Genomic DNA, 57,671 nt, shown 5'->3' with positions numbered 1-57,671 from the left:
CCGGGGAACTCGAAACGCTCCAGCACCGCCCGCACGTACAGCCCGGAACCACCGACCAACAGCGGCACCCGCCCCCGGGACAGGATGTCGTCCACCGCCGCGCGGGCCAGTCGCTGGTACTCCGCGACGCTCGCCGGCTCGGTGACCTCCCAGATGTCCAGCAGGTGATGCGGCACCCCGTCCCGCTCGGCGAGGGTCAGCTTGGCGGTGCCGATGTCCATGCCCCGGTAGAGCTGCATCGAGTCGGCGTTGACCACCTCGCCGTCCAGGGCGTGCGCCAACGCGATGCTCAGCGCGGACTTGCCAGCCGCGGTCGGGCCGACCACCGCGACGACAGTGCCCGTCACACCCGCTCCCAGGACGCCACGAAGTAGGCCACCCCGTAGGGGGCGGAGTCGTGCAGCAACTCGCCGCGCCACCCACCACCGGCCGCGCGGGCCGCGCCGGCGAGCACCTGCCAGGGCGCGCGACCGGCGGCCTTCAGCTCCGTCGACACCACCGGGTCGAGGTCGAGCAGGGCGTCCAGGTCCGCGTCGGCCAGCGCCGCGGCAACCCCCTGGTCGTACGGGAGGGCGCGCGCGTCGTCGTACCCGGGTGCTTTCTCTCCCCGGCAGGCCGACCCGTCCCCGAGCACCAGCGACGCCACCCGTTCACCGGTGGCGCCGACCTCGTCGGCGAGCGCTGCCAGCTCGGCCGGGCCGGCGTCGGCGGCCACCTGCACGGCCGTCACCGGCGGGCGGGTGCCGTGACGGGCCAGCAACCACGCGCCGATGGTCAGGCTCAACGGCAGCACCGCACCCCGGTCCGGAAGGCCGGGCACCAACGGCACGTCCAGGTCGACACCCCAGGGTTGGAGAGAGCCGGTCGCCGGGGTGCGGATCGGGCCGGTCACCGGGCCGGTGCCCACCAGCACCACAATGTCCGGATCGGCGGCCAACAGCCGGCGTACGGCGGTGTCACAGGCCGCCCGCAGATCGTCCAGCTCCGGGGCCGCCGAGCCGGCCACCTCGGGCACGAGCAGGGGCGGATGCGGGCAGACGGCGGCGGCGACCAGTGGCACCCGTCCACCGTAGCGGGAATCCCCGGTGCGTCTCCGCGCCGATCCGGTCATTAGGCCCCTAGGACACCGTATGGTCACGGTCGGCGATAGGCGCTCGACGCGGACCGGGTCGGACCTGTGACAATGCCGGAAGCAACTTGGCTGCGCCGTGGCGGCGACGGGGGATCGATCCCTCGACGCCGGGAGAACGAGGATGGGCACATGAGCGACTGGACTGCCTTCGGACGGGTGGACGCGGACGGCACCGTGTACGTCAAGACCACCGAGGGAGAGCGGGTGGTCGGATCCTGGCAGGCGGGAGCACCGGAGGAGGGCCTGGCACACTTCGCCCGTCGCTTCGCCGACCTGGTGACCGAGGTGGACCTGACCGAAGCGCGACTCAAGTCGGGTGCGGCGGACGCCGGGCACTCGTTGAGCACGATCCGGCGGATCCGTGCCACGCTGCCCGAGGCCAACGTGGTCGGCGACATCGACGCGCTGGCCACCCGCCTGGACAAGCTGGCGACCCTCGCCGAGGAGAAGGCCGGCGAAGCGCGTGCCGCCCGGGACGCCGCTCGCGGCGAGGCCCTGGCCCGCAAGACCGCGCTGGTCGAGGAGGCCGAGAAGCTGGCCGCCGAATCCACCGGGTGGAAGACCGCCGGGGACCGGCTCAAGGAGATCCTCGACGAGTGGAAGACCATCCGCGGGGTCGACAAGAAGGCCGACGGTGAGCTGTGGAAGCGGTTCGCCGCCGCCCGGGACGGCTTCACCCGCCGCCGCGGCGCCCACTTCGCCTCCCTGGACTCGCAGCGTAAGCAGGCACAGACCGCCAAGGAGGAGTTGGTCGCCGAAGCGGAGAAGCTCTCGGACTCCACCGACTGGGCCGCCACCGCGAACCAGCTCAAGGACCTGATGACCCAGTGGAAGGCCGCTCCGCGCGCCTCCAAGGAGGCCGAGCAGAAGCTCTGGGAACGGTTCCGGGGTGCGCAGGACGCCTTCTTCAGCCGGCGCAGCGAGGTCTTCTCCGCACGGGACAACGAGCAGCGCGGCAACCTGGAGCGCAAGCAGGCCCTGCTCGCCGAGGCCGAGGCGTTGGACATCGACGCCGACCCGAAGGGCGCCCAGGCCAGGCTGCGGGAGATCCAGGCCCAGTGGCACGAGGCCGGCCGGGTGCCCCGCGAGGCGGCCGCCGGGCTGGAGCGCCGACTGCGCGTCATCGACGACAAGGTCCGTGACGTGATGGACTCGGCGTGGCGCCGCACCACCAAGGAGGACAACCCGCTGCTCGCCCAGATGCGGGCGCAGGTGGCGGAGGCCGAGGACCGGCTGGCCCGGGCGCAGAGCGCCGGGGACGCACGCCGGATCAAGGAGGCGGAGCAGGCCCTCGCCTCCAAGCGGCAGTTCCTCCAACTCGCCGAGCAGGCCGGCTGAGCTGACGACGTCCGGAGCCCCCGGTCCCCAGCGGGACCGGGGGCTCCCGCCTGTCCGGCCTCAGGCGTCCGCGCCCTCGTCTGCGCGCCCCCACGGCGGGGCGAGGCGGTGCGGGCGGGCAGGTTGACGCATTGACCTGGGCTGATCAGAATGAGCGACGGAGCCAGGTAGGGCCACCGGTGCGAGGGCGACGAAGGCGGAGCATCCGCCGTCGAGGGTCGCCGGTGAGCCTCCGCGAGTGACCACGTCCGGGTGACATGGGCCGTCGCGTGCTGTCCGCGTACCCCTTCGGGACCGTGGCGTGCGGACGGCCGCCCACCGGCGTCGTTCCTGGACGGCGTCGGACCTCCGAAGTGGAGCTCGCATTGTTCCGTCCCAAGGCTCTCGGCGGCGCGCTCACCGCGCTCGTCACCGTCGCGGCCGGCGTGTTCCTCGCCGCCGCCGTCAGCACCAGCCCGGCCGTCGCCGCCGGCACCGGTACGGGTTATCTACATACCAGTGGCAACCAGATCGTGGACAGCACCGGTGCGACAGTCCGGTTGACCGGCATCAACTGGTTCGGCATGGAGACCGACAACAAGACCTTCCACGGGCTGTGGTCGAACAACCCGTGGCGGGGACAACTCGACACGATGGCCCGGTTGGGTTACAACACGTTGCGGGTGCCGTACTCGAACGACGCGCTGAAACCGGGTGCGACCGCCAGTGGGATCAACGACTTCGTCAACCCGGACCTGATCGGGTTGTCGCCGTTGCAGATTCTGGACAAGGTGATCGACTACGCCGGCAGCAAGGGCATGCGGATCATCCTGGACCGGCACCGGCCGACGGCGGCCGGACAGTCGCCGCTCTGGTACACGTCGACGGTTTCCGAGGCGACCTGGATCAACGACTGGAAGATGCTCGCCCAGCGGTACGCGGGCAACCCGACGGTGATCGGTGCCGACCTGCACAACGAGCCGCACGCGGAGGGCACCAACCCGGCGGCCACCGGCGCGTGCTGGGGCTGTGGCGACACCACCCGGGACTGGCGGCTCGCCGCCGAGCGGGCCGGAAACGCCATCCTCGGCGTCCAGCCCAACTGGTTGATCTTCGTGGAGGGGGTGAGCTGCCCGAGCGGTGGCCTCTCCAACGTCTGGGACGGCGACACCAGCAACGACGAGGACTGCGGCTGGTGGGGTGGCAACCTGTCGAAGGCGGGTCAGTTCCCGGTCCGGCTGAGCGTGGCGAACCGGTTGGTCTACTCGCCGCACGAGTACGCCACCTCGGTGTACCGGCAGACCTGGTTCGACGCCCCGGACTACCCGGCGAACATGCCGGCCATCTGGGACAAGTACTTCGGTTACCTCTACAAGCAGAACATCGCCCCGATCATGATGGGCGAGTTCGGCAGCACCCTGGTCGACCCGAAGGACAAGGTGTGGCTGGAGAAGCTGATGGCCTACACCGGGACCGGGGTGACCGGGATGTCCTTCACCTACTGGTCGTGGAACCCGAACTCGGGTGACACCGGCGGTATCGCGCTTGACGATTGGACGAACGTCAACACCGCCAAGCAGGCGATCCTCCAGCCGTACCTGATCGCGCCGTCCGGTGGCGGCACCAGCGGACCGCCGACGGACCCACCGACGGACCCGCCGACCGGCGCCTGCACGGCCACCTACCGGCAGGTCAACGCCTGGCAGGGCGGCTTCCAGGGCGAGTTGACAGTGAAGAACACCGGCTCGGGCGCGGTGAACCCGTGGTCGGTCACCTGGAGTTGGCCGTCCGGGGTGACGGTGGGCAGTGGCTGGAACGCCACCGTCACGCAGTCCGGTACGACTGTCACCGCCGCGGCTCCGAGCCACGCTCCGTCCCTGCCGGCGGGCGGATCGGTCACGGTGGGCTTCACCGCCAACGGCACGGCCAGCCCGCCGGGCACTGTGAAACTCAGCGGCACCGGCTGCTGATCCACCGGGACGGCCGGTGCGCCGCTGCCGGGACGGCCGGTGCGCAGCGCATCGGCCGTCCCGGCCATTTACATTCAGATTCTTCTATGCTTTCATCGGGAAAGCGCTTGCCTCTCCATGGGTGAGCGCGAGCGCGGGAGCCGCTTTCCTTCACGAACCTGCACTGGCGGGCCCGAGGACCACTGGTCCCGGCCGAGATCGCCGCCCACGGGCATGGGCGTCGCGACACCTCCGTCCGCCTCACCGAAAGGAAGCAGCATGCGCACAGGACGGCGTCGAATGACGCTGATCGCCACCACTGCCGCAGCCACCGCCACCCTGGTCACCGCCGGGCTGCTGACCTCCGTGTCCGCCCAGGCGGCCGCCGGCTGCCAGGTGGCCTACTCGGTCGCCAGCCAGTGGCCGGGCGGATTCACCGGCAACGTCACAGTCACCAACCTCGGCGACCCGGTCTCCGGGTGGACGCTGCGCTGGTCGTACGGGGCCGGTCAGCAGGTCAGCCAGGCGTGGGGCGCCACCGCCTCGCAGAGCGGCAGCCAGGTCTCCGCGACAAACGTCGACTACAACGGCAACCTGGCGACAAACGCCAGCGCCACGTTCGGCTTCAACGCGAGTTGGAACAGCTCCAGCAACCCGGCCCCGAGCAGCTTCAGCCTGAACAACGTCGCCTGCACCGGCGGCACCACACCGACCACCCCGCCGCCTACCGACCCGCCACCGTCGAGCACTCCCCCGCCCAGCACCCAGCCGCCGTCGACACTTGTCGGCTGGGCCACCCAGAACGGCGGCACCACCGGTGGCGGCAACGCCGCCACCACCACCGTCACCACCGCCTCGGCGTTGACCAGCGCGCTGAACGCGACAGGCGCCGCGGTGATCCGGGTGTCCGGGACGATCACCTGCTCGGGCATGCTGCGGGTCCGGTCCAACAAGACCATCCTCGGCAACTACGGCGCGACCATCGCCGGCTGCGGGCTCAACGTCAGCGGTGACCGCAACGTGATCATCCGCAACCTGACCTTCCGCGGTTGGAACGACGACGCGATCAACGTGCAGGAGTCGGCCACCAACATCTGGATCGACCACAACAGCTTCAGCAACGGGTACGACGGGGCCGTCGACATCAAGCGCGGCTCGGACTTCGTCACCGTCTCGTGGAACCGGGTCTTCAGCCACGACAAGACCATGCTGCTCGGTCACAGCGACGACAACGCCAGCCAGGACGTCGGTCACCTGCGGGTGAGCTACCACCACAACTGGTTCGACGGCAGCAACCAGCGCAACCCCCGGGTGCGCTTCGGCAACCCGGTGCACGTGTACAACAACTACTACCGGGCCAACGGCGGCTACGGCGTGGCGTCCACCGAGAACGCCGGCGTGCTCGTCGAGGGCAACTACTTCGAGAACGTCGACGACCCGTACCACCGCGGTGAGGGAGACTCGGGGCCCGGCAGCCTGGTCGCCCGCAACAACCACTTCGTCAACTCGCCCACCGGCCAGGCCGGCGGCAGCGTGGCCAGCATCCCGTACTCCTACCAGCTGGACACCGCGAGCAACGTCAAGTCCATCGTGACGGCGGGCGCCGGCGCCGGCCGGATCACCGTCTGACTCGGCCTTTCGCGGAAGGGCCCCTCGTCCAGGGGCCCTTCCGTGCGGTCAGTGGGTGGCGCAGCCAGCGACGGGAGCGGGCGCGACCGGCGGTGCGCCGATCGTCGGCAGACCGAGCAACACCCCAGGGGTACGCGGGGAGCGACCCGCCTCGGCCGCGTCACCGGCCCGGGTGCGACGGTGCGCCACCGGCGGTCCGTCGGCGTTCAGGTGGTGCGGCGCGGCGTACGTGATCGTGGTGTGCACGATGTCCCCCGGCCGGATCCGGCCGGCCAGCGACTCCCCGTCGGCGGTCTCGGTCGCGAAGTGCACGAGTCGACCGTCGCGGGCCCGACCGGACATCCGGCCGGTCCGCTCGTCCTTGCGGCCCTCACCGACAGCGACCAGCACCTCGACGGTCTCACCGACGAGGCGCTTGTTCTCCGCCCAGGTGATCTCCTCGACGCATGTGATCAGCCGCTCGTAGCGCTCCTGCACGACCTGCTTGGGCAGCTGATCGTCCATTGTCGCGGCGGGGGTGCCGGGCCGCTTCGAGTACTGGAAGGTGAAGGCCGAGGAGAACCGGGCCTCCCGGACCACGTCCAGGGTGCGCTGGAAGTCGGCCTCGGTCTCACCAGGGAAGCCGACGATGATGTCGGTGGTGATCGCCGCGTCCGGCATCGCCGCCCGGACCTTCTCGATGATCCCCAGGTAGCGCTCGGAACGGTAGGACCGGCGCATCGCCCGCAGCACATCGTCGGAGCCGGACTGCAACGGCATGTGCAGCGAGTGGCAGACGTTCGGCGTCTCGGCCATCGCGGCGATCACGTCGTCGGTGAAGTCCTTCGGGTGCGGGCTGGTGAATCGCACGCGCTCCAACCCGTCGATGTCGCCGCAGGCCCGCAGCAGCTTGCCGAACGCGTACCGGTCGCCGAACTCCACACCGTACGAGTTGACGTTCTGCCCGAGCAGGGTCACCTCCAGCACGCCCTCGTCGACCAGGGCGCGCACCTCGGAAAGGATGTCGCCGGGGCGCCGGTCCTTCTCCTTGCCGCGCAGCGCCGGCACGATACAGAACGTGCAGGTGTTGTTGCACCCCACCGAGATTGACACCCAGCCGGCGTACGTGGACTCGCGGCGGGTGGGCAGCGTGGACGGGAAGACGTCGAGGGATTCCAGGATCTCCACCTCGGCGGCGGCGTTGTGCCGGGCCCGCTCCAACAGCACCGGCAGCGCGCCGATGTTGTGGGTGCCGAAGACCACGTCCACCCAGGGGGCCTTGCGGACGATGTCGCCCCGATCCTTCTGGGCGAGGCAGCCGCCGACAGCGATCTGCATCCCGGGGTGCTTGTCCTTCACCGGGCGCAGTCGACCGAGGTTGCCGTAGAGCCGGTTGTCCGCGTTCTCTCGTACCGCGCAGGTGTTGAAGACGACGATGTCCGGGGTGTCGTCGGTCGGCACCGCGCGCACGTAGCCGGCCTGTTCGAGCAGGCCGGAGATCCGCTCAGAATCGTGCACGTTCATCTGGCAGCCGTACGTCACGACGTTGTAGGTCCTAGCCACCCTCTTGGTGCCCCTTCCCCTCGGGCTACCAGGGTAGCGGCCCGTTCGGGTGGCCCACCCCACCGGCATTGACCCGCTGGCCCATGGCGGGCATCCACGACGGGCAGTACGCTGCACAACAAGGATGTGTTCTGGGCGATTTCGGGGGCTTTGCACTCGGCGCCGACCATGCGCCGGCTCCGTTCACGGGGGAGCACATGACGACCCGCGGGAGGCCAACCGTGACGCGACAAGATGCGACACAGCGCACCGTCACGACCCCGGACGGGCGGCACCTCGCGGTGGAGACCTCGGGAGCGCCGGACGGGCCGGCGGTCTTCCTGCTGCACGGCACCCCGGGCAGCCGCAGCGGCCCTCGCCCCCGGGGCATCGTCGTCTACCGCCTCGGCGTACACCTCGTCTGCTACGACCGACCCGGGTACGGCGACTCCGACCGGCACGAGGGTCGACGGGTGGCCGACGCCGCCGCCGACGTGGCGGCGATCGCCGACGACCTCGGCATCGACAGGTTCGCGGTGGTGGGCCGATCCGGTGGCGGGCCACACGCCCTGGCCTGCGCCGCGCTGCTGCCGGACCGGGTCACCCGGGCCGCCGTGCTGGTGGGGCTCGCCCCGGCCGGCGCGCCCGACCTGGACTGGTACGCGGGCATGGCGGAATCGAACGTGGAGGACTACGGGCAGGCCGACGAGGACCTCGCCGAGCTCACGCTCAACCTGAAGGTTCGCGCGGACGAGGCCCGCCGGGACCCGATGACGCTGCTGGACTTCCTCCGCCCTCAACTGCCCGACGAGGACATCCGGGTCGTCGACGACATCGCGATCCGCCGACTGCTGACCGACATGTACTCCGAGGCGCTGCGACACGGCCCCGAGGGTTGGATCGACGACGTGCTGGCGATCCGGCGCGGCTGGGGGTTCGACCTGGGCGCCATCCGCGCGGAGGTCCGGCTCTGGCACGGCGAACAGGACCGCTTCTCCCCGGTGGAGCACTCACACTGGCTCGCCTCGCGGATTCCGCGCGCCGAGGTGCAGGTGCAGCCCGGCGCCGCGCACTTCGGGGCGGTGGAGATCCTGCCGCAGACCCTGACCTGGCTGGCCACGCCGGACCTCGCGACCAGCCCGCAGCTCTGAGCGCCCGGCCCGCAGCTCTTGATCGCCCGGCCCGGCCGGACCGGCGGGTCGGCCTGGACAGCCAGCCGCCCGCCGAACGCCCCGCTCAGATGGTGTGTGGGTCGATCACCCGGACCACGAACCGCCGTTCGCGCAGGGTCTGGACGGTGGGATGTTCCAGACCGATCACCTCGGCCAACCGGTCCGCCACGACACCGACGTCCTCGGTGGCCGGGCCGTCGCCGGCACGCCTCGCCACCAGGGCGAGATCGCCGAGGCACCGCAGCGTGTCGGGGTGGTCCGCACCGATCACCGCGGCCAGTCGGCCGGCGGTCTCCCGCAGCCGGTCCCGCGCCGACTCCCAATCACCCTCCTCGGCGAGACACACCGCCTGGTTGACCTCCGCCGCGAGGGTGTGCGGGTGATCCGGCCCGAGCACCTTGCGCAACTCGCCGACCGCCCGGGACGCCGACGCGAGGGCGTCCGACCTGCGCCCGAGCGCGCGCTCCGCCGCCGAGATGTTGCTCACCGTCGCCAGGGCGTGCGGGTGCTCCGGGCCGAGCCGGAGCAACTCCTCGAACGCCACCCGCACGGCGTTCATCTCGGTCAGCGCCCGCGCCGCGTCGCCGACGGCCAACAGGTTCGCCGCGCGACTCGACCGGCACGCCACCGTGTCCGGGTTGTCCGAACCGAAACGGTCGTCGAGTTCGCGGTAGGCCGTCTCGAACATCGGCGCGGCCTCGCTGCCCCGGCCGGAGCTGCGCAGGGAAACCGCCAGGTTGACCTGAGCGGCGAGACTCTGGCCGTCATCCGGACCGAGCACCTCGCAGTACGTGTCGTACACGGTGCGCAGCAGGGTGGCCGACCTTTCGTACTCGCCAGCTTCCCGCAGGTCACTGCCGAGCCGCACGGCCGAGACGAGGGTGTAGGGATGCGTAGGGCCGAGCACCAGCCGCCGCCGCTGGTGCACCTCGTCGTCCCAGCGACGGGCCGACCGGTAGTCGCCGACCAGCCGGTACGAGACGGCGAGGTTGTTGGCCGCGCTCAACGTCCGAGGGTGGTCCTCGCCGAACACCTGGAGCCAGGAGGCGTAGGTGGACCGGTCCCGTTCCAGGGCCTCGGCGTAGCGGCCGAGCGCCCGCAGGTCACCGCCGAGGCTGCCGGCGGTCATCAGACTGTGCGGGTGCAACGGGCCCAGCAGCCGGCGTTGCTCGGCCAGCACCGCCTCGTCCAGGTCCCGTGCCTCGTTGAACCGGCCCAGACTGCGCAGGATGTTCGCCCGGTTGAACCGCAGGTGCAGCAGTTGGCGGCCCAACGCCGACGCCTCGACCTCGTCGTGCGTGTCCCCGAGCCGGGCGCTCCAGGTGTCGTCCACCTCCTGGCTGAACGTGTCGGCCTGGTCCAGACCGCCGCGCTGCCACAGATAACGGACCCGGTCGATGAGCAGCTGACACACCGGCTCGTCCGGGCAGGTCAGCGCCTCGGAGACCTCCAGGTGCGGCCAGAGCATGCGCAGCCGGGCCCAGGTGGTCGGGTCGTCCACGTCGCCACGGGGCCGGGACGCGGCCAGCACCAGGTGCACCTGGTGTCGGGCGGCGGTGATCTCGTCGTCGGTCATCCGGTCGCGGACCACCGCCTGCAACAGCCGGTGCACCTGGACCCGACCGCCCTGGACATCGAGTTTGAGCAGTGCCAGGCGGTTGATCTGCTGAACCAGGGCGCCGCGCACCAGCCGTTCGGAAACCGACGGGTCGAACGGCACGAGGGCCGCCGCCATCTCGTCGCTGTAGATGAGTTCGAGGGCGATCTCCGGGGCCAGCACCGAACAGAGCTGCAACAGCCGGTAGGCGGCGGGTGCCTGCTCCAGCAGCCGGTTCAGTGACAGGTCCCAGGTCGCCTCCACGGAGAGGGCGCTGGGGCCGTGCCGCTCGATCTGCCGCAGGTAGTCAGTGACCGACGTGCCGGTGTCGGCGAGCCAGGCGCCCGCCGCGGCCACCGCGATCGGAAGGTCGCCGAGCGCCTCGGCCACCCGGTCGGCCTCCTCGGCGCTGATCGTGGGCACCCGCTGGGCGAGGTGCGCCACGCTCTCGGTGCGGTCGAAGACGTCCACCTGGATCGGGTTCGCCCGGTCACCCCAGGCGCGGTTGCGGGAGGTCAGCAGGACGTGCCCGGGGCCCTGCGGCAGGAAGGGCTCGATCTGGTCGAGTTCTTCGGCGTTGTCCAAGACGACGAGCCACCGCTCGTACGGCTCACCACGGCCGAGCACCTGAAGCACCGACCGGACCGTGTCGGGCAGGGTCGGCCCGACGAGGATGCCGAGGCGACCGGCGAGGTCGGCGAGGGCCGTGTCGACGAACTGCGGCGGGTCCGCCACGATCCACCAGACCACGTCGTACCCGGCCTTGAACCGGTGCACGTACTCCAGAGCCACCTGCGTCTTACCGACGCCGCCCATGCCCTGCAGGGCGACAGGCAGCACCACCGCGCTGCCCCCGCTCTGCAACTGCGCGCGCAGCCGCGCCAGGTCGTCCTCCCGGCCGGTGAACCGGGCGTTCCGGTTGGGAGCGTTGAAGATCAACGGCTCGGTGCCCGGGTAACGGGCACTCCCACCCGCCGGGCCGTCCGCCGACGACGGCACCGGCCGGCCGACCAGCCGCAACACCCGCTCCACGGCGGTCGCGGCGCTCACGTTGACCAGGTTGGTGGAGCTCTGGGACGGGAACTCGGCCAGTGGGCGCAGGTCGGCGACGTACACGGCCAGGGCCGTGGAGCCGGTGCTCGTGTCCCGGTCGGGCAGACCACCGGACGGGGTCGCCACGTAGGCCGGCGAGACCACTGTCAGCGTGCGCGGGGCCGGCGTACCGGCGGACCCGACGGCGGCAGTGGGCTCCACCACCCGCAGCCCGGCCGAGCTGAGCACCCGCTCCAGCCACTCGGCCCAGATGGCGTCCTCCGGCGCATACCGGAGCACGATCTGGTCGTCGATAGCCTCGGTGCGTCGGCGGAACCGGGCCTTGCCCCGCTCCCGCACCGACTCGTCCATCACCGGCAACGCGGTCACCGCGCCGTCGGTGAGGATCCCGGTCAACGTCTCGAACGCGGCCAGCAGCGACGTCGGTGAGCCCGGCGGGTCGCCGAACGTCGCGAGGGTCTCCTCGTACGCGTAGAACGGCCGGTACGGGACCTCCACCGCGGCCCAGTAACGCCGCCGTTCCGCCTCGGTCATGCCGGCCGGCAAACCGGCGAACCGGCGCATGGCCAGCAGGCGCCCCGCCTCGGCCCGCTCCTTCTCGGCCTGGTCGACCCGCATCGGCACCGGCAGGACCCGGATGTCGCGCCGCCGGTACCGGTCCCGTACCGAGTGCGCCACCCGGGCAGCGCCGTCGATGCCCTGGTCGCTGAGGGTGAAACAGTCGACCAGGGTGTCCGGTAGGTGCAGGGTGCAGATGTCGGCTACGTCGCTCAACCCCGTCCGGCTGTCGATCAGGGTGAAGTCGTACTGGCGCTTCATGTCCGCCCGCAGCGCCTCGAAGAACTGCGCGCCGCCCAGCCGGTTGTAGAAGTTGTCCCAGTCCAGCCCGCTCACCGAGACGGCGTAGTCGCTGTTCTGCCGGCCGGCGGAGAGGAAGTCGAGGCCGCCTCCGTCGGGGAAGTTCCAGCGCAGCGAGAACGCGTGCCGCCCGACCCGGGCGTACTGCTCCATCCAGCGGTCCGGCCGGTCGTTGACCCGGGTGGTCTCCCACTCGTAGTCGCGAATCATGTCGATCACACCGCTGGTGCCCTGGATCGCCTCGGCGTCGAGGAACGGGTGGAAGAAGCGGTGCAGACCGGGCGACTCGAGATCCCAGTCGGCGACGAGCACCCGCCGGCCGCTGGCCGCCAGGATCCAGGCCACGTTGGCCAGCGCCATCGTTCGGCCCGTTCCACCCTTGAACGAGTAGAAGGTGACGACCTGGCCTTCGCGATCGTTGTTCATCGGTTTTCTCCGTGGGGACGCGGTGGGGCCGGATCATCAGGCGGGGACGCGGGGTCGGTGGACACTGTCGAGCCGGCGGCGGGCAGGCCGTCACGCAGGCTCGGCACCGGCTCCGGCGGTGGTTCGAAGGGGACGACCGGGCCGTACTTGAGGAACTGGCGGCGCGCCTCGGTGACCAGCGCGGGCATCAGGTCGACGAACTCCGGCATGTTGCACGCCCGCTTCACCTGGGGCAGGCCGGCGGCGTGCAACAGCTGCGTCACCTCGGTGGCCCAGCGGGTGGCGTCCTGGCTGTCGTCGTCGTCGGTGACCACCAGCGGAACGACCCACTCCCGCAGGCCGTGCAGCATCCGGGCGAGGACGCCGGCCGCGTCCGGCGCCGCCGCGATCCACGGGTCGACCAACAGCACTGCCGGCCGCCGATCGAGCAGCGCGGACGCCTGCGCGAAGTCCTCGGTACGGGCCGACAGCCCGAGCCGCTCGGCGGTGCTGACCGCGTACTCGGCGGCGGGTAGTTGCTGGCTGCGCCCGTACGGCCGCCAGAGCCGGCCGCTGGCCGCGTAGCCGGCGGGGTCGCGATCGCTCGGCAGCCGGTCCCGGGTCGGGGCCAGGACGGCGACGACGAAGTCCGGGTCGGTCGGCGCCGGACGAACCACCTCGTCCAGGCCGGGCGCCCGGGACGGGCCCATCGGACGGCGCTCGGCGGTGTGCACGATCCGGCTCGCCAGGCGGCTCAGCATCAGCTCGTACTGGGCCCGGTAGGAGGCCAGCATGCAGAACGCGCGCAGGCCGTCCGCTGCGTACTCCGGGACGTCCCGGCCCAGGTCCAGGGCACCGTCCAGCTCCGGGTGGGCCTCCCACGGGGGGAACGGGATCCACAGCACCGGGGTGAGATGGCCGGCGGTGATCCGGGTCGACCCGGCGGCGGCCAGCCGGGCCCGGAAGGACTCCTGCTCCCCCAGCGCCCAGGGGCGACTGAAGTAGCCGGGCGAGTAGAGCGGGACGAAGACCTCAGCGTCACCGAGCGCCTCGGCGAGGGCGGCCTTCCAGTCGGCGCCCAACGGGATGTGCTGGTCGAAGAAGCCGATCCGCATTCCGGCGACCGGTCGCGCCTGACGCCGCACCTCGTCGGTCAGGTCGGCGAAGAACTGGCCGACCCAGACGTCGGCGTCGGCCCGGGCGCCCGGCGGCGGCGCCGAGTGTGCGTAGCTCAGGAAGAAGTACGTCCCGCGCGCCCCCGGTCGGCGTCGGGCCGTCGGGGGGCTCACTCCGACTCCTCGGCGAACCGGTTGCACAGCTCGTCCACGCTCGCCGGCACCCAGGGTTCGACCAGGTACGACCGGTGGATGGCCACGATGCGTTGCGCGAGCCGCCAGACCACCGCCCGGTACGCGTTCTCCCACTGCATGGTCAGCAAGCCGTAGACCCCGTCCCGCTGGTAGTGCACCGCGATGTCGGGATCCGGCATCGCGGTCGGGGTGAAGCGCTGGATGTCGCGGAGCACCCGAGGCAGTGCCGTGCCGTTCGTCGGCGACCAGGTGACCGGCACGATCGCTGTCTCGTGGATCGAGGCGGAGCGGTGTCGCGGGGTGATCCGTCGGCGGGAGAACGCGTCCCACTCCCGGCCGCACCAGTCGCTGCCGAGCAGCGCGCTGGAGACCAGCGGAACGAAGACCTGGCAGGTGCCGGCGGCCTGGAGAAGCTCCGGGCTCCAGCGTTCACCGCCGGCGATGGAGCTGTCCAGGAAGCCGGCGTCCACTCCGGTCACCGGGCCGACCAGCTCGCTGACGTGGACGGAGAGGTCCTCGAAGAAACGGGACACGTACTCGGCGGGTTTGCCGGTGGCTCGGCCGACCGGCGCCCGCGAATAGCTGATGAAGAAGAGTGGGGCGCGTGCTTGGGAGGGTGCGTCCACTGTGCTCACCGCTGACCCTCCGCCCTCCCCGCGCGGCCGGATCATCAGCGTAGTCCCCGCGTCAACGTCGCGCCGCCAACCGGTTCGTGGTGAACCAACCAGTCGCGAAGTCGACAGCGGCCCGGGCCGGCAGCAGGCGGGCGTCGGCCCGCCCCACCCGACCGTGCCGCACCAACGGCGTGTCGTCGAGCGCGGCGCCCACCATCGGGAAGTCCCGGTCGTCCAGGTCGAGGGCCCGGAAGTCGAGACGGACCCGCCGACCGTCGACGAGCCGGAAGCAGTGGTAGTCGCGCTCGGGCGGCGGCACCGGCAGTCGGTACTCGGCCAGGTGCAGGGCGCTGCACACCTCGTAGCCGATGCCGAGCAGCAGGATCTGCCCGTCCGCCGCGTAGAGGCCGCCGACCGGTGAGCGCTCCCCCAGGTGACAGGTGAGGTCATGGCCGTCGGTGAGCTGCCGGGCCCGCGGGCCGAGCGCGGCGAACGAGGTCTGCGGATGGTCACTGCGCACGGCGCCGGGGGTGCACCGGACGTACTCGGCGAGCGCCCCCATCCGATGGGAGGGGGTGGTCCGGCGGTCCCAGCCCGGCAGCGCCGCCTCGTACCGTTCGCGCTGCGCCCGGTCCATGCCGGCGGTGGCCGCCAGGTGGACCCGGGAGGTGGTCGAGTTGCCGTCGGTCTGGGTGGGCACCAGCAGCGTGCCGGCCGGGCCGAGGACGTCGCGCAGCGCGCCCGCGAGGGTCGCCGGGCCGTGTTCCAGCGGGCCCACCCGACGCAGGCCGCAGTGCACCAGCAGGCACACCCCCGGGCGTACGCCCAGCGCCCGCAGCTCGTCGGCGAGGCGGGGACGACCCAGTCTGGGCGGTGGGTGCTCATCTGGACCCGACACGGGTCTCCTCCAGGGCGTGGCGCAGCTGGCCGGCGAACCGCTCACCCGTCGCGGTGAGCGACCGGCTGGCCAGCAGCGCGTCGACGCCGTCCCGGGTCCACCCCAGGAAGTGGGCCGCGTGCGCCGACGCGTCCGGATGGTCGGTGGCCGCCGCCCGGGACTGCCAGACCTGGGTGACGGCGAGATGGGCGTACACCCCCTGGAGGACGCCCTCCGGTGGCCGCGGGTCGGGGCGCCACGGCACCCGGATCCGAAGGCCCTGACCGGGTTCGACCAGGTCGTACAGGTCGAGCACCGCACCCAGCTTCGCGTGCTGCCACTCGTGCACGAGCAGCACCGCCATCGTCTCCGGATCGGCATGGGGGGTGACCGCTACCGCGCCGAACGCGTGCCGGGCGGTCGCGCTCCGCAGGGGTCGCGCCGGGTCGGGCGCCAACGGAACGACGGCACGCAGGCCGCCGTCGAGCGCCGCCGCGTGCGCCGGCACGTCCCGGTGCACCACCCGCCAGGCCGCCGCCAGGGTACGGCCCAACGCCCGCGCCGCCGGACCGTCCAGGCGGGACTCCACCGGTTGGCCGTAGCAGTCGCGGTACGGGTCACCGTCCTCAAGCAGCAACCGGCCACCGGGCACCGACACGTCACGGGTCGGAAACCAGCCGGTCGACGGCGGCGCCAGCGGATCGAGGAGCACCGTCTGCGCGACCGACCCGCCCCGGACCTGGAACTCGCCGGGCCGGACGGTCACCTCGGCGCTCTCCCCCAGGCCGGGCAGCACCAGGCTGCCGAGCGTGGGCAACGTGATCCTGTCGGCCCGCACCGGGACGTGCAACGCGGCCGGGACGCCGGCCCGCAGCGCCGCGGCGACGGCGATGGCCGGCAGTGGGTCGGCTGCCGCGCCGAGGCCGGGCGGGGCCGACGAGTCGAGGCGGTGCACCAGCCCGGGCCGGACGAAGGGGTGCGCCAGGATCGCCCGCACCGCCTCCGGCGCCACCTGGTCGAGGTGGACGAGCAACTCCCAGGCGGCCGTGGTGCCCGACCCGTCCCGGCAGGCCGCCAGCAGCGCCCGGGTGATGGAGAGCTGGGTGTCGGCGAGCAGCGCGAGCGTCGAGGCCGAGCCGTGCCCGGTCGCCAGGTCGTCCAGCAACCCGTCGACGGGCGAGGTGGTCGACCCTTCGCCCGACGCGGGTGGGGTGGGCGGCGGGTAGGCGTCCACGGTGTCGATCAGGCGGAGCAGGTCGGCGCAGTACACCGAGGGGTTGTCGAAGCCGGAGCCGGTGCGCCAGCGGTGGGCGTACAGGCCGCCGCCACACCGGTCGACCACCGGGCAGGCCCGGCAGGTCACGCAGAGCCCTTCTACGCCGTCCTGCCGGACGGCGACCCCGGGGTGCCGCGCGACCTCGTCCACCGAGTGGTCGAACACGTCGAACCCGGTGCCGGCCGCGCCGTGGTACGCGGTCTTCAACGAGTCGACCTGCTCCCAACTGCCGTCCGCCTCGATGACCAGCACGTCGGCCGGCGCGAGGCCGAACGCCTCGGTGCCGCCGCCACCCGGGCGCAGCGCCTCGAACATCCGGATCGACATCGGGCGCCCGTCGTCCACCCACCGCCGGTGCAGCCGCCCCAGCCAGTCCGCGTACGGGGTGGGCTCGGGGCCGGGGCGCTCCGGCGGGTGGTCCCAGGTGGCGTGGGGCAGCAACAGGTCGACCCGGGGCGGGCTCTCGGCCAGCAGCGCCTCGTACACCCGGTCGGGATCGTTGCGGACGTCGATCGTGCAGAGGATGCCGGCGTAGCTGGCGCGGTGCTCCGGCCGTCGGAGCAGGGCCAGCGCCCGGCGGACGAGGTCGTGGCTGCTGCCGCCGTGGGCGAAGACCCGGTGGCGGTCGTTGGCGGCCCGGTCGCCGTCGAAGGAGACGCCGACCCGCACGTCGTACTCGACGAACAGCCGACACAGCTCGTCGTCGAGCAGCACGCCGTTGGTCTGCATGCGCAGGTCGAGCCGCGCCCAGGGGGTGATCGCCGTGCGCAGCTCGGCCAACACCTCCCGTAACCCGGCGGCCCCCAGCAGCAGCGGCTCACCTCCGTGCAGCACCACGTGCACGACCGGCAACTCGTGTTCGCGGGCGTGCTCGGCGATACGCCGTGCGGCGGCCTGGACGGTGGCCGGCGGCATCCGCGTCGGACGGCCACGCCAGGTCTGGTCGGCGTGCTGGTAGACGTAGCAGTGGTCGCAGCTGAGGTCGCACCGGCTGTGCACCTTCAGCACGAACTGGCTGATCCGCCGGCAGGATCCGCCCACTCCGGGCGGACCGCACCGGCAGACCATCACTCAGATGGACGAGTTGAAGGCGGCGACGGCCACGATGCCGGACGGCACGGAGTCGTTGGTGACGACGCGGCTGCGCACCGCCTCGATCAGATCGGCATGCTCGACGGCGATCCGTTCCAGCGGAACGTGCAGGCTACGGGTGAGATCGTCTAGGTCGGGACGGGATGGGCGGGTGGGGGCATGGTCCACAATGAGTCTCCGGGGGCCCGGGGCGCTGGGAGCGCGAGCGGCGGCTGTGGCTCGAACGGCTCTGGTCCGTGACCAGGATAGACAAATATCGACCCAGTGTCACCGTCGGTACCACCGCCGGCACGGCGAGTGGCACCCGGCGGTGGACGGAGGAGGAGCTGACATGTGCCGGAGCATCAAGACGCTGCGTGAGCCGTTCACCCCGCAGGTGACCGACGCGGACGTCGAGGCGGCAGCGTTGCAGTACGTCCGGAAGATCTCTGGCTTCCGGGCGCCCGCCGCGCACAACGCCGCCGCCTTCGACGCCGCGGTGGCCGCCGTGGCCGAGGCGACGCGCACCCTGCTCGACCAACTGGTGGTGCGGGGCGCCGGATCGGGCACCACCGACCGGTCGGCCACCGCCGCCAGCTGATCGCCGCCGACCGGCACAGCACCCGGCCGGGCCTGACCCTGGGGAGGGTCAGGCCGCGGCGAGCGCCGGTGCGACAGTGTCGGGCGCCCAGCGCGAGCGGTGGCACTGCGACCAGCCCCGACAACCCGGGTCACCCAGCGAGCAGAGCCGCAGCCTGCTGAGCACCTCACCGTCCTCGGTGTCCCGCACGTCGAAGTGCACCGGACGGACCGTGCCGTCCGGAGCGACGAGCAGGTGACGGCCCGCGTCGAGCGTGTCGTCGCGCAACAGGCAGTTGCGGCCCAGCAATCGGGCCAGTGCGGCGATGCTCGCGTGCTCGGGAAGCTGCTCGGGCACCCCGTAGCAGTCCACCACCGTGGCGAACTCGCCCGGCGCCTGCCAGACGTCACACACCACCGCGTACGCCGGCAGCCGCGCCGGGTCGGCCACCGCCAGCGGCATCACCACCCGACCAAGCGCCTCCGCCAGCGCCGGGTAGACCTCCACGGGTTGAGCCCCGTCGATTCTCCAGTTCCACAGCTCGGTCATTCCGCCTCCTCGCTGCGTTCGTCCCCACCGGCCTCCGGATCGGGCCTTACACACGATGGTGGGGGGCATTTGACCCCAGCCGGGGGCAAGTTACCGGTCTGTGACCATTCCGGGCAAAATTTCCCTGAGCGGCATTGCTCGGAGTAGCGGGAAGGTGACAGTTTATCGGGTATGGTGCGCCATCCGCGCCACCGCCACCGCGTGTCCTCCCGCGGGTCGACCGCCCCGGTCAGCGCAGGACGACCAGGTGCTCGCCCCGGGGCAGCAGCTCCCCTACCACCGGAGCGCCGGGCACCTCGCCGGCGACCAGCAGGCCACCGGAGGTCTGCGCGTCGGCAAGCAGGAGCCGCTCCGCCTCGTCCGCCGCGCCGAAGTCGGTCCACGGGGTCACCCAGTCCAGGTTGCGCCGGCTGCCGCCGCTGACGAACCCGTCGCGCAGCGCCTCCCGCGCGCCGGCCAGATAGGGCACCCGGGCGGCGTCGATGGCCACCGTGACCTGGCTGGCCCGGGCCAGCTTCGAGGCGTGCCCGAGCAGCCCGAACCCGGTCACGTCGGTGCCGCACCGGATGCCGGCGGCGACCGCCGCCCGGGCGGCCTCCCGATTGAGCGCGCTCATCGTGGCCACCGCCTCCGGGAAGCTCTCCCCGGTCGCCTTGTGCCGGGTGTTCAGCACACCCACCCCGAGCGGCTTGGTCAGCGACAACGGCACCCCGGCCCGCCCGGCGTCGAGGGTGATCAGCTCCTCCGGCCGGACCGTGCCGGTGACCGCGAGACCGTACTTCGGGCCGTCGTCGTCCACGCTGTGCCCGCCGGCCAGGTGACAGCCGGCCTCCCGCGCCACGTCCTGGCCGCCGCGCAACACCTCACGGGCCAACTCCAGCGGCAGCACGTCGCGCGGCCAACAGAGCAGGTTGAGCGCCACCAGCGGGGTGCCGCCCATCGCGTACACGTCGGAGAGCGCGTTGGCAGCGGCGATCCGACCCCAGTCGTACGCGTCGTCGACCACCGGGGTGAAGAAGTCGGCGGTGCTGACCAGGCCGGTCCGCTCGTCCAGGCGCACCACCGCCGCGTCGTCGCCGTGGTCCAACCCGACCAGCAACTCGGCGGTGCCGGTCGCCGGCCCGAGACCGGCCACCATGATCTCCAGCTCGCCCGGCGGGATCTTGCAGGCGCAGCCACCGCCGCGGGCGTACTTGGTCAACCGTACGGGTTCGGTCATCCACCCATGATCGCGACAAGGCACCACGATCGCCACCGTGACCGCCCATCCGGTGACCAAAATCGGACGCCCGAGAACGATCGTGACCGGTGTTACCGCTCCGTGACCCGCTGGGTTGCGTTCTGCCACATCAGGCCGCCTACAGTGGCCGCACCGGGGGTCAACCGACCCCGATCCGGGAGACGACAGGGGACGGTGGACGACGTGACGACGGGCGAACCGCTCATCGTGCTGGACGCGGTCAACAAGTGGTTCGGGCCGCTGCACGTGCTGGACGACGTCTCACTGTCGGTGGGTCGGGGCGAGGTGGTCGTGGTGATCGGCCCGTCCGGCTCCGGCAAGTCGACGCTGTGCCGCACGATCAACCGACTGGAGCCGATCAACTCGGGCACCATCACCTTCGACGGTCAGCCGTTGCCGGCCGAGGGCAAGCCCCTCGCGAAGCTGCGCAGCGAGGTGGGCATGGTCTTCCAGTCGTTCAACCTCTTCGCGCACAAGACCATCCTGGAGAACGTCACCCTCGGCCCGATCAAGGTCCGCAAGGAGAAGCCGACCGCCGCCCGCGAGCGCGGCCTGGCCCTGCTGGACCGGGTCGGCATCGCCAACCAGGCGGACAAGTTCCCGGCCCAGCTCTCCGGCGGCCAGCAGCAGCGGGCGGCCATCGCCCGGGCGCTGGCCATGCAGCCCAAGGCGATGCTCTTCGACGAGCCGACCAGCGCCCTGGACCCGGAGATGGTCGGCGAGGTGCTCGACGTGATGACCTCGCTGGCCAGCGACGGCATGACGATGGTCGTGGTGACCCACGAGATGGGCTTCGCCCGGCACGCGGCGAACCGGGTCATCTTCATGGCCGACGGGCAACTGGTCGAGGACGCCCCACCGGCGGAGTTCTTCGCGAACCCGCGCAGCGAGCGGGCCCGAGACTTCCTCTCCAAGATCCTCACGCACTAGGCGTCCGTAGTGGAGCGCGCCGTACTCGGTGGGCTCCGTTGAAGAAGGAGAAGAGTATGCGTATCAAGCGCGTTGCGGCAGTCGCCGCGGTCGCCGCTCTGGCGCTCGGCCTCACCGCCTGTGGTGGCGACGACGGCGGAGAGGGCACCGGCGCGGGCAGCAAGTCCTTCACCGCCGGTACCACCATGGAGAAGCTGAACAAGGCCCAGAAGATCAAGGTCGGCACCAAGTTCGACCAGCCCGGCTTCGGCCTGAAGGGCCTCTCCGGCAAGCCGGAGGGCTTCGACGTCGAGATCGCGAAGATCATCGTCAAGGAGCTCGGCATCCCCGAGGACAAGATCGAGTGGGTCGAGGCCCCCTCGAAGGTCCGCGAGGACGTGATCGTCAACGGCACTGTCGACCTGGTCGCCGCGACCTACACGATCAACGACAAGCGCAAGGAGCGGATCGCCTTCGCAGGCCCGTACTACGAGGCCGGCCAGAACATCATGGTCAAGAAGGACGACACCACCATCACCGGTCCGGACTCGTTCAAGGACGGCACCAAGAAGGTCTGCTCGGTCACCGGCTCGACGCCGTTCGAGGAGATCAAGAAGTACGTCAAGGACGTCGCCACCCAGCTGGTGCCCTTCGACACGTACGACAAGTGCCGGGACGCCCTCAAGAGCGGCCAGGTCGACGCCGTCACCACTGACAACGTGATCCTGCTCGGCTACATCGCCAAGGACGAGGCGTCGTTCAAGCTGGCCGGCAGCAACTTCACCAAGGAGCCGTACGGCATCGGGGTGAAGAAGGAGGACGCGGACTTCCGCAGCTTCATCAACGACACCCTGGACAAGGCGGTCGGCGACGGCAGCTGGAAGAAGGCCTGGGACAACACCGCCGGCAAGTTCGGCGCGGAACTGGGTTCAGCGCCCACCATCAACCGCTACTGATCTGATCCTTCGATCTGGAGGGTGGGGAGGAACACCGACCCGTGAACGTGCTCATCGACAAGTTCGACGTCTTTGCGGGTGGTTTCTGGCTCACCCTCCAGATCTGCATCCTCGCCGCGATCGGCGCCCTCGTTCTGGGCGCCATCGTGGCGGTGCTGCGCATCTCACCGGTGCCGCCGCTCCGCGCACTCGGCACCGGCTACGTGAACGTCTTCCGCAACATGCCATTGACAGTGGTGATGTTCTTCGCCGCGTTCGGCCTGCCCGCGCTCGGCTCCAACGCGGACTTCCTCCGCATCCCGGTGCTCGACTCGCTGTTCACCCGGCTCGGCACCGACCTGCCGTACTTCCGGTTCGCGCTGATCGCCCTGGTGCTCTACACCGCGGCGTTCGTCTGCGAGGCGCTGCGGTCCGGGGTGAACGCGGTGCCCGCCGGCCAGGCGGAGGCGGCGCGGTCACTGGGCCTGACCTTCGGGCAGAACCTGCGCTACGTGGTGCTGCCACAGTCCTGGAAGGCCTCGATCGTCCCGCTCGGTTCGGTGATCATCGCGATGATCAAGAACTCGGCGCTCGTCGGCTTCTTCGGGGTCGTCGGAGACCTGTCGCAGAGCGCCGACCAGCTCACCTCGGCCGAGGGCTACGCCTTCGTCCCCGTCGCCCTCGGCATCTCGATCGGCTATCTGATCATGACTGTGCCGCTCGGCACCCTGCTGGACCGGATCGAGAAGCGACAGGCGGTGGCCCGATGAGTCAGCAGACCAGCGTCCTCTACGACGTCCCCGGGCCCCGGCAGCGGCGGATCACGCTGATCAGCAGCGTCGTCGCCGGGTTGGTCCTGCTCGTCGGCGCCTACTTCCTGATCTACCGACCCCTGGACGAAAAAGGCCAGTTGTCGATGGAGTTGTGGGGTCCGCTGGTCGACCCCTCCAACGAGAACTTCTCCCTGGTCTGGGAGCGGATCGGCCTCGGCTTCAAGAACACCCTGATCGCGGCGGCGATGGCCATCGTGGCCTCGCTGGTCGTCGGCACGCTGCTCGCGGTGCTGCGGATCCAGCTCAAGAGCCTGTCCCAGCGCACGTTCACCGGCCTCGCCACGCCGCTGGCGTACCTGCTGCGCGGGCTGAGCTGGCTGCTGTCGGCGGTCACCCGCGTCTGCGTCGAGGTGTTCCGCGGCCTGCCCGTCGTGCTCACCATCTTCTTTGTGGCCCGCGGCTTTCCCGAGTTCGGCGTCTACCTCGACAACCTCTGGTACCTGGTCATCGGCCTCACCGTCTATAACTCTGTGGTGATCGGCGAGATCCTGCGCTCGGGCATGGAGGGGCTGCCGGGAGGTCAGGCGGAGGCCGCTTCCGCCATCGGGCTGTCCCCGGCACAGACCACCCGGATGATCCTGCTGCCGCAGGCATTCCGGATCATGCTGCCGGCGCTGATCAGCCAGCTGGTGGTCGTCCTGAAGGACACCTCACTCGGTTTCATCATCAGCTACGAGGAGACCCTGAACATCGGTAAGCAGATCATCGGCGCACTGGAAAATCCCATCCAGGTCTACGTCGTGATCGCCGTTCTCTTCATCGTGGTGAACTACTCGCTGTCGAAGCTCGCACAGTACGTCCAGCGACGGCTCGCCCGGGGTCGCAAGACCGCGAACACCCCGGCGCAGAACCCGCCGCCCGCAGCGCTGATGTCCCAGGCCGAGGGCGGCGCCGGAACAGGCTCCTGACGCTCAGCTCGCACGGCAAAGGGCCAGCCCGAACACCGGGCTGGCCCTTTGCCCGCTCTACCGTCGGGCGCGCGAAGCTAGCGGGCGATCTCGGTGACCCGGGACTCGCGGACCACTGTGACCCGGATCTGACCCGGGTAGGTCAGCTCCTCCTCGATCTGCTTGGCCACGTCACGGGCCAGCACTGCCGCCCCGATGTCGTCGACGTCGTCCGGCTTGACCATCACCCGGATCTCCCGGCCGGCCTGCATGGCGAAGACCTTGTCCACGCCGAGCTTGCTGGCCGCGATCTCCTCGATCCGCTCCAGCCGCTTGACGTACGCCTCCAGGCTCTCGCGACGCGCGCCCGGCCGACCACCGGAGCAGGCGTCGGAAGCCTGGGTGAGCACGGCCTCGATGGTCTGCGGGGGCACCTCGTTGTGGTGCGCCTCGATGGCGTGCACCACGTCCTCGTGCTCGCCGTACTTGCGGGCCAGGTCCGCGCCGATGATGGCGTGGCTGCCCTCCACCTCGTGGGTGAGCGCCTTGCCGATGTCGTGCAGGAACGCCGACCGCTTGATGATGGGCACGTCCAACCGCAGCTCGGCGGCCATGATGCCGGCGATGTGGGCGGTCTCGACCAGGTGCTTGAGCACGTTCTGCCCGTACGAGGTGCGGTAGCGCAGCCGGCCGAGCAGGGTCACCAGCTCCGGGTGGATCTCGGTGATGCCGACCTCGACAAGGGCGTCCTCGGCGGCGCGGAGGCAGAGCTGCTCCACCTCCTGCCGGGCCAAGTCGTAGACCTCCTCGATCCGGTGCGGGTGGATGCGCCCGTCCAGGACCAGCTTCTCCAGGGTCACCCGGCCCACCTCGCGACGGACCGGGTCGAAGCAGGAGAGCAGCACCGCTTCGGGGGTGTCGTCGATGATCAGGTTGACGCCGGTCACCGACTCGAAGGCGCGGATGTTGCGCCCTTCCCGGCCGATGATCCGCCCCTTCATCTCGTCACCGGGGAGGTGCAGGACGCTGACCACGCTCTCCGCGGTCTGCTCGCTGGCGACCCGCTGGATCGCGTCCACCACTATGTGTCGAGCGCGCTGCTCGGCGGTGTTGCGGGCGTCGGACTCGATGTCCCGCACGAGCAACGCCGCTTCCCGCTTGGCCTGCGTCTCGATGGCGTCGACCAGCTCCATTCGCGCGGAGTCAGCGGTGAGCCCGGCGACCCGCTCCAGCTCCCGGCGGCGCAGCTCCTCCGACTCGGTCAGCTCGGCCTCGCGCTGGGCGAGCGCGGCCTCCCGGGCGGCGAGGGCGGCCTTCGCGGCGGTGAGCTGCCGCTCCCGCTCGGCGAACCGCTCCACCTCCTCGGTGTGCATCCGCTCCCGCTCGTCCATCCGGGCTGCCCGACGTTCCACCTCGGCGGCCTGCTCCCGGGTGGTGGCGGCGAGCACCGCGACCTCCCGTTCGCCGCTGCGCCGGGCTGCCGTCCGCAACTGCTCGGCGTCCGCCTCGGCCTGCTTGTGGGCGCGCTCCAGAACGGTGTCCGCCTCGGCCCGGGCGTCGTCGAGGACCCGCCGCGCCTCGGCGCGGGCCGCCTTCGCCTCGGCCTTCGCCGCCGCCGCCTCGGTACGGGCCGCTGCGGCCGCTGACTTCGCCACGTCGATCGTGCTGTTCGCCTCGTCGGCCGCGGTCCGCAGCGCGGCCAGGGACTGCTCCTGGCGGTCCTTCTCGGCGATGAAGGCGGGATCCTCCGGAGCCGGTGCGGCGCCCATCCGGCGCAGTGTCCGGACGCCGACCAGCACGGCCCCGATCACCACCACCGCGAGGACGAGGACGGCCGCGAGGAGCACGACGTCGAACGCGTTCATGCCGGGACCCCGTCGGGTCTACCGATGAACCTGTGCCGCCGCCCCGCCATGGCCGCCTCCCCTAACGTCGAGACCGCAGCGACCGTGCCGGGGGCACACTCCTGCGGCTGTGGACGCCCGACCGGAGCGGCTGGCCGTGGGTAGCTTTCTCCGCCGGCGGTGCCCGTGGGCAGCGTCGGCGACCGGGTGCAGTTGTCGCAGCGTTCCGGACCGGCCTGTCCGGAACTGCCGCCAAAGGCCGCGGAGTCGGCCAAAGTGATGCTGTTCTGTTACGCGATCTATGTTGTGCGCTTAGCCTGCGCTGGTCGGGCAATGTGAGCCTGTATGGCGAGGCTAGGTCGCCGGGGGTGCTCTGGTCAAGGACTCATGATCAAACCCCCCGAACGGAGAGAAGTTGCCGCGTCACTCAAAGCTGATGTCGTGTCGGACACGGAAGGACAAACGCGGCGAGCCGACGGCTCCGATACGGATGTCGTGCCTGTTCAGAGACTGCGGCACCCCGGCGTTCAGCCGACTTTGTGACACCAGCGACCCTCCGCCCGCACCCGGCCCCTCGTCGGGCTCGCCACGCCAAGATCGTGCTACATCCCGGAAGTCGACGCCGTCGCGTTAGGGAGGACGACCGTTCGGCGACCGGCACAGCCTTGCCGATCATGGAGTTGTGGTGGGCGACAAAGCGTCTGCAAAACGGCCAAACCGGGCACCACAACTACATGATCAACCGCCCCTACTCCGCGATCTTGCGCTTTCTGTCCCGACACAAGGGGGCATTCCGCCTATCTCGACGACCGAAACTGCAAGATCGGCGCGGTCTTCTCCTTCGACCCACGTTGATCTACCAGAAGTCCGGTCGTCCAGCACGCTCGGCGGGCGGTGGTCACCCCGCCCGGACCGCTCATCGCACGTCGCTCACTCGACCAGACGGTTGTCGCGCTCCAACTCGCCCTCGGCGTCGGCGAGCGCGTCGGCGTCGATCTGCTCGGCGAACTCGGCCGCCTCGGCGCTCTGCGCGGCTAGCGCGTCCTTCACCGCCCGGATGGCCACACCAGGCGGGTAGCCCTTGCGGGCCAACATGCCCACCAGCCGGCGGAAGACCGCGTCCGGCTCACCTCGAGCGGTGCGCAGCTTGCGCTCCACCAGGCCACGGGCGGTGTCCGCCTCGGTCTCCTCGTCCAGCTCACCCAGCGCCTCGGTGGCCACCTCGCCGTCCACGCCCTTGCGGCGCAGCTCGTTGGCGAGCGCCCGGCGAGCGAGGCCGCGCCCGGCGTGCCGGCTGGACACCCAGGCCCTGGCGAACGCTGCGTCGTCGATGATGCCGACCTCGTCATACCGGTCGAGCACCTCGGCCGAGACCTCCTCGGAGATGCCCCGCTTGGCCAACGCCCCGGCCAGCTCGGCCCGGGTACGGGGCCGGACGGCTAGCTGGCGCAGGCAGATCTCGCGGGCCACCTCCGACTCGTCGCGCGGAGGGGCCGGAGACTCGACGGCGTCGGCCTCCTCGGACCGACCCCGGCGGCCTCGCCGAGGGCGGGGCGCATCGGTGGCGTCGCCCGTACGAGGCGGACTGGCATCCCAGCCCCGCCCCGTACGAGCGCGTCGTCCTGCCATGGGTCAGCGACCGATCAGAAGTCGACCGGCGGCAGCTCCGGGCCACCGGCGGCGTCACCCGCGCCGACCCCGACGCCGAGCTTCTCCAGGATCTTCTTCTCGATCTCGGCGGCCACGTCCGGGTTTTCCTTCAGGAACTCCCGGGCCTTCTCCTTGCCCTGGCCGAGCTGGTCGCCGTCGTACGTGTACCACGCTCCGGACTTGCGGATGATCGCCTGCTCCACGCCGACGTCGATCAGCGAGCCCTCACGCGAGATGCCCTTGCCGTACATGATGTCGAACTCGGCCTGCTTGAACGGCGCGGCGACCTTGTTCTTCACGACCTTGACCCGGGTGCGGTTACCGACCACGTCGGTGCCGTCCTTGAGGCTCTCGATGCGTCGCACGTCGAGCCGGACCGAGGCGTAGAACTTCAGCGCCCGACCACCGGTGGTGGTCTCCGGGCTGCCGAACATGACGCCGATCTTTTCCCGCAGCTGGTTGATGAAGATCGCCGTGGTGCCGGTGTTGCTGAGCACACCGGTGATCTTCCGGAGCGCCTGGCTCATCAGCCGGGCCTGGAGGCCCACATGGCTGTCGCCCATCTCGCCCTCGATCTCGGCGCGCGGCACCAGGGCCGCCACCGAGTCGATCACGATGATGTCGATCGCGCCGGAGCGGATCAGCATGTCCGCGATCTCCAGCGCCTGCTCGCCGGTGTCCGGTTGCGAGACCAGCATCGCGTCGGTGTCGACGCCGAGGGCCTTCGCGTACTCCGGGTCGAGCGCGTGCTCCGCGTCGATGAAGGCGGCGATGCCGCCGAGCCGCTGGGCGCTGGCCACCGAGTGCAGCGCCACAGTGGTCTTACCACTGGACTCCGGGCCGTAGATCTCGACCACCCGGCCACGGGGCAGGCCGCCAATGCCGAGGGCCACGTCGAGCGCGATGGAGCCGGTCGGAATGATTGCGGTCTGGACGACCGGCCGGTCACCCAGCCGCATCACCGAGCCCTTGCCGAATTGCTTGTCAATCTGAGCGAGAGCAAGGTCGAGTGCCTTCTCCCGGTCAGGCCCTGCTGCCATGTTTGCCACCCCTGCCTTCGCCGGCGTCTTTGCTGAGCTTCGCGTCACGCGGACACGCTAGGCGCTAGGTCCGACAGAAAACCAGCCGACGGGCCGCGAGCTGTGGACGAGCACCCAGCTGTGGACAGTAGCCGAACAGGTGTACGACTCGACAAGTGACACGCGGAATGGGCGAGAAGGCTGCTCAGCGTAGTCGGGCGGGCACTCGATCGGGGTACGCGGCACAAACCGCCCGCCACACCGCGTGCGTCTGCTCCCCCGATGCCAGGGCCTGCTCGATGGTCCGCCCGCCGAGCTGGGACAGCACCTGATCGCGGGCGATGCTGGCCGCGTAGCCGGGCCCGAACGCCTCGTCCAGCCGCGTCCAGAAGTCGGTCAGCCGCACAGTGATCAGCCCTCCTCGTCCGGTGCCCCGGTCGGCACCGGGCGCAACGCTAGCGCCACCAGGGGCGCCGCCGCGACCGCCGCGAGCAGGGTGAGCACGGGATATCCGGCGAACTGCATGACAAACCCGCTGACCACTGCGGCGCCGGCCCCGGCCAACCCCATGATCAGATCGGACAGCCCCTGGACGCTCGGCCGCACCTCGGCCGCCACCGACTCGGACAGCAGGGTCGAGCCGGCCACCATCGTCCCCGACCAGCCCAACCCGAGCAGGACCAGACCGACCGAGAGCCGAGGCGTGTGGTGCCCGGCGGTGCCGGCGACCGCGCAGGCGGCCAACAGCAGCCCGACCCCACCGAGGATCACCGCCCGTCGACCGAGTCGGTCGGTGAGCCAACCGACCACCGGGGAGAACGCGTACATGCCGGCGATGTGCAGGCTCAGCACGATGCCGACCAGCCGCAACACGTCGGCGTCGGCGTGCGACTCACCGAGCCGGACCGGAGTCATCGCCATCACCGCCACCATCACCAGGTGACCCACCGCCACGGCGGCGATGCCGAGTCGGGCGGCGGGCTGTCCGCGTACCACCGACCAGGCCGCACGCATCCCGGCGCCGCGCGGCGCGCGCACCTCGACCGGCGCGGCGGCCGGCGTCGCACCGCCACCTGCCGCCGGCGCCTCGGCCGCCACGGCGGTCGCCGTCGCGTCGGCGGCCGGCGGCAGATCGGCGGCCGGTGCGTCGGCCGCCGCGAGCCGCCGCGCCGTGAGCAGCGGGTCGGGCCGGAGCAACCCGAGGAGTACGACGGCAGCCAGCACGAACGCGGCCGCGCTGAACGCGAACGGGCCGGCCAGCGGGGGCAGCCCCCAGCCGGTGGTGACGCGGTCGGCCAGCGCGGCGAAGTTGGGCGCGGCCACCGCACCGATGGTGGTGGCCCAGACGATCAGGGAGAGCTGCCGCCCTCTGCGGGCCGGCTCGGCGAGGTCCACTGCCGTGTAGCGGGCCTGCAGGTTCGCCGCGGTGCCCCCGCCGAAGAGCAGCATGCCGAGGAAGAGCAGCGGCACCCAGCGGGTGGCCGCGGCCAGCACCACCAGCAGGCCACCGACGGCGCCGACCGTGTACGCCAGCACCAGGCCCGGCCGGCGGCCGTGCCGCGCCATGATCCGGGTGACCGGGACGGCGAGCAGCGCGGCACCGACCACCCCGGCGCTCTGCGCGACACCGGCCACCGCGGTCCCGGCGATCCGTGCCGCGAGCAGCGCGCCCACGGCGATGCCGATGGTCACGCCGATCCCGCCGATGATCTGGGTGGTGAAGAGCAGCCGCAGGGTACGCCGCTGGATCGACGCGACGTCGGGTCGGGCGGCGGTACGCGGCGCGGTCAGGTCGGTCGCCATCGGCGCTCCTGTCGGAAGGGGTGCCTCATCCTCGCGCACCCGCACCGACCGGCGGCAGTGGGTTTCGCCGGAACGGGGTCGCCACCGGCGCGGCCCACGCCCAGGGTGCCCGGATGAGCGAGGCCGGGGTGCTGGTGGTCGCGCGGGGTGGCTGGCTAGCCGGGCAGGGCGCGGGTGACGACGGTGAGGTCGGCGACCAGGCCCTCGTACGCCTTGTCCTGGTCGTCGGCCCGCAGGACGGCGGACGGGTGGATGGTGGCCAGCAGCCGAGCCTGCGGCGCGTCGGCCCGCTTTCCGGCGTTGTCCACCGGCACCTGTTCGAAGTCCGCTGGGTGTTGGGCCGACTCCGGCCAGGGCAGCAGCTCGCCCCGCTGCCGGGTGACCCGGAAGGACGGGCCGAGCAGGGCCTTGGCGGCGGTCGCGCCGAGCACCACCACGATCTCCGGACGCAGCCGGGCGAACTCGGCGACCAACCAGGGGCGACAGGCGGTGATGTGCACCTGGTCCGGGGTCTGGTGGATCCGCCGCTTGCCGCGCTGAACAAAACGGAAGTGCTTTACGGCATTTGTGAGGAAGAGGAGACCCGGGTCCAGCCCGGCGTCATCGACGGCGCGGCGCAGCAGGCGTCCGGCCGGGCCGACGAAGGGCAGCCCCTTCTGGTCCTCCATGTCGCCGGGCTGCTCGCCGACGAGCACCACGCGGGCGCTCTCGTCGCCCCGACCGAAGACCGTCTGCGAGGCGTCCCGGTACAGCTCACAGCCCCGGCAGCCGCCGGCGGCGGTGCGCAGGTCGTCGATGGTGTCGGCGTCGGGCGGAATGAACCGCTGGGCGCCCGGAGCACTTTCGGCCATGCCGACTGTTATATACCCGTTCGATGCTCGCCGCCGGATACGCCCCGGCACCCCGGCCGCAACGCGTCAGTACCCGTTGCCGCCCCCGTCTCCGCCGGACGCGATCGCGATCAGCACGATGACGATGATGATGATCGCCACCGCCACCGCTATCCAGATCCCCTTACGAGCCCCACCAGAAGCCATGTCCCCCACCTCCGGGCGCCCGCATACCCGTCCCCGCCGTCCCGAATCCCCGCGATCTTGCACTTTCTGCCCCGACCAACGTGCACAGACCCGACATTTCGCCAACACAAACTGCAAGATCGCGGGCGCGGCGGGGTGCGGGAGGCGCGGGGGGTCAGGTGGGGAAGCCCTGGGAGGGGGGTGGGTTTTCGGCTTGGGCCAGTGCGGCGGCCAGCGGAGCCAGGTCGGCGGGGTCCAGGGAGCTGACGGTGATGCGCAGGGCCGGCGGGGCGGCGATCCGGTAGAGGGCGCCGGGGGCCACCGCCCAGCCGGCGTCGCGGAGCGCGGTCACCGTGCTGGTCTCGTCCGCGACCGGCAGCCAGACGTTGATGCCGCTGCGACCGTGTGCTGTCAGCCCGTGCTCGGCCAGCGCGGCGAGCAGCCCGTCGCGGCGCTGCTCGTAGCTCTGCGCCGCCCGCTGCACCAACTCGGTGACCGCCGGGTCCCGCCACAGGGCGAGCACCAGGCGTTGCAGGACTGTGGAGACCCAGCCGGCGCCGACCCGGGTACGGCCGCTCACCCGGGCCACAGTCGTCTCGTCGCCGACCAGCACCGCCATCCGCAGGTCCGGGCCGAAGGGCTTGCTCACCGAGCGGAGGAAGGCCCAACTCGCTGTCGCACCAGCGAGCGGGTGCAGGGGTACGCGGGCCAGTTCGGCCGCGTGGTCGTCCTCGATCAACAGCAGGTCCCGTCGGCCGGCGAGCAGCGTCCGCAGCGCCTCGGCGCGGGCCGCGGAGACGGCGGCGCCGGTCGGATTCTGCGCCCGGCTGGTGACGATCAGCGCCCGCGCTCCGGCGGCGAGTGCCGCGGCCACCCCGGCGACCAGCGGCCCCTCGTCGTCCACCGGTACGCCGATCGGACGCAGGCCCAGCGCGGCGACGAGGTCGAGCAGGTTGGCCCAGCCCGGGTCCTCGACCGCCACCGCGTCGCCGGGGCGCAGGTGGGCGCCGAGCAACCGCTCGATGCCGTCCAGCGCACCGCCGGTGAGCGTCAACTCCCCGGCCGGTACGCCGTCGACGCGCAGCCGGGCGCGGGCCATCTCGGCCAGTTCGGGCAGCACTCCGGCATCGGAGTAGCCGACCGACGGGCCGTTCTCGGTGGCGAGCGCCGCCAGGTGCGGGCCCAGCGGGGGCAGCAGACGGGGGTCGGGTTCACCCCGGGACAGGTCTCGGGCGCCGGGCAACGGTGGGGGGCGCAGCGCGGAGCGGCGGGCGGCCACCGGCGGGCGGGGGCGGACCCGGGTGCCGTGCCGACCGGCGGTGGCGAGCAGACCACGTTGGCGTAGCTCCTGGTAGGCGCGGGCGACGGTGGCGGGGCTGACCCCCAACTCGGCGGCGAGTGCCCGCACAGGCGGCAGGGCGGCCCCCGGGGACAGGGCGCCGGTACGGATGCCCGACTCGATGCTGGCCGAAATCTCGACGGCTGTCGTACCGGTGAGCTGATAGTGTGCTGACACAAATAAGAGATTGTACTAGAACAAAGGGGCGCGCGCATGTATCCACCCACCGCCCGGACCACACCCCACCGCTCCCGCGAAAAGATGAGCTACGACCAGGCCGCCGCCCACGCCGTGCTCGACGAGGCGTACGACTGCGCGCTCAGCTTCATCGTCGACGGCCAGCCACGAGTGCTGCCCACCCTGCACGTCCGCATCGGCGACACGCTCTACCTGCACGGCTCCACCGGCAGCCGGCCGCTGCTCGCCGCCCGGGGCGACGACGGGTTGCCGGTCTGCGTCGCGGTGACACTGCTCGACGGGCTGGTCTACGCCCGTTCCCAGTTCCACCACAGCGCCAACTACCGCTCGGTCGTCGCCCACGGCACCGCCCGACTGGTCACCGACGAGCGGGAGAAGCTCGCCATGCTCACCGCGCTGGTCGAGAAGGTCGGCGCGGGACGCAGCACCGCCACCCGTCCGCCCAGCCATCGCGAGCTGGCCGAGACCGCCGTACTGGCGCTGCCACTACGCGAGGTGTCCGTCCGGGCCCGCACCGGCGGGGTCCGCGACGACGAGGCCGACCTGCACCTGCCGCACTGGGCCGGCGTGCTGCCACTGCGACTCACCGCCGGGGCACCCGAGCCGGACGCCGGGGTCACCGCGCCGCTGCCGGCGTACCTGCGGACGCCCCGCACGCCCTGGCACGACCCGGTGCCGCTGCACGGTGAGCACGTTCGGCTGGAGCCGCTGGAGCTGGCGCACACCGACGAGTTGCACGCCGCCACCGCGGACCCCGTGGTGTGGCGGCACCTCAGCGTCGCGCCGCCCACCGCCCCCGCCGAAACCGCCGAGGTGATCGGCACCGCCCTGGCCGCCCAGCACCGGGGCGAGCGGGTGGCCTGGGTGCAGCGGTGCGCGGCGACCGGGGCGGTGGTGGGCAGCACCTCCTACTACGACATCGACCCGGAGCGGCGGGCGGTGGCCATCGGGCACACCTTCCTCGGCCGGCCCTGGTGGCGTACCGGGATCAACCCGGAGGCGAAGCTGCTGCTGCTCAGCCGGGCCTTCGACGACCTGGGCGCGGTACGGGTCGCCTGGCACACCGACATCCGCAACGTTCGTTCCCAGGCGGCCATCGAACGGCTCGGCGCGACCCGGGAGGGGGTGCTGCGGATGCACCGGCAACGCCCGGACGGCTCCTGGCGGGACACCGTGCAGTACGCGATGACCGTCGACGAGTGGCCGAACGCACAGGCCAGGCTGCGAGAAAGACTTCTGCGGACGGCACCGGTGGCGTGATGATGGCGGGCGTGCTGGGGATCACCGACATCTGGACGTACGTGCTGGGCACCGTGGCCATCATCCTGCTGCCCGGGCCGAACTCACTCTTCGTGCTCTCGACCGCGGCCAAGCGGGGCGTCGCGGTCGGCTACCGGGCCGCCGGTGGCGTGTTCGTCGGCGACGGGGTGCTGATGTTCCTCTCCGCCGCCGGGGTGGCGTCGCTGCTCAACGCGTACCCGCCGCTGTTCATGGTGATCAAGTACGCCGGTGCCGCGTACCTCGGTTATGTCGGGGTGACCATGCTGCTCGGCGCCGTGCGGCGCTGGCGCGACCGCAACGACCCGAACACGCCGCGGCTCATCGACGCCGCGGAGCCGGCGGCGATGCGCAGCCCGTTCCGCAAGGCGCTGGTGATCAGCCTGCTGAACCCGAAGGCGATCCTGTTCTTCATCTCGTTCTTCATCCAGTTCGTCGACCCCGGCTACGCCTGGCCGGCGCTGTCGTTCCTGCTGCTCGGGCTGATCGCTCAGGTGACCAGCGCGCTCTACCTGACCGCCTTGATCTTCGCGGGCACCTTCCTGGCCGCCCAGTTCCGCCAACGCCGCCGCCTGGCAGCCGGTGGCACCACCGCCGTGGCCGCCCTCTTCCTGGCCTTCAGCCTCAAGCTAGCCACCGCCAGCGCCAGCTGACCCCCCTCGGTCCGCCCGCCCGCCCGCCCTCGCGATCTTGCACTTTCGGTCGTAGAAACGCGCATTCTGAGCCGTTTTGTCGCCGCAGAAACTGCAAGATCGCGAGGGTGAGAAGGCGGGAGAGGGCGGGGCCGAGGGGTCAGGTGCCGTCGCCGCCGGAGCCGCCGCCGCCTACGCCGGTGCCGCCGGCGGTGCCGCCCAGGCCGTAGCCCGGTCGGATCGGCTCGTCGGGGTGGCGGCTGACGTGGGCCGACCCGGCGATCTGCGCGGACCAGTCGGCGTGCGCGGCCGCTGCGGCGTGCCGGTTGATCGCCTGGCGGATCCAGCCGTCCACTGTGGCGACCCAGTCCCGCCGGTCGGCGCCCTGGTGCCAGATCCGGAACCGGCTGATGCTCTGGTGGGTGATTCCGGCCAGCGCCAGCCGGCGATCCATCCAGAGGATCGCCTCCAGGCCCGCCGAGTTGGTCACGAAGATCACCTCCAGCTCGGTGATCGGGCCGGCGTAGAGCGGCCCCACCCAGTAGCCCCAGCGCTGGTGCAGGGGCAGGGTGTGCTCCACCCCTGGCAACCCGCCCTCCAGCAACCCGGACTGGCGGATCATGAAGCCCAGCGTGTCCAGCGCCGCCAGCACGTGCTGCTGGGTGGGGATCGGATGCACGAAGACCGGCACCATGGCCCCCTGGTCAAGGTCGGGGTCGAGCGACACCTCGGTCCGCAGGCCCATCCGCAGGCTCAGCAGCGGCACCCCACCGAAGGTGGTCACCGGGGTCTCCCACGGCAGCGGGAACGCGAAGTCGACCGCCCGCCGCCGACCGGCCGGTACGACGAACCGGCCGGCGATCGGCAGGTGGTGGAACTGCACGAGACGTCGGGCCGCGGCCGGGTCGTCCGGCTCGACAGTGGTGACGAGGCCGAGCCGGATGTGCCGCACCAGCACGTCCTCCGGGCCGGCCGCGACTGTCACCCGCCCGGGCAGGCGCAGGCCCGGGCGGGTACTCGGGTTGGGCAGCGTGGTCTGCACGGAGAGTCCGGTGCCACCGGACTCCGGGGACACTCCCGTCAGCCGCACCGCGCGCCCCCTCCCGGGACGGGGCCCCGGCGGCCCCACCAGGCGCGCCTACCCGGTCGGGGTCGGCTCAAGCCCGCCCGCGTCGAGCGGCGCTGCCATGGGGAGCGTCGACCCGGCCGTACTTCGTCGGTACGGCCGGGTCGACAGGTCAGCGCAACCGACGCCCGCGCGGGACCGTGTCGGTCTCGTCGTCGAACTCCCCGATGACCTCCTCAAGGAGGTCCTCCAGGGCCACGAAGCCGATCGGCCGGGCCGGGCCACCGCCGTTGCGGACCAACGCGAGCTGCGACTGCCGGGCCCGCATCGCCGCCACCGCCTCGGTGACCGAGGACGTCGCGGGCAGCGTGAACGCGGGGGTCATCAGCTCCCCGGCGGTGGCGACCCGGCCGGTGGTGACCACCCGTACCGCCTCCCGGACGTGCACGAGCCCGCACACGTCACCCGCCTCGTCGAGCACCGCGAGCCGGGATCGGCCGCTGTCGCGGCTGACCTCCTCGATCCGCTCGGCCGGGTCGTCCCGTCGGACGGTGACCATGGTGGCGAACGGTTCCATCACCTGCGCCACCGACGTGCCCTGCAACTCCAGCATGCTGGTCAACAGCTGGTGCTGCTCGGCACCGAGCAGCCCGTGCTCTCGGGACTGCTCCAACAGGATCCGCAGCTCGTCCGGGCCGTGCACCTGGGCGAGCTGGTCCTGCTGGTTGACGCCGAACAGCCGCAGGATCGCGTTGGCCAGGGCGTTCAGCGCGGAGAGCACCGGCCGGGAGACCCGGGCGAAGGCGCGGAACGGCAACGCGAGCAGCGTCGCCGAGCGCTCCGCGTCGGTGATCGCCCACGACTTCGGTGCCATCTCCCCCACCACCAGGTGCAGGAAGGTCACCACCCCGAGGGCGAAGACCAGGGCGATCAGGTGACTGGCCGCGTCCGGTAGGCCCACCGCGTGCAGCAGGGGGCTGAGCAGGTGCTCGATCGCCGGCTCGGCCAGCGCACCGAGACCCAGGGTGCACAGCGTGATGCCGAGTTGCGCGCCGGCCAGCATCAGCGACAGCTCGCGGACGCCGTCCAACGCGGCCCGTGCCGCCCGGCCACCGTTCGCCGCCGCCTGCTCCAGGCGGTAGCGCTTGCTGGCCACCAGGGCGAACTCGGCGGCCACGAAGAACCCGTTCAGCGCCAGCAGGATCACCGAACTGAACAGCGCGATCCCGGGGCTCATGCGGTCACCTCAGGTTTGGTCAGCTGCAACCGCACCGAGTCGGCCACGTGCCGGTCCACGGCCAACACCTCGACCAACGCCCGGGGCTCCGCCTCGTTGTCCTCGCCATCCGCCCCCTCGGGTTGCAGGCTGATCTCCAATCGGTCACCGACCTCGGGCACCCGGCCCAGCTCCCGCATCACCAACCCGGACAGGGTGTCGTACTCGGGGGCCTCGGGCAGGGCGATGCCGGTGCTGTCGGCGACCTCGTCGATCCGCCAGCGGGCCGGCACCACCCAGGACCCGTCGTCCTGCCGGGCCGGCGCCCGCTCCGGTGGGTCGTCCTCGTCTCGGATCGGGCCGACCAGCTCCTCGGCGATGTCCTCCAGCGTGATGACGCCGGCGAATCCGCCATACTCGTCGACCACGCACGCCATCTGCCGGTGCCCGGCCCGCAGGCGGTCGAGCACCGTGGGCAGGGGCAACGTCTCCGGTACGAGCAGCGGCGGCCCGGCCACCGCGCTCACCGGGGTGGTGGCCCGCTCCCCCGGGGGTACGCCGAGCACGTCGGCGATGCCGACAATGCCGAGCAGGTCGTCGACGCCCTCCGCACCGCGTACCGGGAAGCGGGAGTGGCCGGTGTCCAGCAGCTCGACCACCCGGCTCACCGGTTCGTGCGCCCGGACGGTGTGCACGTCGACGCGCGGCACCATGGCCTCGCCGGCGGTCAGTTCGCGGAAGTCCAGACCTCGGTCGAGCAGCGTGGACATCTCGGCGTCGAGGCTGCCCTCCTCGCGGGACTCGGCGATGATCTGTTCCAGGTCCGCCGGGGTGGCGCCGCTGGGCAGTTCCTCGATCGGCTCGATGCCGATGCGGCGCAGCAGCCGGACCGAGGCCCGGTCGAAGAGCCGGATCAGCGGCCCGGCGACGGCCAGGTAGATCAGGGTGGAGCGGCTCAGCGCCCGGGCCAGTTGCACGGCCCGGGCGATGGCCAGGTTCTTCGGGGCCAGCTCACCGAGGACCATCTGCACGATGGTGGCGATGACCAGTGCCAACGCCACCGACAGCGGCAGGCTGACCGCCTCGCTGACGCCGGCCACGCCGAGCAGGTCGGCGAGACCACCGCCCAGATACGGCTCGGCGACGTAGCCGACCAGCAGCGCGGTGACGGTGATGCCGAGTTGGGCACCGGAGAGCATGAAGGAGAGCCGGCTGGTGACGGTCAGGGCCCGGGCGGCGGCCTGATCGCCGTCATCGGCAAGCTGGCGCAGCTTGCCCCGGTCCACGGCGACGTAGCCGAACTCCTGCGCCACGAAGTAGCCGGTGGCGGCAGTGAGAAGGATGATCAGTAGGAGACCAACGACGATCAACACGGGTCGCTCAGGGCTCCCGGGGTCGTCGGTACGGGGATATGCCGGGCACGACCCGGCTGGCTACTGCTGCCCTCCTGGGCAGAAGAGTCGATCATGCCGTCATTTTATCGGCGCTGGCTGGGACTCCGCTGGGGGTGGGCCGAAGGAGCGGAACGTCCGGTTCAGCGAGCGCCCCGGTTTGTCACGCCGGCCCGCCGCCTGGCGGTCGTCACGCCGGCCCCGCCGGCCCGCCGCCTGGTCCGCGTTCGGCCAGCTCATCGGCGTCGAGCAGGCTCCGGTCGAGCCGCCCCGACCGGTACGCGGCTCGCCCGATCATCTGCGCAGCCACCGGCGCGGTCGCCAACTGGAAGACCGCCACCAGCAGGATCATGCCCAGGTCCGCCGGGGACCGCAGCCGCAACGCGATGCCCAGCAGCAACAGGAGCACCCCGAGCACCTGCGGCTTGGTGGCCGCGTGCATCCGGGACAGCGCGTCCGGGAAACGCAGTACGCCGATCCCGGCGGCCAGGGCGAGCAGGGCGCCGGCCACCAGGCAACCGGCGCCGATCCAGTCCGCGATCGTCGCGATCACTGCTGCTCCCGGACGGCGAAGCGGACCAGCGACACCGAGCCCACGAAGCCGAGCAGGGAGAGCACCACCAGCACGGGCAGCGTGGTGGCGTGCCGGTTGACCGCCGCCTCGGCGCCCACCGCGCCGACCATCGTGGCGAGCAGCATGTCCGCGGCGATCACCCGGTCCACCAGCGACGGGCCACGGTAGAGGCGAGTCAGCGCGAGGAGCGCGGTGACCGACAGCAGTGCGGTGAGGACGACGGCCAGGAAGGTGGTCACGGGCGGGTTCCCTTCTCGGGTGAGGTGACGTCGAGTCGGCGCAGTTCACTGGTGGAGCCGACCGTGCGGACGATTCGCCGCTCGACGGCGAGCGTGCGGGCCCGGGCCACGTCCAGGTCCCCGGGGCCATGGGTGTCCAGGACGTGCAGGTAGAGCGTTCCGGAGTCCCGGTCCACCTCGAGGACCAGCGTGCCCGGCACCAACGAGACCGCCTCGGCGGTGAGCGCCAGGTTCAGGTCGGTGGACACCCGCAACCGGACCGCGATGATCGCCCCACGCGGTCGGTAGCCGGGCTGCACGGCGATCCGGGCGACGTGCAGGCTCGCGCTGACCAACTCGACGGCGAACCGGCCCACGAACACCAGCAGAGCCCACGGTCGCAACCGGCCGCCGAAGCTGACCGCCGGCAGCGGGTAGAACACCAGCACGGCCGCACCGACCAGCAGGCCACCGACCAGGTTGGCCCAGGTGATGTCGCCCCAGAGCAGGTTCCAGACCAGCACCAGCCACCCGAGTGCCACCGCCTGGTCCCGCCAGCGCCCGAGCCGGCCCCGCCCCACCACGGCGGGCCCGGGGGTGTCGGGAGCCGGCTCCGGGGAGCCGGTCACGGCACACCGCCCGGCAGCACCGCACGGACGTACGGGGTGCGCAGCCGCAGGTCCTCGGCCGCGTCGGCGGTGACGTCGAAGAGCGGACCGGCCAGCACTGTCAACGCCAGCCCGATGGCGACCAGAGCCACTGTGGCGCCCACCATCAGCCTCGGCAACTGGACGACCGGCTCGCTGGTGGCCAGCCGGGGCGCGCGCCAGAAGGCGATGTTCCACACCCGGGACGCCACGTACAGGGTGAGCAGGCTGGTCAGGGTGCCGGCCGCGACCAGCACCCCGGGCAGCGGCCCGCCGGCCGCCACCCCGGCCTGGAGCAGGCCGAGCTTGCCGAGGAAGCCGGAGAACGGTGGCACTCCGGCGAGATTCATGGCCGGGATGAAGAAGAGCACGCCCAGCAGCGGCGCCACCCGGGCCAGACCGCCGATACGACGCAGGTCGGTGCTGCCGGCACGCTCCTCGACCAGTCCGGCGACCAGGAACAGCGTGGTCTGGATGGTGATGTGGTGCACCACGTAGAAGATCGCGCCGGAGAGGCCGGCGACGGTGCTCAACGCCACCCCGAAGATCATGTAGCCGATGTGACTGACCAGGGTGAACGAGAAGAGTCGCTTCAGGTCGGACTGGGCCACCGCACCGAGGATGCCGATCACCATGGTCAGCCCGGCGACGACCATGAGCAGGATGTGGGCACGCCCACCGGGAAACAGCAACGTCTCGGTACGGATGATCGCGTAGACGCCCACCTTGGTGAGCAGACCCGCGAAGACGGCAGTGACCGGGGCCGGCGCGGTGGGGTAGCTGTCCGGCAGCCAGGCCGACAGGGGAAAGACCGCCGCCTTGATCGCGAAGGCCAGCAGCAACATCAGCTCCAGGGCCAGTCGGACACCGTCGGGCAGGTCGTCGAGGCGCTGGGCGAGCTGGGCGAGATTGAGCGTGCCGGTGGCGGCGTACACCAGACCGACCGACGTCAGGAAGATCATCGAGGAGAGGATGCTGACCACCACGTACGTCGACCCGGTCCGGATGCGGGTCTCGGTGCCCCCCAGGGTGATCAGCACGAAACTGGCGGCCAGCAGGATCTCGAACCCGACGAAGAGGTTGAACAGGTCACCCGCCAGGAACGCGTTGGTGACGCCGGCGGTGAGCACCAGATACGTCGGGTGGAAGATCGACACCGGCGAGCTCTCGCTCGTCTCGCTGCGACCCTGGCCGATCGAGTAGAGCAGCACGCAGAGGGTCACCGCCGAGGAGACCACCAGCATCAGCGCGGCCAGTTGATCGGCCACCAGGACGATGCCGACCGGCGCCGGCCACCCCCCGACCGCCACCACCACCGGCCCGTGCCGGTACGCCTGCACCAGCAGCAGCACCGCCACAGTGAGCGTGGCGCCCAGACACAGCACGCTGGTCGCGCGCTGGATTCGGGGCTTCCCGGCCAACAGCAGGGTCAGCGCCGCACCGAGCAGCGGCACCACCACCGGCAGCGGCACCAGGGCGCGCATCACGACTCGTCTCCGCGTCGTAACCGCCGGCGGGCCGGCTCGGGATCGACCTGTTCCGGGTCACCGTTCGGTCCCTCCCCACCACGATCGGCCGCACCGACCTCGTTGCGCCCGGCCCGGCGGATGATCTGCCGGTCCTCCAGGTCGTCGGGCACCTCGTCGTCGCCGGAGAGATACCAGCTGCGGTACGCCACAGCGAGCAGGAACGCGGTGAACCCGAAGGTGATCACGATGGAGGTCAACACCATCGCCTGCGGCAGCGGGTCACTCATCCGCTCCACCGGGCCCGTGCCGACGACCGGCGCCCCGCCGGACCGCCCGCCCAACAGGATCAACAGGTTCACCCCGTTGCCGAGCATGACCACGCCCAGCAGGATCCGGGTCAGGCTGCGCTCCAACAGCAGCATCACCCCGCACCCGACCAGCACCGCGACGGCCAACACCAGCACCAACGTCGGCCCCGCACCGCTCCGCGTCATGCCCGGTCCCCCTTGTCGACGGCCAGCCCGCCGGTGGCCGTTCCGGTGGCCTCGATGTGCCGGTCCACCTCGGCACCGAGGCTGCGCAGGATGTCCAGCACCAACCCGATCACGACCAGGTACACGCCGATGTCGAAGAAGAGCGACGTGACCAGATGGGCGTCGCCGACCAGTGGCAGGGCTCGGTCGACCTTCGCGCTCTCCAACACCGACCCGCCGACCAGCAACGCCACCACGCCACTGCCCACCGCCAGGGCCAGCCCGGCGCCGAGAATCGCGCCGGCGCCGATCGGGGCCGCCTCGGTCAGCTCGTACCGGCCGCCGGCCAGGTAGCGCACCACCAGGGCGAGACCCGCCACCAGCCCGCCGGCGAACCCGCCGCCCGGCGCGTTGTGCCCGGAGAAGAGCAGGAACAGCGAGAACAGCACCACGGTGTGGAAGATCAGCCGGATGACCACCTCCAACACGATCGAGCGGCGTTCCTCGTAGAGGGTGGGGCCTCCGCGCAGCCAGACCGGCCGGCCGCGTCCACTCACGCCCTGCTCGGAATCGGGCCGGCGCGGCCGCGGTCCGGTGCGAGAGCGCTCGAAGATCAGGCTGGCCACCCCGGTCGCGGCCACCACCAGCACCGCCAGCTCGCCCATCGTGTCCCAGGCCCGAATGTCGACAAGGGTCACGTTGACCACGTTGCGGCCGTACCCGTGCGCCACCGCCAGGTCGGGGAAGGCGGCCGAGATGTCCGATGCCCGGCGGGCGCCGACGGCGGTGAGGGCCAACCCGGCGGCGACCAGCCCCGCCGCCGCCCCGATCACCCGACGGGCCCAGCGGGTACGGCGCAGCGGGCGGGCCGAGAACCGCTCCGGCAGGCGACGCAGCACCAGTACGAAGACGGCGATCGTCGCCGTTTCCACCAGAAACTGGGTGAGCGCCAGGTCGGGCGCTCCGTGCAGCACGAACAACATCGCCGTGCCGTAGCCGGTCATGCCCGCCAGCAGCATCGCTGTCAGCCGGCGACGGGCACCGACCGCCAACACCGCCGCCACCGTGATCACCAGGACGACCACCGGTTGCAGCGCGCTGTCCCAGAGCGGAATCCGCGCCCGCCAGGGGCTGGCGGAGAGCATCGCCGCACCGGGCACCAGCACCAGGGTGACCAGGATGATGCCCAGATACTGCGGCAGTGAGCCACGCTGGGTCGCGCCGGTGACGTCGATGGCCAGCCGGTCGAACCGGCCGATGACCCACTCGTACCCCTGGTTGCCCGCCACCGGTGACCGGAACCGGGCCAATACCGGGGCGAGCGGCCCACGCACGGCGAAGAGCAGGCCGCCGCCGCCGAGCGCCAGCACGGACAGGCCGAGCGCCGGGGTCGGCCCGGCCCAGAGCGCCAGGTGCGCGTCGACCCCGCCGAGCAGATCGGCGTACGGGCGCAGCAGGTCGTCCAGCACGCTCGCGGCCGGACCGGCGAGCAGACCGACACCGGCGAGCACCGCGGGCGGGACCAGCAACGACGCGGCGATCGGCCCCGGCGGGACCGGCGCCACACCCGGCCGGTCGGCGAACGCGCCCCAGAGGAAGCGGGCGCTGTACGCGACGGTGAGCACCGTCCCGGCGACCAGGCCGGTGAGGAGCACGGGCTGGTCGGTGAACGCCCCGAACACCGCCTCCTTGGCCACGAAGCCGACCAGCGGTGGCACACCGGCCATCGACGCCGCGGCCAGCACGGCGACCACGAACAGCGGCCGGGACCAGTGCCGCACCCCGGACAACTCGCGCAGGTCACGGGTGCCGGCGCCGTGGTCGATGATGCCGACGACCAGGAACAGCGCCGCCTTGAACAGGGCGTGCGCCAGCAGCATCGCGGTGCCGGCCAGCGCGGCGTCCGGGGTGCCCGAGCCGGTCACGGCCACCAGCAGGCCGAGCTGACTGACCGTCCCGTACGCCAGCAGCAGCTTGAGGTCGGTCTGGCGCAGCGCGGCCCATCCGCCGAGCAGCATGGTCGCCACACCGGCGATCTGCACCAGCGGCCGCCACGGGCCGACCGTGGCGAGCACCGGGGCGAGCAGCCCGACCAGGTAGACGCCGGCCTTGACCATGGCGGCGGCGTGCAGGTAGGCGCTGACCGGCGTGGGCGCCGCCATCGCCACCGGGAGCCACGAGCTGAACGGCAGCACCGCCGATTTGGACAGGGCGCCGGCCAGGATCAGCAGCACGGCGCCCACCAGGTACCCGCCGCCGGGCAGCGGCTGCGCGCTGATCTCCGACCAGCGGTAGGTGCCGGCGTGCTCGCCCAGCATGATGAAGCCGACCAGCATGGCGAGGCCGCCCAGCGTGGTGACCGTCAACGCCTGCGCCGCCGCCCAGCGGCTGGACCGCCGTTCGGTGCTGTGCCCGATCAGCAGGTACGAGAAGATCGTGGTCAGCTCCCAGCCGACGTAGAGCAGCAGCAGGTCGTCGGCGAAGACCAGGACGAGCATCGCGCCCGCGAACGCGACCAGGACCGCGGCGAACTGCGCCAGCCCGGTGGAACCGGCACCGAAGTAGCGGGCGCTGTAGACCAGCACCAGCGCGCCGACGCCGCCGATCAGCAGCGTCATCAGCCAGGACAGCGTGGTGAGCCGGAACGCGATGTCGAGGCCCAACTGCCGGATCCACGGGTACGTCTCGACCACCGCCCCGCCGTCGGCGACGGCCGGGGTGCGGGCCACCGCCCAGCAGAACGCGGCGGCCGGCGCGAGCGCCAGCGGGTAGCACGCGCGCGGACCCCACCACCGGACGAGCAGGGGCGCGGCGAGCGCCGCCACGAGATGGAGGATGAGCAGTACCAGCACCTGCGCTCCTGATCGACATGGCCGACGCCCGTGGCAGCGGTGGCGCCTAGCAGCGATCAGACGCCAGTTCCTCCCCCGCCGGGCGGTTTTGCCAGAATTCGCCCCCAGAGCCCCAACCCAGCCCCCAACCCCAGCCCCGACCCCAACCCCGACCCCGACCCCGACCCCGACCGTTGATCAAGAGGTTTGCGTCACCCGCGCCCGGGTTCCTGACGCAAATCTCTTGATCAACACGGGAGGGGAGGCCGAGCGGCGTTAGCGCAGCAGGGCTTTGTTGAGGGGTTGCGCGTCGTCGGGGGTGGACCGGTCGCGGCGTAGCTCGGCCAGCAGGTCGAGGCGGCCGAGCTGGCGGGCGACCCGGTCGACCACCCGCTCGGCGGCGGTCAGCGACCGCACCGCCAGCAGGCGGCCACGGCTCTCGCGACGGAGCACGAAGTAGTGCACGGCAACGCGGACCTGACCCCGGTCGGCGGCGCTGGCCTGGGCGGTACAGAGAACCATCTCGCGCAGGCAGTGGGCGAGGCGTTCGGCGAGCTCGAGCTCGGGGCCGTGCAGGCCGGCGCGGAGCGCGGCGAGGTGGCTGTCGACCTTGCGAATCAGCACGTCGGTGCCCGGTTCGACGGTGTGCTGCTCGCCGGCCATCAAACCCCCTCACCCCGGTTCGCGTTGCGAGTGAAGTTACTTTATGTTGCTCCTTAGAAGCAAGCAGTTAAGTGAGACTTAACGTATTAAGCGCACGTTCCACGCTTTTTGCTTCTTGCTGGTCCATTCCGTCGAGAGGTCGCTCGTGGATGTCGGACCGGCGGGGCACGATGGACCGGTGACCGGGGCAGACGCAGACGCCGGCGCGGTGCTGGCCGGGTTCGGCCCGGCCACCCGCGCCTGGTTCGACAACGCCTTCGCAGCCCCGACCGCCGCGCAGACCGGCGCCTGGCGATCGGTCGCCGCCGGCCGCAACGCGCTCGTGGTGGCACCCACCGGCTCGGGCAAGACGCTCGCGGCCTTCCTCTGGTCACTGGACCGACTCGCCCGCGAGCCAGCACCGGCCGAGGCCCGCCAACGGTGCCGCGTGCTCTACGTCAGCCCGCTCAAGGCCCTCGCCGTGGACGTGGAGCGCAACCTGCGCGCCCCGCTGGCCGGCATCCGGCAGGCGGCCACCCGGCTGGGCGTCGCACCGCCCGACATCACCGTCGGCATGCGCACCGGCGACACGCCCGCCGACGAGCGACGAGCCTTCGCCCGCACTCCGCCGGACATCCTCATCACCACGCCCGAGTCGCTGTTCCTACTGCTCACGTCCGCGGCTCGCGACTCGCTGCGCGGCGTCCAGACGGTGATCGTCGACGAGGTGCACGCGGTGGCCGGCAGCAAACGCGGCGCCCACCTCGCGCTCTCCCTCGAACGCCTCGACGAGCTGCTGCCCGCCCCGGCGCAGCGCATCGGCCTCTCGGCCACCGTCCGGCCGATCGACGCCTGTGCGCAGTTCCTCGGCGGCGCCCGCCCGGTCGACGTGGTGCAGCCGGCCACCCCGAAGACCATCGAGGTTAGCGTGCAGGTCCCGGTGGAGGACATGACCCGCCTGGACGAGCAGGAGCAACCACCGGAGGACGACCTCGGCGGCCCCGGGCCACGCCGGGCGTCGATCTGGCCGGCCGTGGAGGAACGGGTCTTCACCCTCATCGGGCAGCACCGCTCGACAATCGTCTTCACCAACTCCCGGCGCAGTGCCGAGCGCCTCTGCGCCCGGCTCAACGAGCTGGCAGCCGAGGCGGTCGCCGCATCCGCGTCGGGCGAGGGCGCTATCGGCGTACCGGAGGGGTTGCCGGCCGGCGACGACCCGGCGGGCGACGACGACAGGGCGTCCGGCGCGCAGCTGTGGGGTGGCCCCGCCGGTCCGCTGCGCAACCGGCCGCCGGCCGAGGTGATGGCCCAGTCCGGCGCGGCCACCGGCGCGGCGCCCGTGATCGCCCGCGCCCACCACGGCAGCGTCTCCCGGGAGGAGCGCAAGCACATCGAGGAGGCGCTCAAGTCCGGTCAGCTCCCGGCGGTGGTGGCCACCTCCAGCCTGGAGCTGGGCATCGACATGGGCGCGGTCGACCTGGTGGTGCAGATCGAGGCGCCGCCCAGCGTGGCCGCCGGCCTGCAACGCGTCGGCCGGGCCGGGCACCAGGTGGGCGCGGTCTCGCGGGGGGTGGTCTTCCCCAAGCACCGCGGTGACCTGCTCTCCTGCGCGGTGGTCGCCGAGCGGATGACCGCCGGTGCCATCGAGGAGCTGCACTACCCGCGCAACCCACTGGACGTGCTGGCCCAGCAGATCGTCGCGATGGTGGCGCTGGAGCCGTGGACGCTCGGCGACCTGGCCGTGCTGGTCCGCCGGGCCGCGCCCTTCGCCGAGCTGCCCGACTCGGCGCTGCACGCGGTGCTCGACATGCTCAGCGGCCGCTATCCGTCCACGGCATTCGCCGAGCTGCGCCCCCGGCTGGTCTGGGACCGGGCCACCGACCTGCTCACCGGCCGCCAGGGAGCGCAACGCCTCGCGGTGACCAGTGGCGGCACGATCCCCGACCGGGGCCTGTTCGGGGTCTTCCTGGCCGGCGCCGAACGGGCCGCCCGGGTCGGCGAGCTGGACGAGGAGATGGTCTACGAGTCCCGGGTCGGCGACGTCTTCCTGCTCGGCTCCTCCTCCTGGCGGATCGAGGAGATCACTCCGGACCGGGTGCTGGTCTCGCCCGCCCCGGGGCAGGCCGCGCGCATGCCGTTCTGGAAGGGCGACCAGCTGGGTCGGCCGGTGGAGCTGGGCCGGGCCATCGGCGCCCGGGTGCGCACCCTGCTGCGCCAGACCGACGAGGCGGCCCTGGCCGCGCTGCGCGACGGCGGGCTGGACGACTGGGCCGCCGGCAACCTGATGGCCTACCTGCGCGAGCAGCGCGAGGCCACCCGCTCGTTGCCCGACGACCGCACTGTCGTGGTCGAGCGGTTCCGCGACGAGCTGGGTGACTGGCGGCTGGCCGTGCACAGCGTGCTCGGTGCCCGGGTCAACGGGCCGTGGGCCCTCGCGGTGGGCCGCCGGCTGGCCGAGCGGTACGGGGTGGACGCCCAGGTGATGCCCTCCGACGACGGCATCGTGGTGCGACTTCCGGACACCGCCGACGAGCCTCCCGGCGCCGATGTGGTGGTCTTCGAGCCCGACGAGATCACCCAGCTCGTGGAGGAGTCGGTCGGCACGTCCGCCCTCTTCGCCGCCCGTTTCCGGGAGTGCGCCGCCCGGTCCCTGCTGTTACCGCGCCGCGACCCGCGCCGCCGCCAGCCGCTCTGGCAGCAACGGCAACGCGCCGCGCAACTGCTCGACGTCGCCCGCGAGTACGCGGACTTCCCGGTCACCCTGGAGGCTGCCCGGGAGTGCCTCCAGGACGTCTTCGACCAGCCGGCGCTGGCCGGGTTGATGCGCGACCTGGCCACCCGCAAGGTGCGGCTGGTCGAGGTGGAGACCAGCGCGCCGTCGCCGTTCGCGCGGTCGCTGCTCTTCGGCTACGTCGGCGCGTTCCTCTACGAGGGCGACGCCCCGCTGGCCGAGCGCCGCGCCGCCGCACTGGCCCTCGACTCCACGCTCCTCGGCGAGCTGCTCGGCCGGGTCGACCTGCGGGAGTTGCTCGACCCGGCGGTGCTCACCGAGACCGACCGGCAGCTGCGGTGGCTGACCGAGCAGCGCCGCCCCCGCGACGCCGAGGACGTCGTCGAGCTGCTGCGGGTGCTCGGTGACCTGAGCGACGCCGAGTTGACCGAGCGGGGTGTGCCGGAGACGTGGCTCAGCGAGCTGGAGGCCACCCGCCGGGTGCTGCGGGTCCGGATCGCGGGCGAGCAGCGCTGGGTGGGCGTCGAGGACGCGGCCCGTCTGCGCGACGCCCTCGGCGTGGCGCTGCCGATGGGGGTGGCCGAGGCGTACCTCGCCCCGGTGGCCGACCCGCTCGGTGACCTGGTGGCCCGCTACGCCCGCACCCACGGGCCGTTCGCCGCGGCCAGCTGCGCGGCCCGCTTCGGGTTGGGCGTGTTCGTCGTCGAGCAGGCGCTGCGCCGGCTCGGCGCCACCGGGCGGGTGGTCTCCGGGGAGTTCACCCCGGATTCGGCCGGCGCCCAGTGGTGCGACGCCGAGGTGCTGCGGATGCTGCGCCGCCGCTCCCTCGCCGCGCTGCGCCGGGAGATCGAGCCGGTGCCGCCCCGGGCGCTGGCGACGTTCCTGCCGCGTTGGCAGCAGGTCGGCTCGTCCGCCCGAGGTGTGGAGGCGCTCGCCGCCACCGTGGAGCAGTTGCAGGGCACCGCGGTGCCGGCGTCCGCGCTGGAGCGGTTGGTGCTGCCCGCCCGGGTCGCGGACTACTCCCCCGCCCAACTCGACGAGCTGTGTGCCAGCGGGGAGGTGCTCTGGGCGGGTTCGGGCGCGATCTCCGGGGGCGACGGCTGGGTCACCCTGGCGTACGCGGACGCCGCGCCGCTGCTGCTCCCGCCGCCCGACGAGGCGTTGACCCGTACCCCGCTGCACGACGCGGTGCTCGACGCGCTCGGCGACGGGCAGGCGCTCTTCTTCCGCCCGCTGGCCGACCGGGTCGGCTCGACCGACGACGCCGCGTTGACCGGGGTGATCTGGGACCTGGTCTGGGCCGGGCACCTCAGCAACGACACCCTCGCCCCGCTGCGAGCGGTGCTCGGCGCCGGCGGCGCGCACCGCTCGCGGCCGTCCGCGCCCCGCACCCGTTACCGGCGGCCCGGTCGGGTGGCGCTGCCGACCCGGGGTGGCCCGCCGACGGTCGCCGGCCGCTGGTCACGTCTCCCGGATCGGGACCTCGACCCGACCCGGCGCGCCGCCGCGCTCGCCGACCTGCTGTTGGAGCGGCACGGGGTGGTCACCCGGGGCGCGGTGATGGCCGAGCAGGTGGTCGGCGGGTTCTCGGCGGTCTACCCGGTGTTGTCGGCGCTGGAGGAGCGCGGCGCGGCCCGCCGGGGTTACTTCGTCGAAGGGCTCGGGGCGGCGCAGTTCGCCGTACCCGGTGCGGTGGACCGGCTGCGCGCGCTGGCCGAGCCGACCGACGGCGCCCGGGGTCGGGGCGCGGTGGCCACAGTGCTCGCCGCGACCGACCCGGCCAACCCGTACGGCGCGGCGCTGCCCTGGCCGGAACGGGTGGTCGACTCCGGCGACGGTGCCACCCCGGCGACCGGGCACCGGGCCGGTCGCAAGGCGGGCGCCCTGGTGGTGCAGGTCGGCGGCGACCTCGTCCTCTACGTCGAACGCGGCGGCCGAACGCTGCTGTCCTTCACCGACGACACCGACACGCTCGCCGCGGCCGGCAAGGCGCTCGCCGACGCCGTCCACTCCGGGGCGTTGGGCGCGATGTCGGTGGAGCGCGCCGACGGCGAGGCGGTGCACTCGTCGCCACTGCGGGACGCGCTGACCGCCGCCGGCTTCCGGGCCACGCCCCGCGGCCTTCGCCTGCGCGGCTGACCTTCATGACTCACAGGTATACCGCTCCGAAGACGGACATGCCCCGGCCGTGGACGCCACGGGCCGGTGCTCAGCCCAGGCCGTCGAGGACCTTCTCGTAGCGGGGCCGGTCGGCGGCCGGGGTCTTCGCCTCCAGGTAGTTCAGCACCACCGCGCCACGCCGGTACGACTGGCCGCCCCAGGTCTCCGCGATGTCGCTGGCGCTGGTCTCGTCCGGGAAGACGTAGACGGTGACGGCGTCGGTGGCCATCAGCTCGGAGCAGCCCAGGCCGAGGCCGTCCGGCCCACAGTCGACCGAGCGGTCCTTCGGGCGCGGCACCTTCAGGCCGGCGGCCCGGAAGGCGTCGACGACCTGCTTCGCGCCGGGCGCACTGGCCGGGCGCTTGGGCAGCACCACCGGCGGCGGGCTGGCCGGCCGCCGCTGCGTCGTGCCCTGTGCGGCGGCGGAGGGCGGGCTCGCGCCGTCGGCACTGGGTGCGGCTTGGGGCGTCGGCAGGCCGGTCGAGGCCGCCTCGGACGAGACGGACGGGGGCGCGGTCGGGCTGCCGTCGTCGTCACTGCCACAACCGGCGCTGAGGGCGACGGCGACCAGCAGGATTCCGACTGCGGGGAGGTTCCGAGTTGTCACCAGGGCAGTCTGCCCAACGTCCTCCGGCGGCGGGAGGGGCCGGTCGGCCACTGCACTGTCCCGTATCCGCCAGCACGCCCCGGTTCCACTGGCCTGCGGGCATGTCCGCAGTGCCCTGGATCTCGCTGACCACCGACTACGGCCTCACCGACGGCTTCGGCGGACCTTCGGCGACGCCCCGGCCGGTGGCCTGGTGGCGTACGTCGATTCGGCCGGTCTGGTCGCTGTCGCCGTCAACGGCGGGCGGGACGCGGACCTCCTCGCGGCCCGCCCGGGGGACCTCCTGCGGGTATCGGGCTGATGTTCGACTGTGGAATGCTTCTCCGGTGGGTGAGCATGTGGTTCCTGTGGGCTGTCCCTGCTGTGCATCCCGGACCGGCGGGGGGACCTGCCCCGTCTGTTTCTGGACCGACGACGGCCAGACCGACGCCGACGCCGACGCCGTCCGGGGTGGCCCGAACGGCGACCTGAGCCTCACGCACGCTCGACTCAACTATGCCGTCTACGGTGCCAGCCACCCGCGCTACCAGGACATGGTGCGTACGGCTCGCCCCGACGAGCGCCCCTGACGTTGACGGGGCGCCCGACGGGGTGAGCGTGGCTCAGCAGACCGGCACGCTTCCGCCGTACACGCTGGAGATGTACGCGTGGCTGACGTACTGGCCACTGGCCAGACGGTTCCAGCGGGCGGTGGTCCGGTAGGGGCCGGCGACCGACTGACCGGTGACGTAGCACTGGATCGGCACGTGGGCCAGCCGGGCGGCGAGGCCACGCGTCGCATACGACGTGCTGGCCCCGGTGCGGATGTTGAGCGGCCCGTCACCGACCACGCCGCGCGGCCCGCCTCCGGTCCACAGGTAGGCGACGTCCACCCAGGCGTTGGTGGTCAGCCGCAACCCGTCCCAGAACGTGCCGTCGGCAAGGTCGATGCCGGCCGGGTTGAGCACGGTCCGCCCGAACTGGTCCCGACCGCCGTTGTAGCCGGACTGGTACGCGGCCTGCGCCTCGGGCCGGCCCTGCGGCAGGTTCTTCCAGTTCTCCCGGACCGATGAGGGGTTCCAGTAGTCGTCGCGGGTGTTCCACGGCCCGACGTCCCAGACCGGGGCGTACTCGCAGCGGGAGCCGCTGGTGGTGCAGACCCGCACTGTGTAGTCGCCGGTGTTGAGCGGGGAGAGCCCTCGCCGCGACGGCAGCGCCGCGAAGTGGTCCCGGGGTTGCACGGTACGGCCGTTGGCGGTCAGCTCACCGACCAGCCCGATGCGGGTGGCGTACACCCGGTAGGTGCGGCCGGGCGTGGCGGCGGAGACGGCGGCGTTCGCGTCGGCGGTGAGCCGCACGCCCCGTACCGTCGCCGTGGCGCCCCCGTCGGGGGCGGTGAGCACCACCCGGGTCTGCACCCGGGTGACCGGCCGGTCGAAGACCGCGCCGGTGGTGGCCGCCCGCCACTCCGTCCAGCCGGCGGCCCGCCAGCCGCGGACCTGCGCCTCAACTGTCGCCCCGGCCGGAACCGCGGCGTTGATCTCGGCACGGACCCGGGTCGCCGGCCGGGCGAGGGTGCGGGGAGCGGTCAGCAGCATGCCCTCGGCGACCGCGCTGTGCGGGCTGCGGGCGCCGCGCCCGTTGGACCGGGCCTCCCGCAGGCGTAGGCCGGCGCCGGTACGCCGGACGTTGACATCGTCGCGGTCGACGATGGTGAGGTCGGCGCTCCACCGTTCGTCGCCGGGCGCGGCGGCGACGAGAGTGACCGGAGCGCCGCTGGGTGCGGCCGGGGCAGGACCGGTCGTGGATAGGAGTGCTGCGGTGAGCAGGAGGGCGAGGGTGGCGATGAGGGCGACGGATGGGATACGACAACAGGGTCGCGTCATGGGCATTCTCCTCAGAACCCCCTGACCTTCGCATGTCAGGAGATCAGGAGGAACCTGAGTACAAATAGCGACACATGCGAATCTTGCTCGAAAGAGGGAGGATGGCAGGGTGCCCGAAGGCGACACCGTCTGGAACACCGCGCGCGTGCTGCACCGCGCGCTGGCCGGCGCGCGGATCACCGGCAGTGACTTCCGGGTGCCGCAGCTGGCGACCACTGACCTCACCGACTGGACCGTCCGCGAGTCGGCCAGCCGGGGCAAGCATCTGCTGCTGCGGCTCGACGCCCCCACCGAGGAGCACTGGACCCTGCACTCCCACCTGCGGATGGACGGCGCCTGGCGGGCGTACGCCCCGGGGGAACGCTGGAGCGGCCGGCCCGCGCACCTGATCCGGGTGGTGCTGCGCAGCCCCGGCGCTGTCGCGGTCGGCTACCACCTGCACGACCTGACCCTGGTGCCGACCGCCGAGGAGGAGCAACTGGTCGGCCACCTCGGCCCCGACCTGCTCGGCTCCGACTGGGACCCGGCCGAGGCGGTCCGTCGGCTCGCCGAGCACCCGGAACAGAGCATCGGCGAGGCGCTGCTCGACCAGCGCAACCTGGCCGGCGTGGGCAACCTCTACAAGTGCGAGGTGCTGTTCCTGCGGGGCGTGTCACCGTGGACCCCGGTCGGCGGGGTGCCCGACCTGCCGGGCCTGGTGGCCCTCGCACAGCGGCTGCTCGCCGCCAACCGGGGCCGGTGGACGCAGAGCAGCACCGGCTCACTGCACCGGGGGCAGACCAGTTACGTGTACGGCCGCCGCGCCCAGCCCTGCCGCCGCTGCGGCACCGCGATCCGCAAGGAGGAGCTGGGCGAACGGGTCACCTACTGGTGCCCGGTCTGCCAGCCCGAGCGTCCGGGTCCGTCGCCAACCGGCTGACCAGGCTCTCGCCAGACGGGAGCCATGGCAGAAACGGACGATTGGGTAATTCCTAACCGGCCGCCGGAGTCGCATGCTGCGGTTGAGCGCTCACCGACCGTCAGCAGAGTGCCGAGGTCCCCCACGCCGGGGTGGCGGACCTCGCGCCCCGAACCGGGGAGAGTCATGGCGATGTTCCGCAGACTCCGCTCCACCTTCTTCGAGCGGACCACCCGCGACACCGACGCCGAGGACAGGGCGGCGTCCCTGCCGGCCCCGCGTACCGCCGAGGAGGCCGTTGTCACGTCGAGCCTGGACCCGGCCGTCGTGCCCCGCTACTTCGGTCCGGTGCCGAACTTCGCCCACAGCCCCCGTCCGACGCGGGACCCCGACGGACGGGCGGTGGCCGGCACCGGGCTGCGCAAGTTCGTCGACCCACTGCCCCTCCCGGGCCGGCCGGGCCCCGGCGACCTCGGCAGCCACCTGCCGGTGGCGGTGCCGGACACCATCAGCTATCCGGGCTGCGACTACTACGAGATCGGCCTGCAGGAGTACGCCCAGCGGCTGCACCGGGACCTGCCGGTCACCCGGCTGCGCGGCTACCGGCAACTCAACCTGGGCACCGACCCGGCCGGACACAACACGGTGGCGCCGCCGGAGCGGCAGTGGCACCTCGGGCCGATGATCCGCGCCCGTCGGGGTCGACCGGTCCGGGTGAAGTTCATCAACCAACTCCCCACCGGTCGGTCCGGCGAGCTGTTCCTGCCGGTCGACGACACCATCGAGGGGGCCGGCCCTGGCCCACTGGACGGACCGGCGCCGTACCCGCAGAACCGGGCCGTGCTGCACCTGGCCGGGGCGCAGACCGGCTGGACCAGCGCGGGCAACCCGGGGCAGTGGATAACCCCGGCCGGGGAGATCACCCCGTACCCGACCGGGCCCGGCCTGACCCACGTGCCGGACATGCCGGAGCCCGGGGTCGGCGCCACCACGCTCTACTTCCCGAACGAGCAGAGCGCCCGGCTGCTGTGGTTCCACGACAACACCCTCGGTCTGGCCCGGCTCACCGTCTACGGCGGACAGCTCGCGCTCTACCTGCTCACCGACCCGGCCGAGGACCAACTCGTCGCCGACGGGGTGCTGCCGGCCGACCAGGTGCCGTTGGTGATCGAGGACAAGACGTTCGTTCCGGACGACACCCAACTCGCCGCCGAGGACCCGACCTGGGACCGGGAACGATGGGGCGCCCGCGGCAGCCTCTGGCACCCGCACGTCTACCAACCCCGGCAGAACCCGTACTCCTCCGGCGGACGCAACCCCACCGGCCGGTGGGACTACGGGCCCTGGTCCCGCAACCCCACCCCGGACGACGCCCACGCCGACGGCTGGGTGCCGAACCCGTACCACGACCCGGTCGACGCGCCGGACGAGCCGCCGCTGAGCCCCGGCGTACCGCACCCGTCGGCCGTCCCCGAGGCGTACGGCGACACCCCGGTCGTCAACGGCGTCGCCTACCCGTACCTGGAGGTGCGGCCACGCGCGTACCGGTTCCGGATCCTCAACGCCTGCCTGGACCGCAGCCTCAACCTCCAGCTCTACCGCGCCTGCTCCGACGCGGCGATGTGGACTGCCGACGGTGCGCTCGCCGACCCCGACGCCGGTGAGGTGCCGATGGTGCCCGCCGCGCGGGCGGCGGACCGTCCGGCCGGGTGGCCGACCGACGGACGCGACGGCGGTGTGCCGGACCCGCGCGCCGCCGGCCCGGAGTTCATCCAGATCGGCAACGAGGCCGGCCTCCTGCCGGCACCGGTGGTGCTGCCGAACCAGCCGATCGGCTACCGCTACGACCGGCTGGACCCGACAGTGCTGAACGTCGACGGACACACAGTGCTGCTCGCCCCGGGCGAACGGGCCGACGTGCTCGTCGACTTCTCCGCCCTGCCGCCGGGCAGCACGCTGATCCTCTACAACGACGCTCCAGCCCCGCTGCCCGGCTTCGACACTCGCTACGACCAGCACACCGACGCCCCGGACCGCAGCGCCGAGGGTGGCCCGCCCCGGACCGAACCGGGGTACGGCCCGAACACCCGCACCGTGCTCCAGTTCCGGGTCACCGGGACGCCCGAGTCGCCGTACGACCTGAGCCGGCTGCGCGAACGGCTGCCCCTGGCGTACGCGGCCAGCCAGCGCCCGCCGATCGTCCCGCAGCCGGCGTACGACCCGGCGTTCGGCACCCGGACCCCGGCGCAGACGACGGTGCCGGTGCACGCCACCACTGTGACGTTCACGCCGACGGCCGGCACCGGCCCGGTGACAGTGCCGATCGCGGTCAAGGCCGCACAGCAGATCTTCGAGCCGGACCACGGCCGGTCGGCGGGCCGGCTCGGCGTCGGGCACCCACACGCCGGGCCGCTCAACCCGACGACGCTGCCACTCGGTGCTACCGACCCGGTCACCGAGGTGCTCTTCGCCACCGACCCCGCCGTGCCGGTGGGCTCCCCCACCGACGGCACGCAGCTCTGGCGGATCAGGGGCAACGTCCGACAGACCGAGCCGTTGCACATCGCCGGCTGCGACGTGCAGGTGATCAACCGGGTTGGCTGGGACGGCACGCTGCGACTCCCGCACGGCACCGAGCTGGGCTGGAAGGGGGTCGTCCGGGTCAACCCCCGGGAGGACGTGGTGGTGGCGCTGCGCCCGGTCGCGCCGGCGCTGCCGTTCAAGCTGGGCGACAGCGTCCGGCTGCTCGACCCCTGTCGGCCGGCCGGAGCGCGGACCGGGTCGACGCCGGTCAGTCCGATCGACGGGCGACCGGCCACTGTGGTCAACCAACTGGTCAACCTGGGCTGGGAGTACCGCTGGCACAGTCAGCTCGCCGGCCACCGCGACGCCGGGATGAGCCGGCCGCTGGTGCTGCGCGTGGCGCCGAAGGCGCCGACCGGGCTGACGGCCACACCGGTGCCCGGCTCGGCCACCGCGCTACCCGCGATCGCGCTGGCCTGGACCAGCAACGGCGGACGACCGCCCGCCACCAGCCACCTGCTCCAACGGGCCACCGACGCGACATTCGGCGGCGAGGTCACCACGATCACCGTCGCGGCCGCCGCCTCCCGCTACACCGACGCGACAGTCACCCCGGGGGTGACCTACCACTACCGGATCCGGGCCGAGAACGCGGTCAGCTACTCGTCCTGGTCGAACGGGGTACCCGCCTCGGTGCACCTGGCCGCGCCGAGCGGTCTGGTCGCGACGCTCCCGCCGGCCGCCCCGCTGCGCGTGGCGCTGCGCTGGACGAACCGCTCGTTCGCCACCGGCATCGACGTGCAGCGGGCCACCAACCCGACGTTCACCAGCGGTCCGGGCACCACGGCGATCGGGGTCGGCGACAACCACCTGGACGCGACGGTGGCACCGGACACCACGTACTACTACCGGGTGCGGACCACCTACCTGGGCTCCGCCTCGGCGTGGTCGACTGTCGCCACCGTGACCTCGCCACCCGCGCCGGGAACCCCCAACGGGGTGAGCGCCACCGCCAGCGCACCGGGGCCGGACACCGCGACGGTGATCCTGGCCTGGGAGGCGAGCACACCCGGCGGCCCGGGGTCCGGGTTCATCGTGCAGCGGGCACTCGACCCGGCCTTCGAGCAGGAGACGGCCACCTTCACTGTCACCGGCCGCGGCTTCACCAACACGGGGTTGGCCCGGGGCATGACGTACCACTACCGGATCCGGTCGTTCAACGTCGTGGGCACCTCGCCGTACACCGCCCCGATCCTGGTGACGACACCACAGTGACCGGCCCAGGCTCCGCGCGCCGTCGCGGCGCGTGCGCCGTCGGCGCGGTGTCGCGGTACGTGCGCCGTCGGCGCGGTGTCGCGGTACGTGCGCCGTCGGCGCGGTGTCGCGGTACGTGCGCCGTCGGCGCGGTGTCTCGCGGCGGGCGCCGTCAGCGCGTCGGCGCGCGCAGCGGGGTGCCGACGGCCCGCAGCTCGGCAAGCGCCCCGGCGACCCCGTGCAGCAGGTCGGTCGCCTCGGTGAGCCGGTCGGCGGCCGGGTGGGCGGTCTCCGGTCGGGAGTCCTCGGCCAGGTAGCCGGCGGCGGCGACCACCAGCCGTTCGTACGCGGCCACCCCGCCCTCCAGTTGAGCGGTCAGCGCGGCGTGCGCCTCGGCCAGCGGCGGCCGGGCGTCGGCAGGGGCCAACCGCAGCGCGCGTTCGACACCGGCCACCCGCGCGGCCAGGTCGCGCAGCGACCGGTCGGCGGCGGCGGCCTCCAGCACCGCGGGCTCGGCCAGCCCGGTGAGCCGGGGAGCCATCCCGGCCAGGGTGAGCGCCGCCCGGTCCAGTCGGGCCCACTGCTCTCCGGCGCTGGTGCCGCGCAGCGCGAT

General features: G+C 72.2%; 47 protein-coding genes (1 of these 47 running past the window's edge). 16 read left to right on the top strand and 31 right to left on the bottom strand.

Annotated elements, in window-relative coordinates:
- Together miaA and PSH03_RS27885 are read right to left on the bottom strand one after the other, a co-directional pair.
- On the bottom strand, window positions 1-359 hold the 5' portion of the coding sequence (gene miaA / locus PSH03_RS27890; RefSeq protein WP_372494903.1) for a tRNA (adenosine(37)-N6)-dimethylallyltransferase MiaA. 565 nt of this gene lie to the left of the window's left edge; the window shows 359 of its 924 coding nt (coding positions 1-359); it begins with the start codon at window positions 357-359; its stop codon lies off the left edge, out of view.
- Window positions 344-1,111, bottom strand: coding sequence for a class III extradiol ring-cleavage dioxygenase family protein (locus PSH03_RS27885; protein WP_238690874.1), 768 nt, complete (start codon window positions 1,109-1,111; stop codon window positions 344-346). Before PSH03_RS27885 ends, miaA begins: the two co-directional genes overlap by 16 nt.
- 150 nt (window positions 1,112-1,261) lie before the next feature.
- Between PSH03_RS27885 and PSH03_RS27880 the strand changes: the two genes are divergently transcribed.
- From PSH03_RS27880 to PSH03_RS27870, 3 genes are all read left to right on the top strand, one after another.
- Window positions 1,262-2,470 carry a DUF349 domain-containing protein gene (locus PSH03_RS27880; RefSeq protein ID WP_210785987.1) on the top strand — a complete coding sequence of 403 codons (1,209 nt, stop codon included), beginning with the start codon at window positions 1,262-1,264 and terminating at the stop codon, window positions 2,468-2,470.
- A 365-nt stretch (window positions 2,471-2,835) separates the two neighbouring features.
- The gene (locus tag PSH03_RS27875) at window positions 2,836-4,419 is read left to right on the top strand and encodes a cellulase family glycosylhydrolase (protein WP_238690872.1); all 1,584 of its coding nucleotides are present in this window, start codon (window positions 2,836-2,838) and stop codon (window positions 4,417-4,419) included.
- Between the two features lie 258 nt (window positions 4,420-4,677).
- Window positions 4,678-6,027, top strand: coding sequence for a pectate lyase family protein (locus PSH03_RS27870; protein WP_238690870.1), 1,350 nt, complete (start codon window positions 4,678-4,680; stop codon window positions 6,025-6,027).
- 48 nt (window positions 6,028-6,075) lie between these two features.
- Here the strand turns inward: PSH03_RS27870 and miaB are convergent, their stop codons facing one another.
- On the bottom strand, window positions 6,076-7,569 hold the full coding sequence (miaB, locus tag PSH03_RS27865) for a tRNA (N6-isopentenyl adenosine(37)-C2)-methylthiotransferase MiaB (protein WP_308194401.1): 1,494 nt from the start codon (window positions 7,567-7,569) through the stop codon (window positions 6,076-6,078).
- A gap of 221 nt (window positions 7,570-7,790) precedes the next feature.
- Between miaB and PSH03_RS27860 the strand changes: the two genes are divergently transcribed.
- A complete protein-coding gene (locus PSH03_RS27860) occupies window positions 7,791-8,699 on the top strand; it encodes an alpha/beta fold hydrolase (protein ID WP_238690869.1) in 909 nt (302 codons plus the stop codon).
- An 85-nt stretch (window positions 8,700-8,784) separates the two neighbouring features.
- On the opposite strand, the gene fxsT is transcribed toward PSH03_RS27860, so the two are convergent.
- From fxsT to PSH03_RS27830, 6 genes are all read right to left on the bottom strand, one after another.
- On the bottom strand, window positions 8,785-12,654 hold the full coding sequence (gene fxsT, locus PSH03_RS27855) for an FxSxx-COOH system tetratricopeptide repeat protein (protein ID WP_238690867.1): 3,870 nt from the start codon (window positions 12,652-12,654) through the stop codon (window positions 8,785-8,787).
- Window positions 12,651-13,922, bottom strand: a complete 1,272-nt coding sequence (locus PSH03_RS27850; protein ID WP_210785993.1) for a TIR-like protein FxsC — start codon at window positions 13,920-13,922, stop codon at window positions 12,651-12,653. Before PSH03_RS27850 ends, fxsT begins: the two co-directional genes overlap by 4 nt.
- Entirely contained in the window at window positions 13,919-14,578 is a 660-nt protein-coding gene (locus PSH03_RS27845) for a TIR-like protein FxsC (RefSeq protein ID WP_210785994.1), read from the bottom strand. Before PSH03_RS27845 ends, PSH03_RS27850 begins: the two co-directional genes overlap by 4 nt.
- A 52-nt stretch (window positions 14,579-14,630) precedes the next feature.
- Window positions 14,631-15,455 carry an AAC(3) family N-acetyltransferase gene (locus PSH03_RS27840; protein WP_238690865.1) on the bottom strand — a complete coding sequence of 275 codons (825 nt, stop codon included), beginning with the start codon at window positions 15,453-15,455 and terminating at the stop codon, window positions 14,631-14,633.
- Window positions 15,439-17,718: an FxsB family cyclophane-forming radical SAM/SPASM peptide maturase gene (locus tag PSH03_RS27835; RefSeq protein ID WP_238690864.1), complete on the bottom strand. Its 2,280-nt coding sequence runs from the start codon at window positions 17,716-17,718 to the stop codon at window positions 15,439-15,441. The genes PSH03_RS27840 and PSH03_RS27835 overlap by 17 nt, the downstream gene beginning before the upstream one ends.
- 63 nt (window positions 17,719-17,781) lie before the next feature.
- Complete coding sequence (locus PSH03_RS27830; protein ID WP_210785996.1) at window positions 17,782-17,970, bottom strand: hypothetical protein; 189 nt, start codon at window positions 17,968-17,970, stop codon at window positions 17,782-17,784.
- Window positions 17,971-18,133: 163 nt separating this feature from the next.
- On the opposite strand from PSH03_RS27830, the gene PSH03_RS27825 reads away from it, so the two are divergent.
- Window positions 18,134-18,382, top strand: coding sequence for a DUF2277 family protein (locus tag PSH03_RS27825; RefSeq protein WP_112676127.1), 249 nt, complete (start codon window positions 18,134-18,136; stop codon window positions 18,380-18,382).
- 48 nt (window positions 18,383-18,430) lie between these two features.
- On the opposite strand, the gene PSH03_RS27820 is transcribed toward PSH03_RS27825, so the two are convergent.
- Window positions 18,431-18,910 carry a hypothetical protein gene (locus PSH03_RS27820; protein WP_210785997.1) on the bottom strand — a complete coding sequence of 160 codons (480 nt, stop codon included), beginning with the start codon at window positions 18,908-18,910 and terminating at the stop codon, window positions 18,431-18,433.
- Window positions 18,911-19,139: 229 nt separating this feature from the next.
- The gene (gene selD / locus PSH03_RS27815; RefSeq protein WP_238690863.1) at window positions 19,140-20,129 is read right to left on the bottom strand and encodes a selenide, water dikinase SelD; all 990 of its coding nucleotides are present in this window, start codon (window positions 20,127-20,129) and stop codon (window positions 19,140-19,142) included.
- Window positions 20,130-20,324: 195 nt separating this feature from the next.
- Between selD and PSH03_RS27810 the strand changes: the two genes are divergently transcribed.
- The 4 genes from PSH03_RS27810 to PSH03_RS27795 are packed head-to-tail and all read left to right on the top strand — an operon-like array spanning window position 20,325 to window position 23,735.
- Window positions 20,325-21,080 carry an amino acid ABC transporter ATP-binding protein gene (locus PSH03_RS27810; RefSeq protein WP_088946762.1) on the top strand — a complete coding sequence of 252 codons (756 nt, stop codon included), beginning with the start codon at window positions 20,325-20,327 and terminating at the stop codon, window positions 21,078-21,080.
- Window positions 21,081-21,136: 56 nt separating this feature from the next.
- Window positions 21,137-22,015, top strand: a complete 879-nt coding sequence (locus tag PSH03_RS27805) for a glutamate ABC transporter substrate-binding protein (RefSeq protein ID WP_238690861.1) — start codon at window positions 21,137-21,139, stop codon at window positions 22,013-22,015.
- Window positions 22,016-22,056: 41 nt separating this feature from the next.
- Complete coding sequence (locus PSH03_RS27800; RefSeq protein ID WP_210786000.1) at window positions 22,057-22,764, top strand: amino acid ABC transporter permease; 708 nt, start codon at window positions 22,057-22,059, stop codon at window positions 22,762-22,764.
- Window positions 22,761-23,735: an amino acid ABC transporter permease gene (locus tag PSH03_RS27795; RefSeq protein WP_238690860.1), complete on the top strand. Its 975-nt coding sequence runs from the start codon at window positions 22,761-22,763 to the stop codon at window positions 23,733-23,735. The genes PSH03_RS27800 and PSH03_RS27795 overlap by 4 nt, the downstream gene beginning before the upstream one ends.
- Window positions 23,736-23,812: 77 nt before the next feature.
- Here the strand turns inward: PSH03_RS27795 and rny are convergent, their stop codons facing one another.
- The 7 genes from rny to PSH03_RS27760 all read right to left on the bottom strand — a co-directional run bounded on the left by rny (window position 23,813) and on the right by PSH03_RS27760 (window position 32,562).
- The gene (rny, locus tag PSH03_RS27790) at window positions 23,813-25,579 is read right to left on the bottom strand and encodes a ribonuclease Y (RefSeq protein ID WP_238690858.1); all 1,767 of its coding nucleotides are present in this window, start codon (window positions 25,577-25,579) and stop codon (window positions 23,813-23,815) included.
- A 909-nt stretch (window positions 25,580-26,488) separates the two neighbouring features.
- Window positions 26,489-27,187, bottom strand: a complete 699-nt coding sequence (locus PSH03_RS27785; RefSeq protein WP_210786003.1) for a regulatory protein RecX — start codon at window positions 27,185-27,187, stop codon at window positions 26,489-26,491.
- Window positions 27,188-27,201: 14 nt separating this feature from the next.
- Window positions 27,202-28,248, bottom strand: coding sequence for a recombinase RecA (recA, locus tag PSH03_RS27780; RefSeq protein ID WP_053656326.1), 1,047 nt, complete (start codon window positions 28,246-28,248; stop codon window positions 27,202-27,204).
- Between the two features lie 184 nt (window positions 28,249-28,432).
- On the bottom strand, window positions 28,433-28,633 hold the full coding sequence (locus tag PSH03_RS27775; RefSeq protein ID WP_210786004.1) for a DUF3046 domain-containing protein: 201 nt from the start codon (window positions 28,631-28,633) through the stop codon (window positions 28,433-28,435).
- Window positions 28,634-28,638: 5 nt separating this feature from the next.
- Window positions 28,639-30,030, bottom strand: a complete 1,392-nt coding sequence (locus PSH03_RS27770) for an MFS transporter (RefSeq protein WP_210786005.1) — start codon at window positions 30,028-30,030, stop codon at window positions 28,639-28,641.
- Between the two features lie 155 nt (window positions 30,031-30,185).
- Entirely contained in the window at window positions 30,186-30,881 is a 696-nt protein-coding gene (locus tag PSH03_RS27765; RefSeq protein ID WP_238690857.1) for a UdgX family uracil-DNA binding protein, read from the bottom strand.
- Window positions 30,882-31,221: 340 nt separating this feature from the next.
- Complete coding sequence (locus PSH03_RS27760) at window positions 31,222-32,562, bottom strand: aminotransferase class I/II-fold pyridoxal phosphate-dependent enzyme (protein ID WP_210786007.1); 1,341 nt, start codon at window positions 32,560-32,562, stop codon at window positions 31,222-31,224.
- A gap of 36 nt (window positions 32,563-32,598) precedes the next feature.
- Here PSH03_RS27760 and PSH03_RS27755 point away from each other — a divergent pair, with 36 nt between their 5' ends.
- On the top strand, window positions 32,599-33,843 hold the full coding sequence (locus tag PSH03_RS27755) for a bifunctional pyridoxamine 5'-phosphate oxidase family protein/GNAT family N-acetyltransferase (RefSeq protein WP_238690855.1): 1,245 nt from the start codon (window positions 32,599-32,601) through the stop codon (window positions 33,841-33,843).
- On the top strand, window positions 33,843-34,514 hold the full coding sequence (gene leuE, locus PSH03_RS27750) for a leucine efflux protein LeuE (protein ID WP_210786009.1): 672 nt from the start codon (window positions 33,843-33,845) through the stop codon (window positions 34,512-34,514). The genes PSH03_RS27755 and leuE overlap by 1 nt, the downstream gene beginning before the upstream one ends.
- Before the next feature lie 139 nt (window positions 34,515-34,653).
- Here leuE and PSH03_RS27745 read toward each other — a convergent pair whose 3' ends face one another.
- The 10 genes from PSH03_RS27745 to PSH03_RS27700 all read right to left on the bottom strand — a co-directional run bounded on the left by PSH03_RS27745 (window position 34,654) and on the right by PSH03_RS27700 (window position 45,041).
- The gene (locus tag PSH03_RS27745) at window positions 34,654-35,583 is read right to left on the bottom strand and encodes a sporulation protein (RefSeq protein WP_238690854.1); all 930 of its coding nucleotides are present in this window, start codon (window positions 35,581-35,583) and stop codon (window positions 34,654-34,656) included.
- A 148-nt stretch (window positions 35,584-35,731) separates the two neighbouring features.
- Entirely contained in the window at window positions 35,732-36,796 is a 1,065-nt protein-coding gene (locus PSH03_RS27740) for a hemolysin family protein (protein ID WP_210787401.1), read from the bottom strand.
- A complete protein-coding gene (locus PSH03_RS27735) occupies window positions 36,793-38,148 on the bottom strand; it encodes a hemolysin family protein (RefSeq protein ID WP_210787400.1) in 1,356 nt (451 codons plus the stop codon). The genes PSH03_RS27740 and PSH03_RS27735 overlap by 4 nt, the downstream gene beginning before the upstream one ends.
- A gap of 208 nt (window positions 38,149-38,356) precedes the next feature.
- Complete coding sequence (gene mnhG / locus PSH03_RS27730) at window positions 38,357-38,716, bottom strand: monovalent cation/H(+) antiporter subunit G (RefSeq protein ID WP_210787403.1); 360 nt, start codon at window positions 38,714-38,716, stop codon at window positions 38,357-38,359.
- Window positions 38,716-38,979, bottom strand: a complete 264-nt coding sequence (locus PSH03_RS27725; protein WP_112586633.1) for an MrpF/PhaF family protein — start codon at window positions 38,977-38,979, stop codon at window positions 38,716-38,718. The genes mnhG and PSH03_RS27725 overlap by 1 nt, the downstream gene beginning before the upstream one ends.
- Window positions 38,976-39,587, bottom strand: coding sequence for a Na+/H+ antiporter subunit E (locus tag PSH03_RS27720; protein ID WP_210787399.1), 612 nt, complete (start codon window positions 39,585-39,587; stop codon window positions 38,976-38,978). The genes PSH03_RS27725 and PSH03_RS27720 overlap by 4 nt, the downstream gene beginning before the upstream one ends.
- Window positions 39,584-41,089 carry a Na+/H+ antiporter subunit D gene (locus PSH03_RS27715; RefSeq protein WP_210787398.1) on the bottom strand — a complete coding sequence of 502 codons (1,506 nt, stop codon included), beginning with the start codon at window positions 41,087-41,089 and terminating at the stop codon, window positions 39,584-39,586. The genes PSH03_RS27720 and PSH03_RS27715 overlap by 4 nt, the downstream gene beginning before the upstream one ends.
- A complete protein-coding gene (locus PSH03_RS27710; RefSeq protein ID WP_210787397.1) occupies window positions 41,089-41,568 on the bottom strand; it encodes a Na(+)/H(+) antiporter subunit C in 480 nt (159 codons plus the stop codon). The genes PSH03_RS27715 and PSH03_RS27710 overlap by 1 nt, the downstream gene beginning before the upstream one ends.
- Window positions 41,565-44,399 carry a Na+/H+ antiporter subunit A gene (locus PSH03_RS27705; RefSeq protein WP_238690853.1) on the bottom strand — a complete coding sequence of 945 codons (2,835 nt, stop codon included), beginning with the start codon at window positions 44,397-44,399 and terminating at the stop codon, window positions 41,565-41,567. Before PSH03_RS27705 ends, PSH03_RS27710 begins: the two co-directional genes overlap by 4 nt.
- A 255-nt stretch (window positions 44,400-44,654) precedes the next feature.
- Window positions 44,655-45,041: a hypothetical protein gene (locus PSH03_RS27700; protein WP_210787530.1), complete on the bottom strand. Its 387-nt coding sequence runs from the start codon at window positions 45,039-45,041 to the stop codon at window positions 44,655-44,657.
- 178 nt (window positions 45,042-45,219) lie between these two features.
- On the opposite strand from PSH03_RS27700, the gene PSH03_RS27695 reads away from it, so the two are divergent.
- On the top strand, window positions 45,220-49,890 hold the full coding sequence (locus PSH03_RS27695; RefSeq protein ID WP_238690852.1) for an Lhr family helicase: 4,671 nt from the start codon (window positions 45,220-45,222) through the stop codon (window positions 49,888-49,890).
- 70 nt (window positions 49,891-49,960) lie between these two features.
- Here the strand turns inward: PSH03_RS27695 and PSH03_RS27690 are convergent, their stop codons facing one another.
- On the bottom strand, window positions 49,961-50,518 hold the full coding sequence (locus tag PSH03_RS27690; protein ID WP_238690986.1) for a hypothetical protein: 558 nt from the start codon (window positions 50,516-50,518) through the stop codon (window positions 49,961-49,963).
- Between PSH03_RS27690 and PSH03_RS33080 the strand changes: the two genes are divergently transcribed.
- Both PSH03_RS33080 and PSH03_RS33075 read left to right on the top strand, forming a co-directional pair.
- Window positions 50,433-50,819 carry an SAM hydroxide adenosyltransferase gene (locus tag PSH03_RS33080; protein ID WP_372494901.1) on the top strand — a complete coding sequence of 129 codons (387 nt, stop codon included), beginning with the start codon at window positions 50,433-50,435 and terminating at the stop codon, window positions 50,817-50,819. The genes PSH03_RS27690 and PSH03_RS33080 overlap by 86 nt on opposite strands.
- Window positions 50,704-51,087 (top strand): CPCC family cysteine-rich protein, encoded by a 384-nt coding sequence (locus tag PSH03_RS33075; RefSeq protein WP_372494890.1) that lies wholly within the window; start codon window positions 50,704-50,706, stop codon window positions 51,085-51,087. The genes PSH03_RS33080 and PSH03_RS33075 overlap by 116 nt, the downstream gene beginning before the upstream one ends.
- A 33-nt stretch (window positions 51,088-51,120) precedes the next feature.
- Here the strand turns inward: PSH03_RS33075 and PSH03_RS27675 are convergent, their stop codons facing one another.
- Window positions 51,121-52,383 carry a DUF8814 domain-containing protein gene (locus PSH03_RS27675; RefSeq protein ID WP_238690851.1) on the bottom strand — a complete coding sequence of 421 codons (1,263 nt, stop codon included), beginning with the start codon at window positions 52,381-52,383 and terminating at the stop codon, window positions 51,121-51,123.
- A gap of 109 nt (window positions 52,384-52,492) precedes the next feature.
- Here PSH03_RS27675 and PSH03_RS27670 point away from each other — a divergent pair, with 109 nt between their 5' ends.
- Window positions 52,493-53,302 carry a DNA-formamidopyrimidine glycosylase family protein gene (locus PSH03_RS27670; RefSeq protein WP_238690850.1) on the top strand — a complete coding sequence of 270 codons (810 nt, stop codon included), beginning with the start codon at window positions 52,493-52,495 and terminating at the stop codon, window positions 53,300-53,302.
- 165 nt (window positions 53,303-53,467) lie between these two features.
- Complete coding sequence (locus tag PSH03_RS27665; protein WP_238690849.1) at window positions 53,468-57,079, top strand: hypothetical protein; 3,612 nt, start codon at window positions 53,468-53,470, stop codon at window positions 57,077-57,079.
- 151 nt (window positions 57,080-57,230) lie between these two features.
- On the opposite strand, the gene pspM is transcribed toward PSH03_RS27665, so the two are convergent.
- Window positions 57,231-57,671 (bottom strand): phage shock envelope stress response protein PspM (gene pspM, locus PSH03_RS27660; RefSeq protein ID WP_441005700.1); only part of this gene is annotated, 441 nt, incomplete at its 5' end.

It is taken from the genome of Micromonospora salmantinae, from assembly GCF_022230905.1.
Taxonomy (GTDB): Bacteria; Actinomycetota; Actinomycetes; order Mycobacteriales; family Micromonosporaceae; genus Micromonospora; species Micromonospora salmantinae.
This window is presented reverse-complemented; position numbering and strand designations above follow the sequence as displayed.

Coding starts and splice junctions, on each gene's coding strand:
- leuE (WP_210786009.1), top strand. CDS start 33,843: ATGATGGCGGGCGTGCTGGGGATCACCGACATCTGGACGTACGTGCTG.
- PSH03_RS27700 (WP_210787530.1), bottom strand. CDS start 45,041: ATGGCCGGCGAGCAGCACACCGTCGAACCGGGCACCGACGTGCTGATT.
- recA (WP_053656326.1), bottom strand. CDS start 28,248: ATGGCAGCAGGGCCTGACCGGGAGAAGGCACTCGACCTTGCTCTCGCT.
- PSH03_RS27885 (WP_238690874.1), bottom strand. CDS start 1,111: ATGACCGGATCGGCGCGGAGACGCACCGGGGATTCCCGCTACGGTGGA.
- PSH03_RS27870 (WP_238690870.1), top strand. CDS start 4,678: ATGCGCACAGGACGGCGTCGAATGACGCTGATCGCCACCACTGCCGCA.
- PSH03_RS27820 (WP_210785997.1), bottom strand. CDS start 18,910: ATGACCGAGCTGTGGAACTGGAGAATCGACGGGGCTCAACCCGTGGAG.
- PSH03_RS27805 (WP_238690861.1), top strand. CDS start 21,137: ATGCGTATCAAGCGCGTTGCGGCAGTCGCCGCGGTCGCCGCTCTGGCG.
- PSH03_RS27675 (WP_238690851.1), bottom strand. CDS start 52,383: ATGACGCGACCCTGTTGTCGTATCCCATCCGTCGCCCTCATCGCCACC.
- PSH03_RS27710 (WP_210787397.1), bottom strand. CDS start 41,568: ATGACGCGGAGCGGTGCGGGGCCGACGTTGGTGCTGGTGTTGGCCGTC.
- PSH03_RS27795 (WP_238690860.1), top strand. CDS start 22,761: ATGAGTCAGCAGACCAGCGTCCTCTACGACGTCCCCGGGCCCCGGCAG.
- PSH03_RS27770 (WP_210786005.1), bottom strand. CDS start 30,030: ATGGCGACCGACCTGACCGCGCCGCGTACCGCCGCCCGACCCGACGTC.
- PSH03_RS27765 (WP_238690857.1), bottom strand. CDS start 30,881: ATGGCCGAAAGTGCTCCGGGCGCCCAGCGGTTCATTCCGCCCGACGCC.
- PSH03_RS27785 (WP_210786003.1), bottom strand. CDS start 27,187: ATGGCAGGACGACGCGCTCGTACGGGGCGGGGCTGGGATGCCAGTCCG.
- PSH03_RS27880 (WP_210785987.1), top strand. CDS start 1,262: ATGAGCGACTGGACTGCCTTCGGACGGGTGGACGCGGACGGCACCGTG.
- PSH03_RS27755 (WP_238690855.1), top strand. CDS start 32,599: ATGTATCCACCCACCGCCCGGACCACACCCCACCGCTCCCGCGAAAAG.
- selD (WP_238690863.1), bottom strand. CDS start 20,129: ATGACCGAACCCGTACGGTTGACCAAGTACGCCCGCGGCGGTGGCTGC.
- PSH03_RS27825 (WP_112676127.1), top strand. CDS start 18,134: ATGTGCCGGAGCATCAAGACGCTGCGTGAGCCGTTCACCCCGCAGGTG.
- PSH03_RS27665 (WP_238690849.1), top strand. CDS start 53,468: ATGGCGATGTTCCGCAGACTCCGCTCCACCTTCTTCGAGCGGACCACC.
- fxsT (WP_238690867.1), bottom strand. CDS start 12,654: ATGAACAACGATCGCGAAGGCCAGGTCGTCACCTTCTACTCGTTCAAG.
- PSH03_RS27715 (WP_210787398.1), bottom strand. CDS start 41,089: ATGCGCGCCCTGGTGCCGCTGCCGGTGGTGGTGCCGCTGCTCGGTGCG.
- rny (WP_238690858.1), bottom strand. CDS start 25,579: ATGAACGCGTTCGACGTCGTGCTCCTCGCGGCCGTCCTCGTCCTCGCG.
- PSH03_RS27740 (WP_210787401.1), bottom strand. CDS start 36,796: ATGAGCCCCGGGATCGCGCTGTTCAGTTCGGTGATCCTGCTGGCGCTG.